The 50,196-nt window shown below is 68.5% G+C and carries 44 protein-coding genes and 1 pseudogene; 32 read left to right on the forward strand and 13 right to left on the reverse strand.

The features are described from left to right. Positions 1 to 238: 238 nt before the first annotated feature. From Tther_RS05095 to Tther_RS05135, 9 genes are all read left to right on the forward strand, one after another. Positions 239 to 2,617 carry a heavy metal translocating P-type ATPase gene (locus tag Tther_RS05095; RefSeq protein ID WP_143901562.1) on the forward strand — a complete coding sequence of 793 codons (2,379 nt, stop codon included), beginning with the start codon at positions 239 to 241 and terminating at the stop codon, positions 2,615 to 2,617. A gap of 11 nt (positions 2,618 to 2,628) precedes the next feature. Continuing rightward, positions 2,629 to 2,766: a cbb3-type cytochrome oxidase assembly protein CcoS gene (ccoS, locus tag Tther_RS05100; RefSeq protein ID WP_143901637.1), complete on the forward strand. Its 138-nt coding sequence runs from the start codon at positions 2,629 to 2,631 to the stop codon at positions 2,764 to 2,766. A 74-nt stretch (positions 2,767 to 2,840) separates the two neighbouring features. Beyond that, positions 2,841 to 4,280 carry a cytochrome-c oxidase, cbb3-type subunit I gene (ccoN, locus tag Tther_RS05105; RefSeq protein WP_143901564.1) on the forward strand — a complete coding sequence of 480 codons (1,440 nt, stop codon included), beginning with the start codon at positions 2,841 to 2,843 and terminating at the stop codon, positions 4,278 to 4,280. A gap of 10 nt (positions 4,281 to 4,290) precedes the next feature. Beyond that, complete coding sequence (gene ccoO, locus Tther_RS05110) at positions 4,291 to 4,992, forward strand: cytochrome-c oxidase, cbb3-type subunit II (protein ID WP_143901566.1); 702 nt, start codon at positions 4,291 to 4,293, stop codon at positions 4,990 to 4,992. A gap of 17 nt (positions 4,993 to 5,009) precedes the next feature. Beyond that, positions 5,010 to 5,147, forward strand: a complete 138-nt coding sequence (locus Tther_RS05115; protein WP_143901568.1) for a cbb3-type cytochrome oxidase subunit 3 — start codon at positions 5,010 to 5,012, stop codon at positions 5,145 to 5,147. Positions 5,148 to 5,169: 22 nt separating this feature from the next. Further along, entirely contained in the window at positions 5,170 to 6,075 is a 906-nt protein-coding gene (gene ccoP / locus Tther_RS05120) for a cytochrome-c oxidase, cbb3-type subunit III (protein WP_143901570.1), read from the forward strand. Positions 6,076 to 6,142: 67 nt separating this feature from the next. Next, entirely contained in the window at positions 6,143 to 7,567 is a 1,425-nt protein-coding gene (gene ccoG / locus Tther_RS05125) for a cytochrome c oxidase accessory protein CcoG (protein ID WP_143901572.1), read from the forward strand. Positions 7,568 to 7,642: 75 nt separating this feature from the next. Further along, positions 7,643 to 7,939 carry a hypothetical protein gene (locus tag Tther_RS05130; protein ID WP_143901574.1) on the forward strand — a complete coding sequence of 99 codons (297 nt, stop codon included), beginning with the start codon at positions 7,643 to 7,645 and terminating at the stop codon, positions 7,937 to 7,939. A gap of 31 nt (positions 7,940 to 7,970) precedes the next feature. After that, entirely contained in the window at positions 7,971 to 8,312 is a 342-nt protein-coding gene (locus Tther_RS05135; protein WP_143901576.1) for a hypothetical protein, read from the forward strand. Positions 8,313 to 8,384: 72 nt separating this feature from the next. Here the strand turns inward: Tther_RS05135 and fnr are convergent, their stop codons facing one another. Further along, entirely contained in the window at positions 8,385 to 9,110 is a 726-nt protein-coding gene (gene fnr / locus Tther_RS05140) for a fumarate/nitrate reduction transcriptional regulator Fnr (protein WP_143901578.1), read from the reverse strand. A gap of 176 nt (positions 9,111 to 9,286) precedes the next feature. On the opposite strand from fnr, the gene hemN reads away from it, so the two are divergent. Both hemN and Tther_RS05150 read left to right on the forward strand, forming a co-directional pair. Next, complete coding sequence (hemN, locus tag Tther_RS05145; protein WP_143901580.1) at positions 9,287 to 10,681, forward strand: oxygen-independent coproporphyrinogen III oxidase; 1,395 nt, start codon at positions 9,287 to 9,289, stop codon at positions 10,679 to 10,681. A gap of 43 nt (positions 10,682 to 10,724) precedes the next feature. Then, positions 10,725 to 11,396 (forward strand): sulfite exporter TauE/SafE family protein, encoded by a 672-nt coding sequence (locus Tther_RS05150; RefSeq protein ID WP_143901582.1) that lies wholly within the window; start codon positions 10,725 to 10,727, stop codon positions 11,394 to 11,396. On the opposite strand, the gene Tther_RS05155 is transcribed toward Tther_RS05150, so the two are convergent. The 6 genes from Tther_RS05155 to metG all read right to left on the reverse strand — a co-directional run bounded on the left by Tther_RS05155 (position 11,365) and on the right by metG (position 19,016). Further along, positions 11,365 to 12,321, reverse strand: a complete 957-nt coding sequence (locus Tther_RS05155) for a DMT family transporter (protein WP_143901584.1) — start codon at positions 12,319 to 12,321, stop codon at positions 11,365 to 11,367. The genes Tther_RS05150 and Tther_RS05155 overlap by 32 nt on opposite strands. Continuing rightward, the gene (gene nadB / locus Tther_RS05160; protein WP_143901586.1) at positions 12,318 to 13,940 is read right to left on the reverse strand and encodes an L-aspartate oxidase; all 1,623 of its coding nucleotides are present in this window, start codon (positions 13,938 to 13,940) and stop codon (positions 12,318 to 12,320) included. Before nadB ends, Tther_RS05155 begins: the two co-directional genes overlap by 4 nt. Before the next feature lie 29 nt (positions 13,941 to 13,969). Continuing rightward, a complete protein-coding gene (locus Tther_RS05165; protein WP_143901588.1) occupies positions 13,970 to 14,815 on the reverse strand; it encodes a segregation and condensation protein A in 846 nt (281 codons plus the stop codon). Next, the gene (locus Tther_RS05170) at positions 14,812 to 15,024 is read right to left on the reverse strand and encodes a DUF3460 family protein (protein WP_143901590.1); all 213 of its coding nucleotides are present in this window, start codon (positions 15,022 to 15,024) and stop codon (positions 14,812 to 14,814) included. The genes Tther_RS05165 and Tther_RS05170 overlap by 4 nt, the downstream gene beginning before the upstream one ends. A 51-nt stretch (positions 15,025 to 15,075) precedes the next feature. Then, entirely contained in the window at positions 15,076 to 16,737 is a 1,662-nt protein-coding gene (locus Tther_RS05175) for a SulP family inorganic anion transporter (protein ID WP_143901592.1), read from the reverse strand. A gap of 176 nt (positions 16,738 to 16,913) precedes the next feature. After that, a complete protein-coding gene (gene metG / locus Tther_RS05180) occupies positions 16,914 to 19,016 on the reverse strand; it encodes a methionine--tRNA ligase (protein WP_143901594.1) in 2,103 nt (700 codons plus the stop codon). A gap of 176 nt (positions 19,017 to 19,192) precedes the next feature. Here metG and apbC point away from each other — a divergent pair, with 176 nt between their 5' ends. Then, the gene (apbC, locus tag Tther_RS05185) at positions 19,193 to 20,284 is read left to right on the forward strand and encodes an iron-sulfur cluster carrier protein ApbC (RefSeq protein WP_143901596.1); all 1,092 of its coding nucleotides are present in this window, start codon (positions 19,193 to 19,195) and stop codon (positions 20,282 to 20,284) included. Positions 20,285 to 20,313: 29 nt separating this feature from the next. On the opposite strand, the gene Tther_RS05190 is transcribed toward apbC, so the two are convergent. Beyond that, the gene (locus Tther_RS05190) at positions 20,314 to 21,939 is read right to left on the reverse strand and encodes a benzoate-CoA ligase family protein (protein ID WP_143901598.1); all 1,626 of its coding nucleotides are present in this window, start codon (positions 21,937 to 21,939) and stop codon (positions 20,314 to 20,316) included. Positions 21,940 to 22,208: 269 nt separating this feature from the next. On the opposite strand from Tther_RS05190, the gene Tther_RS05195 reads away from it, so the two are divergent. From Tther_RS05195 to Tther_RS05230, 8 genes are all read left to right on the forward strand, one after another. Continuing rightward, positions 22,209 to 23,156 carry a helix-turn-helix transcriptional regulator gene (locus tag Tther_RS05195; protein ID WP_425472802.1) on the forward strand — a complete coding sequence of 316 codons (948 nt, stop codon included), beginning with the start codon at positions 22,209 to 22,211 and terminating at the stop codon, positions 23,154 to 23,156. Positions 23,157 to 23,322: 166 nt separating this feature from the next. Next, the gene (boxC, locus tag Tther_RS05200; RefSeq protein WP_143901600.1) at positions 23,323 to 24,993 is read left to right on the forward strand and encodes a 2,3-epoxybenzoyl-CoA dihydrolase; all 1,671 of its coding nucleotides are present in this window, start codon (positions 23,323 to 23,325) and stop codon (positions 24,991 to 24,993) included. 90 nt (positions 24,994 to 25,083) lie between these two features. Then, on the forward strand, positions 25,084 to 26,511 hold the full coding sequence (boxB, locus tag Tther_RS05205) for a benzoyl-CoA 2,3-epoxidase subunit BoxB (RefSeq protein WP_143901602.1): 1,428 nt from the start codon (positions 25,084 to 25,086) through the stop codon (positions 26,509 to 26,511). A 1-nt stretch (position 26,512) separates the two neighbouring features. Next, positions 26,513 to 27,799, forward strand: a complete 1,287-nt coding sequence (gene boxA, locus Tther_RS05210; protein WP_143901604.1) for a benzoyl-CoA 2,3-epoxidase subunit BoxA — start codon at positions 26,513 to 26,515, stop codon at positions 27,797 to 27,799. A gap of 181 nt (positions 27,800 to 27,980) precedes the next feature. Beyond that, positions 27,981 to 28,532, forward strand: a complete 552-nt coding sequence (locus tag Tther_RS05215; RefSeq protein ID WP_143901641.1) for a DUF3305 domain-containing protein — start codon at positions 27,981 to 27,983, stop codon at positions 28,530 to 28,532. A 5-nt stretch (positions 28,533 to 28,537) separates the two neighbouring features. Then, positions 28,538 to 29,263, forward strand: coding sequence for a DUF3306 domain-containing protein (locus tag Tther_RS05220; protein ID WP_143901606.1), 726 nt, complete (start codon positions 28,538 to 28,540; stop codon positions 29,261 to 29,263). 29 nt (positions 29,264 to 29,292) lie between these two features. Then, entirely contained in the window at positions 29,293 to 31,362 is a 2,070-nt protein-coding gene (locus tag Tther_RS05225; protein ID WP_143901643.1) for a 4Fe-4S dicluster domain-containing protein, read from the forward strand. A 13-nt stretch (positions 31,363 to 31,375) separates the two neighbouring features. After that, positions 31,376 to 32,008, forward strand: a complete 633-nt coding sequence (locus Tther_RS05230) for a TorD/DmsD family molecular chaperone (protein WP_143901607.1) — start codon at positions 31,376 to 31,378, stop codon at positions 32,006 to 32,008. Between the two features lie 7 nt (positions 32,009 to 32,015). Here the strand turns inward: Tther_RS05230 and Tther_RS05235 are convergent, their stop codons facing one another. Both Tther_RS05235 and Tther_RS05240 read right to left on the reverse strand, forming a co-directional pair. Further along, on the reverse strand, positions 32,016 to 34,025 hold the full coding sequence (locus tag Tther_RS05235) for a sensor histidine kinase (protein WP_246098924.1): 2,010 nt from the start codon (positions 34,023 to 34,025) through the stop codon (positions 32,016 to 32,018). Between the two features lie 38 nt (positions 34,026 to 34,063). Further along, complete coding sequence (locus tag Tther_RS05240) at positions 34,064 to 35,449, reverse strand: sigma-54-dependent transcriptional regulator (RefSeq protein ID WP_143901611.1); 1,386 nt, start codon at positions 35,447 to 35,449, stop codon at positions 34,064 to 34,066. Positions 35,450 to 35,850: 401 nt separating this feature from the next. On the opposite strand from Tther_RS05240, the gene Tther_RS05245 reads away from it, so the two are divergent. The 10 genes from Tther_RS05245 to Tther_RS05290 are packed head-to-tail and all read left to right on the forward strand — an operon-like array spanning position 35,851 to position 46,047. Further along, the gene (locus Tther_RS05245; RefSeq protein WP_246098925.1) at positions 35,851 to 36,078 is read left to right on the forward strand and encodes a formate dehydrogenase; all 228 of its coding nucleotides are present in this window, start codon (positions 35,851 to 35,853) and stop codon (positions 36,076 to 36,078) included. A gap of 11 nt (positions 36,079 to 36,089) precedes the next feature. Next, complete coding sequence (locus tag Tther_RS05250; RefSeq protein ID WP_143901613.1) at positions 36,090 to 39,065, forward strand: molybdopterin-dependent oxidoreductase; 2,976 nt, start codon at positions 36,090 to 36,092, stop codon at positions 39,063 to 39,065. A 10-nt stretch (positions 39,066 to 39,075) separates the two neighbouring features. Beyond that, positions 39,076 to 39,678 carry a formate dehydrogenase FDH3 subunit beta gene (gene fdh3B, locus Tther_RS05255; RefSeq protein ID WP_143901615.1) on the forward strand — a complete coding sequence of 201 codons (603 nt, stop codon included), beginning with the start codon at positions 39,076 to 39,078 and terminating at the stop codon, positions 39,676 to 39,678. 2 nt (positions 39,679 to 39,680) lie between these two features. Continuing rightward, the gene (locus Tther_RS05260) at positions 39,681 to 39,932 is read left to right on the forward strand and encodes a hypothetical protein (RefSeq protein ID WP_143901617.1); all 252 of its coding nucleotides are present in this window, start codon (positions 39,681 to 39,683) and stop codon (positions 39,930 to 39,932) included. A gap of 13 nt (positions 39,933 to 39,945) precedes the next feature. Beyond that, positions 39,946 to 41,106 (forward strand): formate dehydrogenase subunit gamma, encoded by a 1,161-nt coding sequence (locus Tther_RS05265; protein ID WP_143901619.1) that lies wholly within the window; start codon positions 39,946 to 39,948, stop codon positions 41,104 to 41,106. A gap of 19 nt (positions 41,107 to 41,125) precedes the next feature. After that, positions 41,126 to 41,470, forward strand: a complete 345-nt coding sequence (locus tag Tther_RS05270; protein WP_246098926.1) for a hypothetical protein — start codon at positions 41,126 to 41,128, stop codon at positions 41,468 to 41,470. A gap of 25 nt (positions 41,471 to 41,495) precedes the next feature. Beyond that, entirely contained in the window at positions 41,496 to 42,377 is an 882-nt protein-coding gene (gene fdhD / locus Tther_RS05275) for a formate dehydrogenase accessory sulfurtransferase FdhD (protein ID WP_143901621.1), read from the forward strand. Next, positions 42,374 to 43,021: a uracil phosphoribosyltransferase gene (upp, locus tag Tther_RS05280; RefSeq protein WP_143901623.1), complete on the forward strand. Its 648-nt coding sequence runs from the start codon at positions 42,374 to 42,376 to the stop codon at positions 43,019 to 43,021. The genes fdhD and upp overlap by 4 nt, the downstream gene beginning before the upstream one ends. Beyond that, positions 42,990 to 45,599: an ABC transporter permease gene (locus tag Tther_RS05285; RefSeq protein ID WP_143901625.1), complete on the forward strand. Its 2,610-nt coding sequence runs from the start codon at positions 42,990 to 42,992 to the stop codon at positions 45,597 to 45,599. Before upp ends, Tther_RS05285 begins: the two co-directional genes overlap by 32 nt. Before the next feature lie 25 nt (positions 45,600 to 45,624). Beyond that, positions 45,625 to 46,047, forward strand: a complete 423-nt coding sequence (locus tag Tther_RS05290; RefSeq protein ID WP_143901627.1) for a group II truncated hemoglobin — start codon at positions 45,625 to 45,627, stop codon at positions 46,045 to 46,047. 17 nt (positions 46,048 to 46,064) lie between these two features. Here the strand turns inward: Tther_RS05290 and Tther_RS05295 are convergent, their stop codons facing one another. Further along, positions 46,065 to 46,727 (reverse strand): Smr/MutS family protein, encoded by a 663-nt coding sequence (locus Tther_RS05295; protein WP_143901629.1) that lies wholly within the window; start codon positions 46,725 to 46,727, stop codon positions 46,065 to 46,067. 51 nt (positions 46,728 to 46,778) lie between these two features. After that, positions 46,779 to 47,450 (reverse strand): RadC family protein, encoded by a 672-nt coding sequence (radC, locus tag Tther_RS05300; protein WP_143901631.1) that lies wholly within the window; start codon positions 47,448 to 47,450, stop codon positions 46,779 to 46,781. Between the two features lie 53 nt (positions 47,451 to 47,503). On the opposite strand from radC, the gene Tther_RS05305 reads away from it, so the two are divergent. Next, positions 47,504 to 47,950: an FKBP-type peptidyl-prolyl cis-trans isomerase gene (locus Tther_RS05305; protein WP_143901633.1), complete on the forward strand. Its 447-nt coding sequence runs from the start codon at positions 47,504 to 47,506 to the stop codon at positions 47,948 to 47,950. Beyond that, positions 47,950 to 48,891 carry a 4-hydroxy-3-methylbut-2-enyl diphosphate reductase gene (gene ispH / locus Tther_RS05310; protein WP_143901635.1) on the forward strand — a complete coding sequence of 314 codons (942 nt, stop codon included), beginning with the start codon at positions 47,950 to 47,952 and terminating at the stop codon, positions 48,889 to 48,891. Before Tther_RS05305 ends, ispH begins: the two co-directional genes overlap by 1 nt. 49 nt (positions 48,892 to 48,940) lie before the next feature. Here ispH and Tther_RS05315 read toward each other — a convergent pair. Continuing rightward, positions 48,941 to 50,002 (reverse strand): annotated as a pseudogene (locus Tther_RS05315) (DUF3387 domain-containing protein); the annotation flags it as partial. Positions 50,003 to 50,196: the final 194 nt, after the last annotated feature.

Consider the following 50,196-nt stretch of genomic DNA (forward strand, 5'->3'; position numbering starts at 1 on the left):
TTTCCGCAATGCTCGCCGAACTCGACGACGAGTGGCTGACCGGCAAGGTCTATCTCAACTTCAACCTGTAACCCGGTTGTCATGACCACCCAACCGGAAATTTACAGAAAAGAGGTTGCACAATCCGGCGACCGCCGCCGACGGTCAGACCACGTCATTGTTCAGACTAACACCCGGCCGGGGTAGGGGTTTGACCTAGGTCAAGCGTTGCAGGGTTGGGATCGGCTAACGTCGCCCAATGACCGAAACGGCTACGCCCGCGCCTGCGCCGTCCGCGGCAGCTGCTGCCGATTCCCCGTGGAGTGGACACCGCGGTCCGCTGACCGTGGATGACGACTTTCGCGTGCTCGACGACCCACTGGAACAGCGCGACTTCACCCAGGTCTGCGCGCAGGGGGATCGGCCGGTGCACGAGTCGATCCTGATGGTGCAGGGCATGTACTGCGCCGCTTGCGCGGACACGGTCGAGGCGGCCCTGGCCGGGCGCCCCGGCGTGGTCGAGGCCCAGGTCCACGCCGCCACACGCCGCCTCATCCTGCGCTGGGACCCGGCGCGTACCCGCTTGTCGGAGTTGGCACAAGCGGTGGGTCGCACCGGCTACCGCCTGCTGCCCATGCAGCAGGCGCTTGGCGTCGGCGAGCGCGTGCGCGAGACGCGCCAAGCCTTGTGGCGCTTGTTCGTCGCCGGTTTTTGCATGATGCAGGTGATGATGTACACGTGGCCCGAGTACGTCACCGAACCGGGTCAGATCCCGCCTGACATCGTGCAGCTGCTGCGCTGGGCGTCGTGGGTGCTCAGCCTGCCCGTGATGTTGTTTGCCAGCGGCCCGTTTTTTGCCAGCGCTTGGCGCGATCTGAAGCGTGGACGCATTGGCATGGACACCCCGGTGGCCGTGGGGATCAGCGTGACCTTCGTGGCCAGCAGCCTGGCCACCTTCGACCCCAGTGGGCCGTGGGGGGCGGACATTTGGTTCGACTCGCTGACGATGTTCGTCTTTTTCCTGCTCGGCGGGCGCTACCTGGAGTTCAAGCTGCGCGACCGCACGGCCGGCGCGCTCGACGCCTTGATGAACCGGCTGCCCGAGCAGTGCGAGCGCGAGCGCGCCGATGGCAGCTGGGAGCGCGTCTCGCTCAAACGCCTGCAGGTGGGCGATGTGGTGCGTGTCGAGGCCGGGCAGGCCTTCCCCGGGGATGGGGTGGTGCTCAGCGATGCGGCAACGGTGGACGAGGCGTTGCTGACCGGTGAGTCGCACCCGATCACGCGCCGACAGGGCGAGTCGGTGGTGGCCGGGAGCTACAACCTGGCCGGTACGGTGCGGGTGCGGCTTGAGCGCCTGGGCCGCGACACGCGCTTTGCGCAGATCGTGTCGCTGATGGAGCAGGCCAGCACCGACCGGCCGCGGCTGGCGCGCCTGGCCGACCGCATCGCGGCGCCGTTTTTGCTGCTGGTGCTGCTGGCGGCGGGGCTGGCGGCGGCGTTTTGGTGGACGGTGGATCCGCACCGGGCGCTGGCAACGGCCGTGGCGGTCCTGATCGTGACCTGCCCGTGTGCGTTGTCGCTGGCCACCCCCGCGGCCATGCTGGCCGCCGCAGGCGCGTTGGCGCAGCGCGGCATCCTGACGCGGCGGCTGCAGGCGTTCGAGGCGCTGGCCGCGGTCGATACCGTCGTGTTCGACAAAACCGGGACCCTGACGCAGGACCGCGTCGTGGTGCGCGAGGTGCAGGTGCGCGCTGGCTGGGACGCCGAGCGGGCGCTGCAGGCGGCGGCGGCGCTGGCGCGCGCGTCGCTGCATCCGGTCTCGCGCGCGATCGTCGCGCGGGTTGGGGACGCGGCGCTGCCTACGCTCGAGGTGACCGAAGTCCCCGGCCGCGGCTTGGTGGCCCGCGATGCCCACGGCCGCCAGTGGCGGCTGGGGTCGGCGGCGCATGCCGGGCTGGACGAGGCCGAACTCGTGCGCACCGGGCGCAGCGTCCCGGACGTGCCGTGCGCGTACCTCAGCGACGACGATGGCTGGGTGGCGACGTTCGTGCTCGACGAGGGGGTGCGGCCCGAGGCGCACGATGCCGTGGCCCGTTTGCGCGCGCTCGGCATCGAGGTGCGGCTGCTCTCGGGTGACCGGCTGGGTGCGGCGCAGCGCGTCGCGCGTCCGCTGGGGATCGACGCCGTGGTGGCGCACGCCAGCCCGGAGCGCAAACTCGCCGAGGTCGCGCGCTGGCAAGCGCAGGGGCGGCGCGTGGCCATGGTGGGCGATGGGCTCAACGACGGCCCGGTGCTCGCCCGCGCCGACGTGTCGTTCGCGCTCGGGCATGGTGCGCCGCTGACCCAGACCCGGGCCGACTTCGTGGTGCAAAGCGGCCGACTGACCGACGTGGTGTTCGTGATCGAGCGCGCGCGCGCGACCATGCGCGTCGTGCGCCAAAATCTGGCGTGGGCGGCGGGCTACAACGCGGTGGCGGTGCCGCTGGCGTTGCTGGGCTGGATGCCGCCGTGGGCGGCGGGCCTGGGCATGGCGGCCAGCTCGCTGCTGGTCATCGGCAATGCGATGCGCCTGTCGCGCGCCACGCGCGAAGCCGCGCCGCCGGCGCCCGCGCTGGCATCCGCCCCTTCCCCCGTTTGACGGAGTTCGCTGTGGAAATCCTCTATCTCTTGATTCCGCTGTCGGTGGTGCTCGTGCTGCTCATCATCGCGCTGTTTTGGTGGGCGCTGCAGTCGGGCCAGTTCGACAACATCGAGCGCGAGGGCGAGCGCATCCTGCGCCACGATTGATGTATGTCAAGGGCGCTGCAGGGAGGCTCCCGGATACTGCGCGTGGGTGAATTTCACGAAACAGGAGTGTTCCTATGTCTGCAACCACGGCGGCCCCAGCGACAGGGGTCTACAACGACAAGGTCGTGAGGCAGTTCGCCATCATGACCGTGGTATGGGGCATCGTCGGCTTTTTGGTCGGCGTCATCATCGCAGCCCAGCTCACGTGGCCGGAGTTGAACTTCGGCATCGAGTACCTGACCTACAGCCGCCTGCGGCCGCTGCACACCAGTGCGGTGATCTTCGCGTTTGGCGGTTCGGGCCTGTTTGCCACCGCCTACTACGTGGTGCAGCGCACCTGTCAGACGCCGTTGTTTGCGCCGGCCTTGGCCTCGTTCACGTTCTGGGGCTGGCAGGCGGTCATCGTGCTGGCGGCCATCACCTACCCGCTGGGCTACACCCAGGGCCGTGAATACGCCGAGCTGATTTGGCCGATCGACATCCTCGTGGCCGTGGTGTGGGTCGCTTTTGCCATCGTGTTCTTTGGCACGGTGGGCACGCGCAAGGTCAAGCACATCTACGTGGCCAACTGGTTCTACGGCGCGTTCATCATCGCCGTGGCGATGCTGCACATCGTCAACAACATCCAGATTCCGACCAGCCTGACGCACTCGTACTCGGTGTACGCGGGCGTGCAGGACGCCATGGTGCAATGGTGGTACGGCCACAACGCGGTGGGCTTTTTCCTGACCGCGGGCTTTCTGGGCATGATGTATTACTTCATCCCCAAGCAGGCCGAGCGCCCGGTGTATTCGTACCGGCTGTCGATCGTGCACTTCTGGGCGCTGATCTTCACCTACATGTGGGCGGGTCCGCACCACCTGCACTACACCGCTCTGCCCGACTGGGCGCAGTCGCTGGGCATGGTGTTCTCGCTCATCCTGCTCGCGCCGTCGTGGGGTGGCATGATCAACGGCATCATGACGCTGTCGGGCGCCTGGCACAAGCTGCGTGACGACCCGATCCTGCGCTTCCTGATCGTGTCGCTGTCGTTCTACGGCATGTCCACGTTCGAAGGGCCGATGATGTCGATCAAGACCGTCAACGCCCTGTCGCACTACACCGACTGGACCATTGGCCACGTGCACTCCGGCGCGCTGGGCTGGGTGGGCCTGGTCACCATGGGCTCGCTGTACTACCTGATTCCGCGCCTGTTTGGGCAGACCAAGATGTACAGCGTCAAGGCCATCGAGCTGCACTTCTGGATTTCCACCATCGGCATCGTGCTCTACATCGCCGCCATGTGGATCGCCGGCGTGATGCAGGGCCTGATGTGGCGCGCGGTCAACCCCGATGGGTCGCTGACCTACACCTTCGTCGAGTCCGTCAAGGCCACCTTCCCGTTCTATGTGATCCGTCTGCTCGGCGGCCTGCTGTATCTGGGCGGCATGCTCGTCATGGCCTGGAACGTCTGGAAGACCGCCCAGCAGGGCAAGGCCACGCCGGTGGCCATCCCCGCCCCCGCGCACGCGTAAGGAGCACACCATGGCACAACACAACCACGCGCCCAGCGGACACGAGCGCATCGAGACCAACAACTTCCTGATGATCGTCCTGATCACCCTGGTGGTGGCCGTGGGCGGTCTGGTGGAAATCGTGCCGCTGTTCTTCCAGCACTCGACCACCAAGCCCATCGAGGGTGTCAAACCGTACCCGGCGCTGCAACTGGCCGGGCGCGACATCTACATCCGCGAAGGCTGCTACGTCTGCCACTCGCAGATGGTGCGCCCCTTCCATGCCGAGACGCTGCGCTACGGTCCGTATTCGGTGGCAGGGGAGTTTGTGTACGACCACCCGTTCCAGTGGGGTTCCAAGCGCACCGGGCCCGACCTGGCGCGCGTGGGCGGTCGCTACTCCGATGAATGGCACCGCGTGCACCTGAACAACCCACGCGATCTGGTGCCCGAGTCCAACATGCCCGCCTACCCCTGGCTGGAGCGCCGCACCGTGGATGCGGACGCGCTGCCGGGCAAGATGCGCGCGCTGCGCACGCTGGGCGTGCCCTACACCGATGAGGAAATCGCCAAAGCCGCCGAAGAGGTCAAGGGCAAGACCGAGCTGGAAGCGCTGATTGCCTACCTGCAGGGCTTGGGCACCGCGCGCTCGTGGGACAAGCTGGCCGCTCAGCAATCGGCCCAGGCGCCGGCGGCGCCGTCGGCGGATGCCGCGCCCACCGCGGCGCAGTGAAACAGGGAGGCGTCACCATGGACATCAACGATTTGCGCGCCATCGTCACGGTGCTGAGTTTCGTGTCCTTCGTGGGCATCTGGGTGTGGGCGTGGTCCCGCAAAAACCGCGAGCGCTTCGAAGAAGCGGCCCAGCTGCCGTTCCGCAGCGAATGAGGTCTGTCCGGAGAGAACCATCATGAGCGATTTCACCAGCAACTTCTGGCACCTCTACATCGCGGGCATCACGCTGATCAGTATCCTGGCCTGCGCCTTCTTCCTGTGGGCCAGTGCCAAGACGCGGGTCATGCCCGCGGCCGACAACACCACCGGGCATGTGTGGGACGGCGACCTGCGCGAGATGAACAACCCGCTGCCGCGGTGGTGGGTCTATTTGTTCATCATCACGGTGATCTTTGCGTTGGCGTACGGGCTGCTCTATCCGATGTTTGGCAAGTCGCAGGGCCAGCTGGGCTGGACCTCGCACGGCCAGTGGGAGACCGAGCGTGCCAAGGCCCTGGCGGCCGTGGAACCCCTGTACGCCAAGTTCAAGGGCATGGACCCCAAAGAGCTGGCGAAAGACCAGCAGGCCATGGCGGTGGGTGAGCGGCTGTACATGAACTACTGTGCCCAGTGCCACGGTTCGGATGCGCGCGGCAGCAAGGGCTTTCCGAACCTGACCGATGCCGACTGGCTCGGCGGTGACGGCCAGCCCGACTACATCCACAAGACCATTGCCGAGGGCCGCCAAGGCATCATGCCCCCGATGGCGGCGGCCGTTGGCAGCGCCGAGGATGTGCGCAACCTGGCCCACTATGTGTTGAGCCTGTCCGGCAGCCCGCATGACAGCGTGCGTGCCTCGCAGGGGGCAGCCAAGTGGGGCGCTTGCGCCGCGTGCCACGGCGCCGACGGCAAGGGGATGCACGCCACCGGGGCCCCCAACCTGACCGACCAGATCTGGCTGCACGGCTGGGGTGAGGAGACCATCGTGAAATTGATCAACGAGGGCAAGACCAACGTGATGCCGGCGCAAAAGGCGCTGCTGACCGACGCCCAGATTCACGTGTTGTCCGCCTACGTCTGGAAGCTGTCCAACACCAACTGACGGTACGCACCGGGAAGGGGTTGCCTGAACCCCTTCCCGGTTTTTTCTCGTTTTTTTGGATACTGCCATGAGTACCCGTGCTGCCCCCACTGGAGTCGCTGGCGCGCCGACGGATGAAGAGATCGAGGTTTCGTTGTACGCGGCGCGCAAGAAGATCTACCCGCGTGCGGTCACGGGCCTGTTTGCCAAATGGCGCTGGGCCCTGGTGTGGTTGACGCAACTGGTCTTCTACGGCCTGCCGTGGCTGGTGTGGAACGGGCGGCAGGCGGTTTTGTTCGACCTGGAGGCGCGGCGCTTTTACATCTTCGGGCTGGTGCTCTACCCACAGGATTTCATTTACCTCACCGGCTTGCTGGTGGTGTCGGCGCTGTCGCTGTTCCTGTTCACGGCGATCGCGGGCCGCCTGTGGTGCGGCTACGCCTGCCCGCAGACGGTCTACACCGAAATCTACCTGTGGATGGAAAAGCTCTTCGAGGGCGATCGCTCGGCGCGCATGCGGCTGGACCAGGAGCCGTGGAGCCTGCGCAAATTCGCCCGCAAAGCCGGCAAGCAGGTGGCGTGGATCCTGTTTGGTTTGTGGACGGGCTTTACCTTTGCCGGCTACTTCACCCCCATTCGTGAGCTCGGCGCCGCCGTGCTGGCGTGGAACCTGGGGCCGTGGCAGACGTTTTGGATTTTCTTCTACGGCTTTGCCACCTACGGCAACGCCGGCTACATGCGCGAGCAGGTCTGCAAGTACATGTGTCCGTACGCGCGCTTCCAAAGCGCGATGTTCGACAAGGACACCATGATCGTGACCTACGACAGCGCGCGTGGTGAGCCGCGCGGTGCCCGCAAGCGCTCGGCTGACCCCAAAGCGCTGGGTCTGGGCCATTGCATCGACTGCACCTTGTGTGTGCAGGTGTGCCCCACCGGCATCGACATCCGCAACGGCTTGCAGTACGAGTGCATCGGCTGCGGTGCCTGTGCCGATGTGTGCGACGAGGTGATGGAGAAGATGGGCTATCCCAAGGGCCTGGTCAAGTACTCCACGCAAAACGGCATGGCCAACGGCTGGACGCGCGCGCAGATGATTCGGCGCGCGTTCCGCCCGCGGGTGCTCGTGTACTCGGCGATTTTGCTGACGATCGTGGCCGCGCTGGGCGTGAGCCTGTGGCTGCGCGTGCCGCTCAAGGTCGATGTGATCCGCGACCGTGGCGCGCTGGCGCGCATGGTCGAGATGGGGCGCATCGAAAACGTCTACCGGGTGCAGTTCATGAACGCGTCCGAAAGCGAGCGCGTGCTCGAGGTCTCGGTCGAGGGCGTACCCGGCATCGCGCTGGCGTCGGAGCCGACGGTGGACCTGCGGCCCACCGAAGTGCGTTCGGTGCCGGTGCGGGTGCAGGTGCCACCGGGCCTCGAGCCGGGTTCGCACCCGATCGTGATGCGCTTCCGAACCCCGGACGGTGCGATCGATGTGCGGGAGAAAACCACGTTCGTCGTGCCCCGCTGATCGAGCCGGCGTGCGGCGGCCTCCGGGTTCTCCCGAAGCCGCACGCCCCCATGCTTTGCCTACACTATGCCATCCATGACCGCTGTACCCCCCCCTCCATCCACCAACGTTCGTCCGTGGTACCGGGAGCCATTCGTGTGGATGGTGATCGGGGGACCGTTGGTGGTGGTCATCGCGTCCATCGTGACGGTGACGATCGCCGTGCGCAATGCCGATACCGTGTTGCCGCGCGAGGCGGCGCCGGCGCGGCCCGCGGTGGCTGACCCCGATCGCTTGACGCCGCAGGAGCGCTTGCAGGCGGAAAAAGCGGTCTTGCCGGCTGGACAGGCGCGCAACCACGTCGTCTCGCCGACGTTGCCCAAACAGGACTGAGCCCCCACCGGGGCCATACGAGGAGACTGACATGCTGGCCCAACGTGTGATGTGGATCGCCTGGCCCGCCTTTTTGATGGCGGCGGTGATCGAAATGGTGGTCTTTGCCTTCGTCGATCCCAACGAGCTGCATTGGGCCGGTGAGTCGTTGGGCTGGCCCCGGCAGGCGATTTACACGTTGGCCTTCTTCGTATTCTGGGCGTTGACGGCCGCGTCGGGTGCGCTGACCACCCTGTTGTCGATGTCGCCGTGGGAGGTCAACCGTTGCCCGGTGCCGCCCGATCAGCGCCCGGCCGATTGCGTGCGCAACGCGCCGGGCGCGACCGCGGCGTCGGTGAACGGCGACGGCAACCGCTGCAGTGGCTGCGCGTAAGGTCGCGGCCCAAGCACGTCGTCAACAACGCCCTCCGGGTGCGCCGACGAACGGCGCCGTGCGTGTGGCGCGTCAGTCGTCGTGCGCCGGGTTGTGGTTGACGATGGCCTCCAGCGCCGCGGGGTCGAGGATGCGCACATAGCGCTGTTTGACCTCGATGATGCCCTCGTCCTGAAAGCGCGAGAAGGTGCGGCTGACGGTCTCGAGCTTCATGCCGAGGTAGCTGCCAATCTCCTCGCGCGTCATGCGCAGCACCATTTCGGACTTGGAAAAGCCGCGCGCGTGCAGGCGTTGCACCAGGTTGAGCAAAAACGCGGCCAAACGCTCCTCGGCGCGCATGCTGCCCAGCAGCAACATGACACCCTGGTCGCGCACGATTTCCCGGCTCATGATGCGGTGCACGTGGTGCTGCAGCGTGCTGAACGCGCGCGAGAGCTGCTCGAGCTTGTCGAAGGGCAACACGCACACCTCGGCGTCTTCCAGTGCGATGGCCGAGCACGCGTGCTTGTCCTGTACGATGCCATCGAGCCCGAGGATTTCGCCCGCCATCTGAAAGCCCGTGACCTGGTCGCGTCCATCCGCGGTGGTGACGCTGGTTTTGAAAAACCCCGAGCGCACGGCGTAGAGCGCGGTAAAGGGATCACCCGCCGAAAACAGCGTGCCGCCGCGGCGCACGCGGCGCCGCGTGGCGATGAGGTTGTCCAGCTGCTCCAACTCCTCGGGCGCGAGACCCATGGGGATGCAGAGCTCGCGCAGGTTGCAACTCGAGCAGGCGACTTTGATGCGGTGCAAATCCATAGGACGTCTGGCCGGGGCGGGTGTCGGCAGGGCGTGGCCCCTGAAGCGACCGATCATAACAACCGATTGCCGCGCGTGCGCCGGCATAACCCCGATGGGCGTTGGAGGGCTGGCGCGCAGGTCGTTTGACTCACGTCAAGAGGGGGGGCGCCGCCTTGGGGCAAAGTTGGGCACCCATGGAGGCTTGGCCTGTGAAGCACGTGATCGATGAAGCCCTGCTGCGCCGGTTCGACATCCCCGGACCGCGCTACACGTCCTATCCGACGGCGGACCGCTTCGTCGAAGCGTTTACCGAGCGCGACTACATCCAGGCGCTGCAGCAGCGCCGCGCCGGTTCGTTGGCGTTGCCGCTGTCGGTGTATGTGCACGTCCCGTTTTGCGAGTCGCTGTGCTACTACTGCGCCTGCAACAAGGTGATCACCAAGCACCACAGCAAGGCCGCGGAGTATTTGCGCTACCTCTCGCGCGAGCTCGAATTGCAGACCGAGCATTGCGGGCGCGGACACCGCGTCAGCCAACTGCATTTGGGGGGTGGCACGCCCACGTTTTTGCGCGATGACGAGCTGGCCGACCTGATGGCGATGATCCGGCGCCATTTTGAGCTGGTGCCGGGCGGCGAGTACTCGATCGAAGTCGATCCGCGCACGGTGACGGCCGAGCGCTTGGCGCATTTGCACCGGCTGGGCTTCAACCGCCTGAGTTTTGGGGTGCAGGATTTCGACCCCACGGTGCAAAAAGCCGTGCACCGCATCCAGCCGGCCGAGCAGGTGTTTGCGCTCGTGGCCGAGGCGCGGGCGCTGGGGTTCGAGTCCATCAACGTCGATCTGATTTACGGCCTGCCACAGCAGACGCCGGAGTCCTTTCAGCACACGCTCGAGCAGGTGCAACGGCTGCGACCCGACCGCATCGCGCTCTACGCCTACGCACACCTGCCGGCGCGTTTCAAGCCGCAGCGGCGCATCGTCGTGGCCGAACTGCCGAGCCCAGCCGACAAACTGGCCATGCTGTCGCTGTCGCTGGACCACCTGAGTGCCGCGGGCTACGTGTACGTGGGCATGGACCATTTTGCGCTGCCCAACGACGCGCTGGCGGTGGCCAAGCGGCAGGGGCGGTTGCACCGCAACTTCCAGGGCTACAGCACCCAGCCGGATTGCGATTTGATCGCGCTGGGCGTGTCGGCCATCGGCCGCATTGGCGCCACCTACAGCCAAAACGCCAAGACGCTGGAAGAGTACTACGACGCCCTTGACCAGGGGCGGTTGCCCATCGTGCGTGGGTTGGCCTTGACGCGCGACGATGTGCTGCGGCGCAGCGTGATCATGGCCATCATGTGCCAGGGGCTGGTGGACTTCGAATCCATCAACCTGGCGCATTTGGTGGACTTCCGCAGCTACTTTGCGCGCGAGCTGGAGCAGCTGCGCGCGCTCGAGGCCGACGGGCTGGTGCGGGTGGACGACAGCCACATCGAGGTGACACCGACCGGGTGGTACCTGGTGCGCGCGATCGCCATGGTCTTCGATCGCTACCTGCAGGTCGATCAGGACCGGGCGCGCTTTTCCAAGATCATTTGACCCCGGTCCGGCGTGCCGTGCGCGCGGCTGGTATCATGGCGCCATGCTTGCTTCGATGACGCTGTCGGCCCTGGTGATGGGGCTGGTCGGTGGCCCGCACTGCGTGGCCATGTGCGGGGCGGCCTGCGCGGGCATTGCGCGGGCCGCCGCGCCGCACACGCGGCGGGCGCTGTGGACGTGGCAGCTCAGCCGTCTGGTGGGGTATGCCGTGCTGGGCGCCCTGGCGGGGGGGACGGTGCAGGGCATGGGGTGGCTCGGCCAGCAGACGGCCGTGTTGCGCCCGGTGTGGACCATGATGCACGTGGCGGCGTTGCTGCTGGGGCTGGTGCTGCTGTGGCAGGCGCGTCAGCCGGCGTTTTTGGACGGCTGGGCGCAGGCCGTGTGGCGGCGCGCGCGTCCGGTGATGGGGCGGCTGGGGGTGCGCGCGCCCGTGGTGCTGGGCCTGGGCTGGGCCTTGATGCCGTGTGGCTTGCTGTACTCGGCCCTGCTGGTGGCGTCGCTGTCGGCGTCGGCGCTGGACGGCGCCGTGATCATGGCCGCTTTTGCGCTGGGCACGATGGTGGCACTGGCGGCGGGGCCGTGGTTGTTGCTGCGCTTGGGGGAATGGCGCTCGGGCGGCTGGGGCATCCGCCTGGCCGGCTTGGCGCTGGCCGCGACGTCGGGCTGGGCGCTCTGGATGGGGATCACCCAGCCGACGGGTCTGTGGTGCGCGTGACCGAGCGCACGGGCATCGTGGCCACCACCAGGCCGAGCAGGGCCAGCGCAAAGGCGAGCCATTGCGGGCCGCTCAGGCGCTCGCCCATGACCAGCACGCCGATGGCGGTGGCGCTGACCGGCAGCATCACCGTAAACACGCCGGCGCGTGCGGCCGACACGTGCCGCAGGCCCGTCATCCACAGCCACACGGTCCACACGCTGGCCGCCAAGCCGTAGAACACCAACAGCGCCCACAGCGGCGCGGTCATGGCGCCCCAGTCGTACCGCCACGCGGCCCAGACACCCAGTGGGGTCATGAGTGCCAAGCCCCACAGGTTGATGAGCGCGGCGATGCGCTTGGGGCCCACGTCGCCGGTGAGCCGTTTGCCGATGACGACATAGGCCGCTTCGCAGCCGACGGCGGCCAGCACCAGGGCGTTGCCCCACAGGGACAGCGGCAGGCCGAGCCAGGTGCCCGCGGCGGCGGTGGGCATGCTGCCGGCGGGATCCTTGCCCAGCGAAAACAGCCCAATGCCCGTAGCGGCCAGTGCGATGGCGGCGAGCGAACGCCCATCGAGCCGCTCGCGCAAAAAAAGGGCGGACTGCAGCGCCACCACGGCCGGGATCGCGGCCATGATGACCCCGGCGGCGCTGGCCGTGGTGAGGCTGACGCCGTAGAGCATGCAAATGGAAAACAGGAAATTGCCCAGCAGCCCCTGCAGGAACAGCAGCGCGTGCGTGCGGCGCGACAGCGGCACGGCCTGCGGCGGGCGGCGCACCCAGTGCGCCATGGCCGCAGCGCCGATCAGGTAGCGCAGCCAGGCCAGCAGAAAGACCGGCATGGCCGCTACCAGCGGCTTGGACAGCGCCACGTAGCTGCCCACCAGCGCCATGCTCGCGGCCAGGGCGCCGTAGGCACGCCAAGGGGGTCTGGGCGCGGTCATCGAGGGTCGGGCGTCAAAATGGTGGGCCGTGCCTCGGGCAAGGTGTAGGGGTAGTCGCGGCTGTAGTGCAGGCCGCGGCTTTCCTTGCGCGACTGTGCCGAGCGCACGATCAAATCCGCCACCTGCACCAGGTTGCGCAGCTCCAGCAGATCGCGGCTGACATGAAAGCGGGCGTAGAACTCCTGGATTTCGCCTTTGAGCAAGGCGATGCGGTGCGCTGCGCGTTCCAGCCGCTTGTCGGTGCGCACGATGCCGACATAGTCCCACATGAAGCGGCGCAGCTCATCCCAATTGTGGGAGATGACGACCTGTTCGTCCGCGTCGATCACGCGGCTGTCGTCCCACGGGCGGATGGCCGCCGGCGCCGGTGCCGCCTGGCCCACCATGTCGCGCACCGCGGCGCGGGCAAACACCATGCACTCCAGCAACGAGTTGCTGGCCAGCCGGTTGGCGCCGTGCAGGCCGGTGTAGCTGGCTTCGCCCACGCAGTACAAGCCGGGCAGGTCGGTGCGGGCGCGCAAATCGGTCACCACGCCGCCGCAGGTGTAGTGTGCCGCGGGCACGACCGGGATGGGCTCGCGCGTGATGTCGATGCCCAGCTCCGCGCAGCGCTTGAGGATGTTGGGAAAGTGCTCGTGCAGGAAGGCTGGGGGCTGGTGCGAAATGTCCAGGTACACGCACGGGATGCCGTGCTTTTTCATTTCGAAGTCGATCGCACGCGCCACGATGTCGCGTGGGGCCAGCTCCGCACGTGGGTCGTGGTCCGGCATGAAGCGGTGGCTGCCCAGGTGCGGCGGCAGCTTGAGGATGCCGCCTTCACCGCGCACGGCCTCGCTGATGAGAAAACTCTTGGCCTTGGGGTGGTACAGGCAGGTGGGGTGGAACTGGATGAACTCCATGTTGGCCACCCGGCAGCCCGCGCGCCAGGCCGCGGCGATGCCGTCGCCGGTGGCGGTGTCGGGGTTGGAGGTGTAGAGGTACACCTTGCCCGCACCGCCGGTGCACAGCACGGTGTGCGCGGCGGCAAACACCTCGACTTGGTCGCTGGCTTCATCGAGCACGTACGCCCCCAGCACACGGCGCGGCAGCGCGCGCTGCACCGCGTGGCGGTCGCTCAGCACCAGGTCCACCAGCGCGTGGGTTTCGAAGACGTCGATGTTGGGTGCCGCGCGCACGCGCGCGATCAGGGTCTGCTGCACGGCGGCGCCGGTGGCGTCGGCGGCGTGCACGATGCGGCGGTGGCTGTGCCCGCCTTCGCGCGTGAGGTGCAGGCCGTCGCCCTCGACGGTGAAGGGGGTGCCCAGTTCGCGCAACCAGGCAATCGCTTCCGGGGCGTGCTCGACGGTGAAGCGCGTTGCCTCGGGGTCGCACAGGCCGGCGCCGGCGACCATGGTGTCGTCGATGTGCTGCTCGAAGCTGTCGTCGTCGGCCAGCACCGCCGCGATGCCCCCCTGCGCCCAGCCGCTGGAGCCATCGGTGATCGAGCGTTTGGTGACGATGGCCACCCGCCAGTGCGTGGGCAACAACAGCGCCGTGCTCAGACCAGCGAGGCCACTGCCGATGATGAGGGCGTCGTAGACGCGGGGGGCGGGAGCGCTGGGGGAAGGGGTTGCAGTCATGGCAAGGTTGGGGTCGCGGTGCGGGCCTGTCAGGATGGCGTGTACGCAAGGCGCACGTAAATCGGGGCGTAGGCCTCGGCTTGGGTGAGCTCGATCAAGTGTTCCTTGGCCAATTCGAGCACGGCAATGAAGGTCACGACGGCCACGGCCACACCGCGCGCCGGGTCGAACAGCTCCCCAAACTCGACGAAGCGCCGCCCCTGCAGGGCGCGCAGCACCCCGCTCATGGACTCGCGCACCGACAGCGCTTCGCGCGTGATGGTGTGCCGCTGCACCAGGCGGGCACGACGCAGGATGTCGTGCCAGGCGGCGCGCAGGTCGTCCACGCACACATCAGGCCAGCGCGGGCTGAGCGACTGCTCGATGTGCACCTGCGCACGCCAGAAGTCGCGCCCCTGCTGCGGCAGCGCGTCGAGCTGCTGGGCGGCGAGCTTGATGCGCTCGTATTCGAGCAGCCGGCGCACCAGCTCGGCGCGCGGGTCCGGCGCCTCACCGCCGTCGGGCGCTGGCTTGGGCGGCAGCAGCATGCGCGATTTGATCTCGATGAGCATGGCCGCCATCAGCAGGTACTCGGCGGCGAGCTCCAGGTTGCGCGCGCGCACCTGCTCCACGTAGCCCAGGTACTGCCGGGTAACCTCGGCCATGGGGATGTCGAGGATGTTGAAGTTTTGCCGCCGGATCAGGTAGAGCAGCAGGTCCAGCGGTCCCTCGAACGCCTCCAGAAAGACCTCGAGGGCGTCGGGCGGGATGTAGAGGTCCTGCGGCAGCGCAAACAGCGGCTCGCCGTACAGGCGTGCAATGGCGACCTGATCGACGACCTCAGGTGTGGCAGGCGTCGCCGGGGCTGGGGGCAGCTCGGCCGCGGGGCCGCTCACTTCAGCGACGGCTCGGTCTGGTAGACGTAGGGCTTTTGCGGCACACGCGCGCGCTGCGCCTGCTGCCAGAACTCGCGGTCGAGCGGCCGGTCCCACAGCAGGGCGCGGCCGGCGCGCTGTTGGGCCTCCAGCTCGGGCTTGCTGCGTTTGAGCGACTCGATGAACTGGGTGGCGTCGGAGACGTAATCGGGCAGGCCAAGCGGGTTCATGGAGGTGGACTCTGGCTGGGAAAAGCCCCCATTTTAGGCGTCCTCGGGCAGTTAGGCGTCCTCGGGCAGCGCCGACCAGGCGTGCACGCGCGCCAGGAAGCCGCTGCGCCGCATCAGCGACAACGGCTGCTCGTGCAGGTGGTCGATCACCAGCCGTCCGCCGCGCCGCTCGAGGGTGTCGAGCAAGCCGGACAGCGCATCCAGCCCCGTCGTGTCGAGCAGCAGCAGGTGGCGCGCGTCCAGGCGCAGGGTGACCCCCTGCGGGGCGGCCTCGACCGCCTCCAGCAGCGGGTCGAGCTTGGTGACCGCGCCAAAAAACAGCGAACCGTACAGCCGCGCCTGCCGTTCACCGTCGCGGGTGGGGGGCAGGAGTTCGGCGCGAAACAGGCTGCTTTGCCGGCGCACGAACAACACCACCGCCAGCACCAGCCCCAGCTCCACCGCCACGGTGAGGTCGAAGATCACCGTCACGGCAAAGGTGCTCAGCAGCATGAGCCGGTAGTGCATGCTGAACTGGCGCAGGCGCGCAAACTCGCGCCACTCGCCCATGTTCCAGGCCACGAACAGCAGGATGCCGGCCAGCACCGCCAGCGGCACGTGGCGCGCCAGCGGGGCGGCCAACAACACGATGGCGGCCAGCGTGAGGGCGTGCACCATGCCCGCCACGCCGCTGGTGGCGCCACTGCGGATGTTGGTGACCGTGCGCGCGATGGTGCCGGTGGCGGGCATGCCACCGATGAAGGGCACGAGGGCGTTGGCGATGCCTTGCGCCATCAGCTCCTGGTTGGGGTCGTGTTTGCGCCCGTCGTGCAGCTGGTCGGCCACGCGTGCGCACAACAGCGACTCGATGGCGCCCAGCAGCGCGATGGTGAGCGTGGGCATGACCAGCTGGCGCACGGTTTGCCAGCTCACTTCGGGCCATGCCAGCGGGGGTAGGCTTGGTGGGATTTCGCCAAAGCGGCTGCCGATGGTTTCCACCGGCCAATCGAGCGCCCAGGCCAGCCACGACAGCGTGATCAGCGCGACCACCGGGGCTGGCAGACGCGAGGTGGCGCGCAGCGCGCTGGCCCCCTCCAGGGCGGCCAGTCGGCGCCGGAAGGCCGAGTCAACCGCCCACAGCCGGGGCCAGATGAACAGCCCCAGCACGCACAGGCCGGCCAGCGCCACCGCGTACGGGTTGACGCTGGACAGCGCGCCGGCCACGGTGTGAACGATGCCGACAAAGTCGGCCGGCATGCGCTGCACCTGCAGCCCCAGGGCGTCGCGCAACTGGGACAAGGCGATCAGCACCGCGATGCCGTTGGTAAAGCCGATGACGATGCTGACCGGCACGTAGCGCACCAGCACGCCCAGCCGCAACAAGCCCATCACAAACAAGAGGACCCCCGCGCACAGGGTGGACACCAACAGGCCACCGACACCGTGACGCTCGGCGATCCCGTAGACGATGACGATGAAGGCGCCGGCGGGCCCGCCGATCTGCACCGAGGTGCCGCCCAGCGCGGCGATGATGAAGCCGGCGACGATCGCGGTCCACAGACCAGCCTGCGGGGGCAGGCCGCTGGCGATGGCAAACGCCATGGCCAACGGCAGCGCCACGACGCCGACGGTGATGCCGGCGCCGATGTCCTTGAGCAACCGCTCAAGCGGGTAGTGACGAAGATCGTCCAGCAAACGCGGACGAAACCGGTGCAACGAAACGGGCAATGCCATGAAAACCTCCGGAACCGTGATGGGCGACACAGCGGGGCAGGGCAGCCCGCTTCGGAGGTCCGCAGTGGTGGCGCCGCATCATGAAGCGGCGCCGGGGGGTGAGGGTGTGCACGCGGATCATGGCCAAAGGCGCGAACAAGCGCCAAATCATACGCCCCCGCGCACGCAGCGCGCGATCAGCGTATGCGCATGCCCGGCTGCGCGCCCGCATCGGGGGCGAGCACGAACAGGCCCGGGTGCGCCTGGTCATCGGCGTGGCTTGCGGCCAGCACCATGCCCTCGCTGACGCCGAACTTCATCTTGCGCGGGGCCAAATTCGCCACCAGCACCGTGAGCTTGCCCACCAGATCCTCGGGCCGGTAGGCCGCGGCAATGCCCGAAAACACCGTGCGCGGCCGCCCCTCGCCGACGTCCAGCGTCAGGCGCAGCAGCTTGGTCGAGCCCTCGACGCGCTGGCAGTCCACGATGCGCGCCACCCGCAGATCGACCCTGGCAAAGTCGTCGATGGTGATGGTCGGGGCGATCGCTTCCCCGCCCGGCAGCGCGGTGGTGGCGGCGGCCGGGGCGGGCGCGGCGGCCGGCGGTTCGAACAGTGCCTCGAGCCGCTTGGGGTCCACGCGCTGCATCAGGTGCTCGTAGGGTGCGATGGCGTGGCCTTCGCCCAGTGGCTGGGCGGCATTGACGAAGTCCAGCGGCGCGCAGCGCAAAAAGGCTTCGACCCGCTCGGCGGTCGCCGGCAGCACCGGCTTGAGCATGGCGGTCAGCACCCGAAACGCTTCGATGCAGGTGGTGCAGACGTCGTGCAGGCGGCCGGCCAGCGCCGGGTCTTTGGCCAGCTCCCACGGTTTGTTCTGGTCCACGTAGGCGTTGACGCGGTCGGCCAGGGCCATGATCTCGCGCACCGCCTTGCCGTACTCGCGTTCGGCCCACAGCTCGGCCACCGCCGGCAGCGCCATCTGCAGGCCATCCAGCAGCGCCTCGCCGTCGGGCGAGATGGCGCCCAGCCGCCCCTCGAAGCGCTTGGTGATGAAGCCGGCCGCGCGCGAGGCGATGTTGACGTATTTGCCGATCAGGTCGCTGTTGACGCGGGCGACGAAGTCCTCGGGGTTGAAGTCCACGTCTTCCACGCGCGGGTTGAGCTTGGCCGCCAAGTAGTAGCGCAGCCACTCCGGGTTGAGGCCCAGCTCGAGAAAGCGCAACGGATCGATGCCGGTGCCGCGGCTTTTGCTCATCTTTTCGCCGCTGACCGTGATGAAGCCGTGCACGAACACGTGGGTGGGCGTTTTGCGGCCGGAAAAGTGCAGCATTGCCGGCCAGAACAGGGTGTGGAAATAGGTGATGTCCTTGCCGATGAAGTGGATTTGCTCCACCGCCGGGTCGGCGATGAATTCGGCGTAGCTTTGCGCCGTGCGCGACGGCGCGTGCCAGTGGTTGGCGGCCTGGCCTTTGTCGAAGTGGTTTTTGAGGCTGGCCAGGTAACCAATGGGCGCGTCCAGCCATACGTAGAAGTACTTGCCGGGGGCGTCCGGGATTTCGATGCCGAAGTAGGGGGCGTCGCGGCTGATGTCCCAGTCGCCAAGACCGACACGGCCGTTGTCGTCCTGCGTGAACCATTCGCGGATTTTGTTGACCACCTCGGGCTGCAGCCGCCCGGGGGTGCTGGTCCACTCCTGCAGGAACTGCACGCAGCGCGGGTGGGAGAGTTTGAAGAAGTAATGCTCGGACTGCCGCAGCTCGGGGGTGGCACCGGACAGCGCCGAGTAGGGCTGGCGCAGCTCGGTGGGGGTGTAGACCGCACCGCAGGCCTCGCACGCGTCGCCGTACTGATCCGGCGCCCCGCAGCGCGGGCATTGGCCCTTGATGTAGCGGTCGGGCAGGAACATGCCCTTGACCGGGTCGTAAAACTGCTCGATGGTGCGCGTCTCGATCAGGCCGGCGGCTTTGAGCGCGCGGTAGATCTCCTGCGCGAGCTGGTGGTTCTCCGGCGCGTCGGTGCTGTGCCAGTTGTCAAAGCGGATGTGAAACCCGTCGAGGTAGGCCTGGCGTCCGGCGGCGATGTCGGCGACGAACTGTTGCGGCGTCTTGCCGGCCTTTTCGGCGGCGATCATGATCGGTGCGCCATGGGCGTCATCGGCGCCGACGAAGTGCACCTCGTGCCCGAGCAGCCGCTGCGTGCGCACCCACACATCGGCCTGGATGTACTCCATGATGTGGCCGATGTGAAACTGGCCGTTGGCGTAGGGCAGGGCGGTGGTGACGAAGAGGCGGCGCTGGGGCATGGGAGCAATCCTGTGTCGGCCGCTGCCGCGGCCGCGCGGGGCCGCGCAAAGCGGCGGGCAAGCCCGGGATTTTAATGAGGGCACTGCGTCGGCGCAGCGCCGCCGGTGTCCGGCAAGCGGCTAGACTTGCGCTCCAGCGTGCATCACCCGACAAAACACCACCCGGAGACCCGTTCATGAGCGTTGACTCACAAGCGCTGCTGCAGGCGCTACAAACCGTCGTCGATCCCAACACCGGCAAAGACTTCGTCTCCACCAAGGCGCTGAAAAATCTGCAGATTTCGGGCGGTGACGTGTCGTTCGACGTCGAGCTGGGCTACCCGGCGCGCAGCCAGCATGCCGAGTTGCGCCGCGCCCTCATGGCCGCGGCCAAGGCGGTGCCCGGCGTGGCCAACGTGTCGGTGCAGATCGGCACGCGCATCCTGGCGCACGCGGTGCAGCGCGGCGTGCAACTGCTGCCGCAGGTCAAGAACATCATCGCCGTTGCTTCGGGCAAAGGCGGGGTGGGCAAAAGCACGACCACGGTCAACCTGGCGCTGGCGCTGGCGGCCGAGGGCGCGCGCGTCGGCATCCTGGACGCCGACATCTACGGCCCCAGCCAGCCGATGATGATGGGCATCGAGGGTCGGCCGGAAAGCCTGGACGGCAAGACCATGGAGCCGCTGGAAAACTACGGCCTGCAGGTCATGTCCATCGGCTTTTTGGTGGACAAGGACGAGGCCATGATCTGGCGCGGACCCATGGCCACGCAGGCGCTGGAGCAGCTGTTGCGCCAGACCAACTGGCGCGAGCTCGACTACCTGCTGGTGGACATGCCGCCGGGCACCGGGGACATTCAGCTCACGCTGTCGCAGCGCGTGCCGCTGACCGGCGCCGTCATCGTGACCACGCCACAGGACATTGCGCTGCTGGACGCGCGCAAGGGCATCACGATGTTCCAGAAAGTGGGCGTGCCGATTCTGGGCATCGTGGAGAACATGGCGGTGCACGTGTGCCCGCAGTGCGGTCATGTCGAGCACATCTTTGGCGCCGACGGGGGCAAACACATGGCGGCCGAGCTGGGCGTGGCCTACCTGGGTGCGTTGCCGCTCAACCGCCAGATCCGCGAGCAGGCCGATGCCGGCCGCCCCACCGTGGTGGCCGACCCCGAGGGGGAGGTGGCGGGGCTGTACAAGGCGGTGGCGCGCCAGGTCGCGGTGACCGTGGCGGCCAAGGCCAAGGATTACTCCAGCAAGTTCCCGACCATCAAGATCAGCAAGGACACCTGAGTCGGTGTCCGCGCGCCTGGCGCAGGCCTTCAGGCGGCTTGGGCTTGAGCCGCCTCGCGCTCCCGCAGCCGAAAGCGCTGGATCTTGCCGGTGGCCGTCTTGGGCAGCTCGTCCACGAACTCGATCGCGCGCGGGTATTTGTAGGGAGCCAGGTGCTGCTTGCAGTGGGCCTGGATCTCTTCCGCGCTGGCGTGTGCGCCGGGCCGCAGGACGATGAAAGCCTTGGTTTTGGTCAGGCCGTCGGCGTCGGTGATGCCGATGACGGCGGCTTCGACCACCGCGGGGTGCCGCACCAGGGTGGCCTCGACCTCGAACGGCGAGACGTAGATGCCGCTGACCTTGAGCATGTCGTCGTTGCGGCCGGCGTACACGTAGCGTCCGTCGGCGGTGCGGGTGTATTTGTCGCCGGTGCGTGTCCAGGTGCCCTGGAAGGTTTGCTGCGAGCGTTCGCGGTCGTTCCAGTACAGCAGGGCCGCGCTGGGGCCGCGCACGTACAGGTCGCCGATGTCGATCGAACCGTCGGGGTTGGCTGGCAGCGGCTGGCCGTCGTCGCCGCGGATGTGCAGCTCGTAGCCGGGCACCGGCGTGCCGCTGGTGCCATAGACCACGTCACCGGGCCGGTTGGAGCAGTAGATGTGCAGCATTTCGGTGGAGCCGATGCCGTCGATGATCTCGACCCCGAAGTGCGCGCTCCAGCGCTCGCCAATGTCGCGCGGCAGCGCTTCACCGGCCGAGGAGCACAGGCGCAGCGCCACCTCGGTACGCGCCGGCAGCGCGGGGTGCGCGAGCATGCCCGCGTAGCCCGTGGGGGCGCCGTAGAACACGGTGGGGCGGCGCCCGGCCAGCGTCAGCGTTGTGCCGGTCAGGCGCGCAAACACCGCCGGCGGGGTGGGGCGCTCGGCCATCAGCACCACGGTCGCGCCCACGCTGAGCGGAAAGCTCAGCGCGTTGCCCAGCCCGTAGGCAAAAAACAGCTTGGCGGCTGAAAACACCGTGTCCTGCGGCGTGAGGCCCAGCACGCCACGGCCGTAGAGCTCGGCCGTCCAATACGGGTTGGCGTGGGTGTGCACGGTCCCTTTGGGCCGGCCGGTGGAGCCGGACGAATACAGCCAAAACGCGGGTTCATCGGCGTGCGTGTCGGCCGCCTGCGCCGCCGGCGGGTGCGCGCCGATCCACGCCTCGAAGGTGTGGCACGCCACGCCCGCGGGCAGCGCGGCCGTGGCTTCGCCGTGCGCCACCACCACGGCGCGCACCTCGTGCGACTCGCCCTGCAGCGCGGCGGCCAGCGTGGGCGCCAGCGCGGCCGAGACCAGCGCCGCCTGGGCGCGCGCGTGCCGCAACTGGTAGCCGTAGTCGTCGGCGGTCAGCAGGGTGTTGACCGCCACCGGGACGACGCCGGCGTAGAGGCAGCCCAAAAACGCCACCACCCACTCGCGGCTGTCGTGCATCAACAGCAGCACGCGCTCCTCGCGCCGCAGATCCAGGGCGCGCAGCGCGGTGGCGCACCGGCGCACCTGGTCGTCGAGCGCGCCATAGGTCAGGGTGCCGTTGTCGTCGATGAGCGCCAGCTGCTGCGCATGGGCGGCGTTGCGGTTGAGCAGGTGGGCGGCGAAATTGAAGCGTTGCGGCGGGGCGCTCGGCAGGACGGCGGTCATGGACGGGTGTCTCCTCATCGGTTCCACGGGGATGCACCGGGCTGCTGTTCAGCGCCGGCGGATGCGGGTATAAATGCAGCATCGTGCGCATGGTCAAACATGCACGATACTGCATGTAAACGCCGGTGATGCGTATTCGGGTTTTCCCTTGGTGTGCCCGTGTGCGTGATCCCGTCTGCATTGGAGCGATCTTGAAAGCCTCTTCCACGGAAGAACCGTTGCGGCGCGATGGGGGTGCGCCGCCCGCCGATGTGCGTCCCGACCCCGTGCTGCAGCTGACGCTGCCCGTGCGCACCGAGCCCGAGCCCGACCCCGCGGGCGGCGAGCCGCGCGTGCCTTTTTTGGTCGCCCTGGGGGAGCGGGTGCGCCTGTTGCGCTCGCGCCGCGGTATGACGCGCAAGGCCGTCGCCCTGGCGGCCGACGTGTCCGAGCGGCACCTGGCCAACCTGGAGTACGGCGCGGGCAATGCCTCCATCCTGGTGCTGGTGCAGGTGGCGCGCGCCTTGCAGTGCCCGCTGGCCGAGCTGTTGGGGGATGTGAGCACGTCGTCGCCCGAATGGCTGTTGATACGCGAGCTGCTGCAGGGGCGCGACGAAGCGGAGCTGCGGCGTGCGCGGCTCAAGCTCGGCGAGTTGTTTGGCGCCGGCGGCGGGGTGGACCGCGTGGGCCGGCAGGGGCGCATCGCCCTCATCGGGCTGCGCGGCGCGGGCAAATCCACGTTGGGGCGGCGCCTGGCGGATGCGCTGGGCTACCCGTTCGTGGAGCTCAGCCGCGAAATCGAGCAGTTCGCCGGCTGCAGCATCAGCGAGATCCACGCGCTCTACGGCGCGGTGGCGTATCGCCGTTACGAGCGTCGCGCGCTCGAGGAGGCGATCCAGATCTACCCCGAGGTGGTCATTGCCACGCCGGGTGGCTTGGTGTCGGACCCCACCAACTTCAACCTGCTGTTGCAGCACTGCACGACGGTGTGGCTCAAGGCCGATCCCGCGGACCACATGCGGCGCGTGGCGGCGCAGGGGGATTTGCGGCCCATGGCGGCCAGCGCCGAGGCGATGGAGGACCTCAAGCGCATTCTGGCGGGGCGCTCGGCCTTTTACGCCAAGGCGGATTTGACGATCGACACCAGCGCCCAGCCGCTGGAGGAGACCTTTGAGCGGCTGCGGCGCGAGGTTCTGAACTGGCTGCACGGCCAGGCCGACAGGGTGCCGGCGAACTAAGGGTTTTCACGGGGTTGCGTGCGGGCTGGCAGGGCTTGCTGCGTCCGCAAAAGTGCACTATGATGCACATCAAGGATGAACGATAGTTCATTGCAGGCGCCGATGACCTGCCCAACTGCCCGTGCATCCGAGCGCCCCACCCGTTGATTGCCCACCCGAGTCCGCCATGACGCTCAATCCGAACACCGATCCGGTCGTCGATTACCAGACCGACCCCAGCCACTACCGCCACGTGCGGTTGCAGGTGGATGGCCCCATCGCCACCCTTGCGCTCGACATCGACGAGGACGGCGGGTTGCGGCCAGGCTACAAGCTCAAGCTCAACAGTTACGACCTGGGTGTCGACATCGAGCTGCACGATGCGCTCAACCGCATCCGCTTCGAGCATCCGCAGGTGCGCACCGTCGTGGTCACCAGCCTGAAGGACCGGGTGTTTTGCTCCGGCGCCAACATCTTCATGCTGGGGCTGTCCAGCCACGCGTGGAAGGTGAACTTTTGCAAATTCACCAACGAAACGCGCAACGGCATGGAAGACTCCAGCCGCCACGAGGGGCTGAAGTTTTTGGCCGCGCTCAACGGCGCGTGCGCTGGCGGCGGCTACGAGCTGGCCCTGGCCTGCGACGACATCGTGCTGGTGGACGACCGTTCCAGCGCGGTGAGCCTGCCCGAAGTGCCGCTGCTGGGCGTGCTGCCCGGCACCGGCGGCCTGACGCGCGTGACCGACAAGCGCAAGGTGCGGCACGACCTGGCCGACATGTTTTGCACCAGCGTCGAGGGTGTGCGCGGCCAGCGCGCGCTCGACTGGCGGCTGGTGGACGCGCTGGCCAAGCCGGCGCAGTTTGCGCAGGTGGTGCGCGAGCGTGCCGAGCGCCTGGCGGCCAGCAGCGACCGCCCGGCGCAGGCGCGTGGCGTGCCCCTGCCGCCGCTGCAGCGCACCTTCTCGGACGACGGCGTGACGTACCGCCATGTGCAGGTGTCCCTGGACCGCGCGCGCCGCATCGCCACGCTGACGGTGCGCGCCCCGTCCGAGCCGCAGCCCACCGATCTTGCCGGCATCGAGGCCGCGGGGGCCGCGTGGTGGCCGCTTGAAATGGGGCGCGAGCTGGACGACGCCATCTTGCACCTGCGCACCAACGAGCCGGCCCTGGGCACCTGGGTGCTGCGCACCGAGGGCGACGCCGCCGCGGTGCTGGTCTGCGACGAAGCGCTGCAGGCCCACGCGCAGCATTGGTTCGTGCGCGCCACCACGGGTCTGTTGCGGCGCACACTGGCACGGCTGGATGTGTCCTCGCGCAGCCTGATCGCGCTCATCGAGCCGGGGTCGTGCTTTGCCGGCACCTTGGCGGAGCTGGCGCTGGCGGCCGATCGCAGCTACATGCTCGTGCTGCCCGATGAGCCGCAGCGCGCGCCGCGGTTGACGCTGCACGCGGCCAATTTTGGCCGCTACCCCATGGTCAGCGACCAAAGCCGCTTGCAGCGGCGCTTCTACGACGAGGCCGAGCCCCTGGCGGCCGCGCAGGCTGCGATCGGTCGTGCGCTCGACGGCGATGAGGCTGCGGCCCTGGGCCTGATCACGGCGGCGCTGGATGACATCGACTGGGGCGACGAGATTCGCCTGGTGCTGGAGGAACGCGCCGCGATGTCGCCCGATGCGCTCACCGGCCTGGAGGCCAACCTGCGCTTTGGCGGGCGCGAAACCATGGTCACGCGCATCTTTGGTCGCCTGTCGGCGTGGCAGAACTGGATCTTCCAGCGCCCCAACGCCGTGGGTGAGCACGGCGCGCTCAAGGTCTATGGCAAGGGGGACAAGGCGCAGTTCGATTGGCGCCGCGTCTGACCTGGCCACGTGCGTTGTGCGGTGGGTTTCCCGGTGGAGCCCGCCGCAACCGAATGATCGTCCACCGCATCTGTCCCGCAGGAGCCCACCATGTCCGCGATCAACTACAGCGAAAAAATCCCCAACAACGTCAACCTCGACGAAGACCGCACGCTGCGCCGCGCGCTCGAGCACTGGCAGCCCAACTACCTGCAGTGGTGGCAGGATATGGGCCCGGAAGGGTCGCACGACTACGAGGTCTATCTGCGCACGGCGGTCAGCGTCGATCCGCAGGGCTGGGCGCAGTTTGGCTACGTGCGCATGCCCGACTACCGTTGGGGCATCTTTCTCAACCCGCCGGAGCCGGGGCGCAAAATCCATTTCGGCGACCACCTGGGCGAAGACGCGTGGCAAGAGGTGCCCGGCGAGCACCGCGCCAACCTGCGCCGCATCATCGTCACGCAGGGTGACACCGAGCCGGCGTCGGTGGAGCAGCAGCGCCACCTGGGGCTGACCTGCCCCAGCCAGTACGACCTGCGCAACCTGTTCCAGGTCAACGTGGAAGAAGGCCGCCACCTGTGGGCGATGGTGTACCTGCTGCACAAATACTTCGGCCGCGACGGCCGTGAGGAAGCCGAGGCGCTGCTGGAGCGCCGCTCGGGCGACCAGGACAACCCGCGCATCCTGGGCGCCTTCAACGAGAAGACGCCCGACTGGTTGAGCTTTTACATGTTCACTTACTTCACCGACCGCGACGGCAAGTTCCAGCTGTGCGCACTGGCGGAAAGCGGCTTCGACCCGCTGGCGCGCACCACCAAGTTCATGCTCACCGAGGAAGCGCACCACATGTTCGTCGGCGAGTCGGGCGTGGGCCGCGTCATCCAGCGCACCTGCGAGGTGATGAACCAGCTCAAGACCGACGATCCCGACAAGGTGCGCGCCGCCGGCGTGATCGACCTGCCCACGATCCAGCGCTACCTCAACTTCCACTTCAGTGTCACGATCGACCTCTTTGGCGCCGATCAGTCGAGCAACGCCGCCACCTTCTACAGCTCGGGCCTCAAGGGCCGCTTCGAGGAAGGCAAGCGCACCGACGACCACCGGCTCAAAAACGACACCTACCGCGTGCTCGACGTGGTCGATGGCCGCCTGGTGGAAAAAGACGTGCCGATGCTCAACGCGCTCAACGAGGTGCTGCGCGACGACTACATCCGCGACTCGGTGGGCGGTGTCGAGCGCTGGAACCGCATCATCGAAAAGGCGGGTATCCCCTTCCGTCTGACGGTACCGCACAAGGCCTTCCACCGCCGCATCGGCACGCTCGCTGGCATCAAGGTCAGCCCCGACGGGCGCGTGGTCAGCGAGGCCGAGTGGAACGAGCGCGTGCGCGAGTGGCTGCCGACCGACGAAGACCGCGCCTTTGTCGCCAGCCTCATGGGTCGCGTCGTCGAGCCGGGCAAGTTCGCCAACTGGATCGCGCCGCCGGTCATGGGCATCAACCGCCAGCCGGTCAACTTCGAGTACGTGCGCTTCAACTGACATGGACGCGCCCGCCACCGTCGTGCAGCAGCACCTGATCGACCCCGAGATCTGCATCCGCTGCAACACCTGCGAAGCCACCTGCCCCATCGGCGCGATCACGCACGACAGCCGCAACTACGTGGTCGATGCCGACAAATGCAACGCCTGCATGGCGTGCGTGCCGCCGTGCCCGACCGGGGCCATCGACAACTGGCGCGTCGTGCCGCGCGCGCGGGTCTACACGCTGGATGAGCAGTTCGGCTGGGACGAGCTGCCACCGCCGCTGAGCGACGAGGCCCTGTCCGCGCTGGGCGCGGACGCGGGTGTGACCGCACCGGCGGCGACCACTGCGCAGGCATCGGTTGCCTCCACGGCGGTCGAGCCCGAACCGGCGGTGCTGACCGCGGCGACGGTGGGGGCCACGGTGCCGCCCTGGTCGGCGGCCCACCCGTACCTCAACCTGTACGGGCCGCGCGCGCCGCGCAAGTCAGTGCGCGCCACCTGCGTGGGTAACCTGCGCGTGACCGAGGTCGGTTCGGACTACGACACCCACCACATCGTGCTGGATTTTGGCGACATACCCTTTCCGGTGCTGGAAGGCCAGTCGATCGGCATCATCCCGCCGGGCACCGATGCGCAGGGTCGCCCGCACCACCCGCGCCAGTACTCGGTGGCCAGCCCCCGCAACGGCGAGCGGCCGGGCCACAACAACCTGTCGCTGACGGTCAAGCGGGTGCTCGCGGACCACCAGGGCCGACCGGTGCGGGGGGTAGCCTCCAATTACCTGTGCGACCTTCAGGTGGGCGATACGGTGGAGGTGATCGGGCCGTTTGGCAGCAGCTTTTTGATGCCCAACCACCCGCGCAGCCACATCGTCATGATCTGCACCGGCACCGGCAGCGCGCCGATGCGCGCCATGACCGAGTGGCGCCGCCGACTGCGCGCCAGTGGCAAGTTCGAAAGCGGCAAGCTGCTGTTGTTCTTTGGCGCGCGCACGCCGCAGGAGCTGCCGTATTTCGGCCCCTTGCAAAAGCTGCCGCGCGATTTCATCGACATCCACTTCGCGTTCAGCCGGGTGCCCGGGCAGCCCAAGCGCTACGTGCAGGACGCGCTGCGCGACGCGGCCGCCGCACTCGTGCCGTTGCTGCAAGACCCCAACGCCTACTTTTACGTCTGCGGTCTGCGTGCCATGGAGGAGGGCGTGCTGCTGGCGCTGCGCGACATCGCCACCGGCGCCGGGCTGGATTGGCAGGCGCTGGTCGAGGACTGGCGCACCCACGGCCGGCTGCATCTGGAAACCTATTGACCTCGGCGGGTGCGGCGTACGCATCGCAAACCCCGCCCCCGGGTTGCGGTCATGGTCTGCGCCACCGCTTTGGTCGCCTGGGTTTTGCCGTACAGTAGGCGGCGTGCAAAACGTCGAACCCACGCCCCACGCACCGAGTGCGTTCAACGGTTCCCGGCCGAGCCTGGTGGCCGGGGTGGTCATGCGGCGCGAGCCGGTGGACGGGCCCATGGCGCGCTGGCAGCCGTGGCGCTGGGTGCTGGCCGACGTCGAGGTCTTGCGCGCGCCCGATGGCACGCAGCGCGCCGACTGGCCGGCGGAGCCGGGGGCGGCGCTGCCGCTGGAAGCCGCTGGGGCAAGCGTCGACCCGCGCGCGCGCCACTGGGGGTTTGGGGGCTTTGTCGTGACCCTGCATCCGGAGGACGCCGAAGGGCTCTACCTCAACATCACGTCACCACAGCCCTGCTTTTGGGTGATGTGGCGCGAGGCCGAAGACGGTGACGCCCTGCCGGCGCCGCAGATCGTGACCCTGAGCTACCACGACGCCGGGCGTTGGTTGGACGTGCAGGAGCGGGTGGACCAAGTGCCGGCGCCGGCCGACGTGGTGCAGTGGGTGGCGGACTTCGTGGCACAACACTACCGGCCGCAACCCAAGCGCCGGGCGCGGCCGGCGAGTTTTCAGCCCCTGACCGACCGCTTTGGCAACCCGGTGCGCATCAGCACCGGTGAGGCGCGCCGGCCACGGGAGGGATGAGCGCCATGGCGGACGACGGGTTTCTGAGCCGCTGGTCGCGGCGCAAAGCCCTGGCACGCAGCGGCGCTGCGCTGCCGCCCGAACCCCCGCTGCCCAGCGCCCACGATCGGCAGCCGTTGGCGCCGTCCGCGGCGGCGGAGCCTGCGGACGCGCCGCCATCGGACGGTCGCCCGGCAGCGGTGCGCACCGCGGCAGACAGCGCCGCAGCAGGGGGCGGCAACGGCGCGCCTGGCGCGACACCGCCGCCACCGCCCGCCGAACCGGTGCCACCGCCCGCGCCGACGCTCGAGGACGTGCAGCGGCTCACGCCGGAGGCGGACTTTCGCCCCTTCGTGCGGCCCGAGGTGGCGCCCGAGGTGCGCAATGCGGCGCTGCGCAAGCTGTTCGCCGACCCGCACTTCAACCAGATGGACGGGCTGGACGTCTACATCGACGACTACAGCCGTCCCGATCCCCTGCCGCTGACCATGGCGCGCCAGATGGTGGCGGCGCAGTTCGTCCGTTTGTTCGACACCCCGGATGGCGCCACCGCCCCGGCGCCTGCTGAGCACGTCCCCCCTGCGACAGAGGCCGGGGCCGCGCCAGCAGTGCCAGCGGCCGCCGAGGGGGCCGACGCTGCAGCCACCCCGGCGGCAAGCGCCGCAGGAGGGCGCGATCCATCCGCCGCACCCCCCGTCGAAGACGCACCCGCCAGCGTCGGCCCGACCGTACCCCCGCAGCCCACGACATGACGACCCTGATTTGCAACTGCAACCGCACCATGCCCCTGGATGGGGTGGCACTCGGCCGCGTGCTGGGAGAAACGCTGGCCGTGCACACCACGCTGTGCCGGCGCGAGGCCGCCGCCTTCCAGCGCGCGGCGCGCGACGCGGGCGATCTGGTGGTCGCCTGCACGCAGGAGCAGCGCTTGTTTACCGAGCTGGCCGAGGCCACCGAGGGCGTGCCCCCGTTGGCCGAGCGGCCGATACGCTTTGTCAACATCCGCGAAACCGGCGGCTGGTCGCGTGAGGCGGCGCATGCCACGCCCAAGATGGCCGCGCTGCTGGCCGCCGCGCGGTTGCCCGACCCGGATCCGGTGCCCAGCGTGCGCTACGACAGTGCCGGCCGCTTGCTCATCATCGGTCCGCTGGACCAGGCCGAAGCGCTGGCCGACCGTCTGGCGGACGTCTGGGCGGTGTCCATCCTGGCCACGGGCGGGGCGGGTCGACAGGCGCGTCGCTACCCGGTGTTGGCGGGCCGCATCGTCGGGCTGACGGGGTGGCTGGGGGCGTTTGCGCTGCGCTGGCGCGACGACAACCCGATCGCGCTCGACCTGTGCACCCGCTGCAACGCGTGTGTGGCGGCGTGTCCGGAGGGGGCCATCGGCCTGGACTACCAGGTCAACCTGGGTGCCTGCCGCGGCCACCGCGACTGCGTGCGCGTGTGCGAGGCGCCCGGCGCCATCGATTTTGCGCGCAGCGCCGAGGAGCAGCAGGCCACCTTTGACGCCGTGCTCGACCTGCGACCCGCCCCGGCCTTTACCCAACATGCGCTGCCACAGGGTTATGTCCACCTGCCACCGACACTGGAGGCCGAGCAGCGCCTGGCGCGCCTGTGGCCGCTGCGCGATCTGGTGGGCACCTTCGAGAAGCCCAAGTTTTTCCAATACCAACAGCGCCTGTGCGCCCATGGCCGCAACGAACAGGTCGGTTGCCAAGCCTGCATCGAGGTGTGCTCGGCCAGCGCGGTGCGCAGTGACATCGAGCGCAACCGCATCGTCGTCGAGCCGCACCTGTGCGTGGGCTGCGGCGCCTGCACCACGGTCTGTCCCACGGGCGCGCTCACCTATGCCTACCCCACCGCGGCGCACCAGGGGCGCGCGATCAAGACGCTGCTGTCCACCTACCGCGCCGCCGGTGGCCGCGACGCGGTGTGGTTGCTGCACAGCCAGGGCGCCGGTCAGCGCGTCATCGAGGATTGGGGGCGTGCAGCGCGCCTGGATGCGGACATCCAAGGCGTGCCGGCGCGCGTCATCCCCTGGCCGCTGTGGCACACCGCCAGCACCGGCCTGGAGCTGTGGCTGTCGGCCATCGCCTACGGCGCCAGCCAGGTGTGGGTGTTGATGACCGATGAGGAGGCCCCGGCCTACCGCGACGCGCTGCAGCAGCAAATGGCGGTGGCCGAGGCCATCCTGCAAGGGCTGGGCTACCGCGGTGAGCACTTCCGGCTGTTGCCGCTGCGCGATGCGCGCGACCTGGCCGCGTTGGACGCAGCCGCGCGTGGCGCACCGGCCCAGGGTGTGGCCACGCCCGCCACCTTTGGCGTGCAGGCCGACAAGCGCGCGACGCTGGAGTTGGCGCTGGAGCACCTGATGGCCCATGCCCCTGCCCCACAAGGCGCGGAGATTGCGCTGCCGGCGGTCGGATCGCCGCTGGGCACCGTGCGGCTGGACACCGAGGCCTGCACGCTGTGCATGAGCTGCGTCGGCGCCTGCCCGGCCGGGGCGCTGCAGGACAACCCGCAGGCGCCGCAGCTGCGCTTCATCGAGAAGAACTGCGTGCAGTGCGGCTTGTGCGTCAAAACCTGCCCGGAAGATGCTTTGCAGTTGCAGCCGCGCCTGTGGCTCGAGCCGCAGCGCCGCCAGCCGCGCGTGCTGCACGAGCAACCGCCGTTCCAGTGCATCCGCTGCGGCAAGCCGTTTGGCACGCTCAAGGGCGTGGAAACGATGCTGGCGCGGCTCAGCGGTCACCCGATGTTTCAGGGCGCGGCCGCCGAGCGCCTGAAGATGTGCGGCGACTGCCGCGTCATCGACATCCACACCAGCCGCGAAGTCAAGATCACCGACCTCTGATCCGACCACCGCCATGACCGAAACCCCGATTGCCGGCGCCTCCATTCCGGTGCGCCAGCCGCTCGACGAAGAAACCGCGCGTGCCGAGATCTATGGCGTGCTGGCCACGCTGTGGTACGCCCCACCCGATGCCGAGTGGTTGGCGCGCTTGCGCGCCGCGGTGACCGAGGCGCCCGCGGCCGGCGCTTTCCTGGAGGAGCCCTGGCGCGGCGTCGTGGCGGCCGCACGTGCGCTGTCGGCGGCACAGATCCGCGACGAGTACGAACAGCTTTTCATCGGCGTCGGGCGCCCCGAAGTGCACCTGTACGGCTCGCACTACCTCAGCGGCTTTCTGAACGACAAGCCGCTGGCGGCCCTGCGCAGCGATTTGGCCGCCCTGGGCTTGGCGCGCCGCGAGGACATGGCCGAGACCGAAGACCACATCGCCTATCTGTGCGAGGTGATGCGCTACCTGATTGCCGGCGACGACGTGGCGGTGTGCAACCTGACGCGCCAGCAGGCGTTTTTTGCTGCGCACCTGCAGCCCTGGGTGGGTGCCCTGTGCGACGCGATCGAGGCGCATCCGGCCGCGCGGTTTTACGCCGCGCTGGCGGGGTTTGCGCGTGCCTTTTTCCAGGTCGAGGCGCAGGCCTTCGACATGCTGTGAAGGCGCCTTAGCCCCCCGCCGTTGGCGCCGGTGGGGGTGGGGCCACCGATGGGGCGGGGGCAGCGGCGGGCTCCCGCGGCTCGGTGTAGAGCCGCACGCGAAACACCGCCCCCGCTCCGTCGGCGCGGTTGCCGGCCTCCAGCCGGCCGCCGTAGCGCTCCACCAGGCCCTGGCTGATCCACAGCCCCAGGCCGGTGCCGTCGGTCTTGGTGGTGAAAAAGGGCGTGAACAGCCGTTCCAGGACGGGCGCGGGCAAGCCCGGCCCTTCGTCGCGCACCTCCAGCCACGCACCCACCACGGCGCCGTCCTCCTCCCAGTCGCCCGTGGCCAGGGTTAGCGTGCCGCCGTCGGGCGAGGCCTGGATGCCGTTGACCAGCAGGTTGATGATCACCTGCTGCAGCTCCTGCCGGTTGCACGCCACCAGGGTGTGCGCCTGGTCGTCGCGCTGCACGCTCAGCCGGCGCTGCTGCAGCAGGTGCGCCACCAGCACCAGGCAGTCTTGCACCGCTTGGCCCAAGGACAGCGGCTCCACATAGCCGGCAAATTCCGTCGGGCGCGCATGCTGCAACAGCTGGGTCACGATCAGGCGCATGCGCTCGATCTGCGCGTCGATGAGCTGCAGCTCCGCCTGCACGGGCGCCGCGGCCGGGCCCAGGGCGTCGCGGATCAGGTCCAAATTGCCCTGGATGACCGCGATCGGGTTGTTGATTTCGTGCGCGACGCTGGCCGTGAGCTGGCCGATGGCAGCGAGCTTTTCGGACTTGATGAGCTGTTGCTGCGCCAGCCGCAGCGAGGCGTGGCTTTCCTCGAGCTCGCGCGTGCGCTCGGCGACGCGCCGATCCAGCGTCTCGCCCCAGGCGCGCAGTCGCGCGGTGTTGTCGGCGATCACGTCCAGCAAACGGTCCAGGTGCTGCGCGAGCGCGCCCAGTTCGTCGTGCGTGGCCACGGGCCCCACACGTGCGCTGGCGTCACCATCCTCGACGCGCTGCATGGTGGCGTTCATGCGCTCCACGGGCTGGATCAGGCTGCGCGCCCAGCGCAGGGACAACGCGGTCGTGACCGCCATCACCACGGCAAACAGCAGCGCCGTGCCCGCCAGCACGGCCTGCCGCACCCAGCGAAAGGGCGACTCCAGGAAACCCACGTACAGCATGCCGATGCGCCGGCCCTGGCTGTCGGTGAGCGGCTCGTAGGCGCTGACGTACCAGTCGTTGACGACGAAGGCCCGATCCAGCCAGGTGCGGCCCTCCTCCAGCACCGCGTCGCGCACCGCTTGTGACACGCGCGTGCCGATGGCGCGCTGCTCGCCAAACAGCCGCACGTTGGTGCTCACCCGCACGTCGTCGAGAAACACCGTCGTCGTGCCCTGGCTGCCAAAGGGCAGCGAGCCCTCCGGGTAGACGATGCGGTTGATCGCGTCGATCAAATCCAGGTTGTGGTTGAGCAACAGGCCCCCGTGCAGCACCAGGCCCGGTACCGGCGCATCGGCCGACAGGGCCACGCTGGCCACCATCATCAACGCGTCGTCGAGCCGCGCGCGCGTGGTGGGCGCGGCATTGCGCGTGGGCACGAGCGGAATGCCGGTGCGCTCCAGCAGGTGCGGCGCGTACTGGGCCAGGCGCTCGCGATCCCAGCGCTCCAGCCGCGCGCCGCTGTCAACGCTTTGGGGTACGCCCGCCTGCGGATCGTCGGCGCGGCGCAACACCAAAAAGTCCAGTCCCAGGCGCTGGCGCTCCGCCTCCAGCCAGCCCTGCAGCACCGCATCGTCGGCGCTGCCCGCGCCGCGCGTGTGCAACACACGGTACAGCGCGTGCGAGGCGGCGACGGCGCGCGTGCCGCCGCCCACTTCCTGCAGCACGCGCTCGAAGTAGCCGTGGGCCACGGCCAAGTCGGCGCGCACCTTGGTTTGCAGCAGGCGGTCGTAGGCAAAATCGGTCCACAGCGACAACGCCGCCAGCAGCAGTGGCAGGGCCAACAGGAGTGGCGCCAGCGCGATGGCGAGCAACTTGAACCGCACGGAGCGGTCCAGCCAGCGTCGCCACGGTAGGCCCCAAGTCATCGCCGTGTGTGGTCTTCGGCGGCCCATTCGGCCACACGGCGCTCCAGCGTGCGGCGCGACACGCCCAACAGCTGGGCGGCGCGCCCCTTGTCACCGCCCACCGACTCCAGCACGGCTTGGATGTGGCGCCGCTGCAGCGTCTCGAGGTCGAGCGGTGTGTCGGCCCCGGCGGCCCCCACCGTCGCGCCCATGGAGGGATACAACGCCGACACATTGACCTCGCCCAGGATCAGCGAGCGCTCGACCCAGTTGCGCAGCTCGCGCACGTTGCCGGGCCAGCGGTAGCGCTGCAGCAGTGCCATGGCCTCAGGCGCCACCTCGATCGGCGGCACGCCCAGCGCTGGGGCCAGGGTGTGGATGAAATGGTCCACCAGCGCCGGAATGTCTTCCGGACGCTCGCGCAGCGGGGGCAGCACCAGATCCACCACCCGCAGGCGAAAATACAGATCCTCGCGAAAGCGCCCGGCCGCGACTTCGTCGGCGAGCTGGCGGTGCGTCGCCGCCACGATGCGTACGTCCACCGGCACCGACTGTTGGCTGTCCACCGGGCGGATTTGCAGCTCCTCGATCACGCGCAGCAAGCTGGCCTGCACCGGTGGCGGCAAGTCGGCAACCTCGTCCAAAAACAGCGTGCCGCCCTGCGCGTACACGAACAGGCCGTCGCGCGCGCTGCCGTTGCCGCGTGCATGGCCAAAAAGCTCGTGCGCGATCGCCTCGGGCGAGAGCGCGCCGCAGTGCACCGCCACGAACGGGCCGTCCGCGCGTGGACTGCGTGCGTGCAACGCGCGCGCCACCAGCTCCTTGCCGGTGCCCGATTCGCCCTGCAACAGCACGGTGCTGGGCATGAGCGCGATGCGCTCGATGGCCGCGCGCACGCGCTGCGTCGCCACCGACGTGCCAATCAGCGGCGTGCCCAGCGAGCGCGAGGGCATGGCCCCGCGGCGCAGCACGAAGTTTTCGCGCCGCAGGCGGGCGCGCTCGTGGCACTGGCGGATCGCGTTGAGGATCTGCGGCACGCGAAACGGCTTGAGGATGAAGTCCGACGCCCCGGCGCGCAGGGCATCGATCGCCGTGTCCAGGGTGGCAAAGCCCGTGATGAGGATCACCTCGCCCGAAAAGCCCTGGCTGCGCAGCGTCTGCAGCCACTGCACCCCGCTTTGGCCGGGCAGGGCGATGTCCAGGATCACGAGGTCGAAGCGCTGGGTGCGCACCCACTCGGCGCCTTCTTCTGCGCTGGCGGCGGCGGCCACGAAGCGGCAACGCGGGGCCAGCACCTTGATCAGGAAGTTGCGCATGCCCGGCTCGTCGTCGACGACCAGGATGGCCCCGTGGGGCCAAGCGTCGGCATCGGCGCCAGCGCGCGCGGTGGTGGGGGCGTTCATAGACCTGTGATTGTATAAATCCGACCAAAATGGTTGGGTAATGTCGCCCATGCGACATACGTGTCGGCGTGCCGATCCTCTCCCATCGTGCGACAACTTGTCGCACCGGTGGTCAAGCTGGCGCAGCCCGTCGCCCTCGTGGCCGTCGTGTGGTACCACCGCCGGTGGCAGGCCATGGGCCACCTTACCTGTGTTGCGATGCAGCATATATCCATGCATCAGTGACGGGCGATGGAACAGGGTTTGCTTGCATCGTTTTCCTTGCAACCCGGGATCGCGGGCGCTGCGGTGCGCTCGGGCCGTGGCGCGTCGCGGTTGGGGGCCAACGCGCTGGCGGTGTGTGGCGATTCGCGCTAGTCTGTTCGCACGCGTGTGTTGTGCAGCCCTGTCAGGAGACAACCGTGGAGCCGAATTCGAAGCCGAACACAACCCTTGCATCGACAGCTCGCCGCCGTTGGTTTGGCGCGGTGGGGGCCGTGGGTGCGGCCGCTGCCGTGGCCAGTGTGGTGCCCGTGGCGCAACCGGGGCCGGTGGCGCAGGCGCAGCCGCAGCGTCCCAAGCCGCAGCGCGGCGGCGGCTACCACGCCTCGGCGCATGTCGAGCACTACTACCGCACCGCCCGCGTCTGAGGAGCCGCGCCATGTTGCTGACCAAGAAGTCGTCTCATACGTCGTCCCCCGCGCAAGGCGAACGCGCCGAGGGCGGGATGGTCCATCGGCTGCGCCACGGACTGGCGCGGGCGCTGCCCACCGTGGACCGGCGGGCGTTTTTGCGCCGCTCCGGCCTTGGTCTGGGTGTCGGGCTGGCCGCCACCCAGTTGACGCTGGTGCAGCGGGCTCAAGCGGCCGACAAGGGCGCTGCCGGCGCCGGCACCGGCAAGGTGGAAGTCAAGCGCACCGTGTGCACCCACTGCTCGGTCGGCTGCGCCATCGACGCCGTGGTCGAAAACGGCGTCTGGGTGCGGCAGGAGCCGGTGTTCGACTCGCCGATCAACCTCGGCGCGCACTGCGCCAAGGGCGCCTCGATCCGCGAGCACGGCCACGGCGAGTACCGCCTGCGCTACCCGATGAAGCTGGTCAACGGCAAGTACCAGCGCATCAGCTGGGACCAGGCGCTCGACGAGATCGCCGCGCGCATGAAGCAGCTGCGCGAGGAAAGCGGCCCGGACGCGGTGTACTTCGTGGGCTCTTCCAAGCACAGCAACGAGCAGGCCTACCTGCTGCGCAAGTTCGTCAGCTTCTGGGGCACCAACAACTGCGACCACCAGGCGCGCATTTGCCACTCGACCACCGTGGCCGGGGTGGCCAACACCTGGGGCTACGGCGCCATGACCAACTCGTACAACGACATGCAAAACAGCAAAGTGGCGTTGTACATCGGCTCCAACGCGGCCGAGGCGCACCCGGTGTCCATGCTGCACATGCTCCATGCCAAGGAGCTGGGCTGCAAGATGATCGTGGTCGATCCGCGCTTTACCCGCACGGCGGCCAAGGCCGACGAGTACGTGCGCATCCGCTCCGGCAGCGACATTCCGTTCCTGTTCGGGGTGCTCTACCACATCTTCAAGAACGGCTGGGAGGACAAGGCCTACATCCAGGCGCGCGTCTATGGCATGGACAAGGTGCGCGAGGAGGTGCTGTCCAAGTGGACGCCCGACAAGGTCGAGCAAGCCTGCGGTGTCAAGGAGGAGCAGGTCTTCAAAGTCGCCAAGATGATGCACGAGAACCGGCCCGGCACCATCGTGTGGTGCATGGGGCAGACGCAGCACACCATCGGCAATGCGATGGTGCGCGCCTCCTGCATCCTGCAGCTGGCGCTGGGCAATATCGGCGTCAGCGGCGGTGGCGCCAACATCTTCCGCGGCCACGACAACGTGCAAGGCGCCACCGACGTCGGTCCCAACCCCGACTCGCTGCCCGGCTATTACGGGCTGGCGGCCGGCTCGTGGAAGCACTTTGCCGCCGTCTGGGGTGTGGACTACGACTGGATCAAGTCGCGCTATGCCGAGGGCATGATGGAAAAGCCCGGCATCACGGTGTCGCGCTGGATCGACGGCGTGCTGGAGAAAAACGAGCTGATCGACCAGGGGCCCAACATCCGCGCCATGTTCTTCTGGGGCCATGCGCCCAACTCCCAGACCCGTGGCCTGGAGATGAAAAAGGCCATGGACAAACTGGACCTGCTGGTGGTCATCGACCCCTATCCGTCGGCCACGGCGGCGATGGCGGCCATGCCCGGCGATCCGGCCGACCTCAACCCCAACCGCGCGGTCTACCTGCTGCCCGCGGCCACGCAGTTCGAGACCAGCGGCTCGTGCACCGCGTCCAACCGCTCCATCCAGTGGCGCGAGAAGGTGATCGAGCCGCTGTGGGAAAGCCGCAGCGACCACATGATCATGTACCAGCTGGCGCAGCGGCTCGGCTTCGACAAGGAGCTGTGCAAGAACTACACGATGCAAAAGGTCAAGGGCATGGATGAACCGGTGCCCGAAGACATCCTGCGCGAGATCAACCGTGGCGTGTGGACCATCGGTTACACCGGCCAGAGCCCGGAGCGGCTGAAGGCCCACATGCGCCACATGCACGCCTTCGATGTCAAGACGCTCAAATGCAAGGGCAAGGTGGTCGACAAGGAAACCGGCTACGACCTCACCGGTGACTATTTCGGCCTGCCCTGGCCGTGCTACGGTACGCCCGAGCTCAAGCACCCCGGCTCCCCCAACCTGTACGACACCTCCCAACACGTCATGGAGGGCGGTGGCAACTTCCGCGCCAACTTTGGCGTCGAGCGCGATGGGGTCAGCCTGCTGGCCGAAGACGGCTCGCACTCCAAAGGCGCGGAAATCACCACCGGCTACCCGGAGTTCGACCACATCCTGCTCAAAAAACTGGGCTGGTGGGACGACCTGACCGAGGAAGAGAAAAAGCTGGCCGAGGGCAAGAACTGGAAGACCGACCTCTCCGGTGGCATCCAGCGCGTGGCCATGAAGCACGGCTGCCACCCGTTTGGCAACGCCAAGGCGCGCGCGGTGGTGTGGAACTTCCCGGACCCGATTCCCCAGCACCGTGAGCCGATCTATGGCAACCGGCCCGACCTCATCGCCCAATACCCCTCGCACGACGACCAGAAGACCCGCTGGCGGCTGCCCATTCTGTACAAGACGTTGCAGCAAAAGAACGTCGAGGACAAGCTGCACGAGAAATTCCCGCTGGTCATGACCTCTGGGCGGCTGGTGGAGTACGAAGGCGGTGGCGAGGAAACGCGCTCCAACCCCTGGCTGGCCGAGCTGCAGCAGGAGATGTTCGTGGAAATCCACCCGGCGGCCGCCGCGCAGCGGGGCATCCGCAACGGCGACCGCGTCTGGGTGACCACCCCGACCGGGGCGCGCATCAACGTGCAAGCGCTGGTGACGCCGCGCGTGGCCGAGGACCACGTGTTTTTGCCGTTCCACTTCTCGGGGCGCTGGCAGGGCAAGGACATGCAGGCCTACTACCCGGACGGCGCCCACCCGGTGGTGCGCGGCGAGGCCGTCAACACCGCCACCACCTACGGTTACGACATCGTGACCATGATGCAGGAAACCAAGACCACGATCTGCAACGTGGAACGCGCCTGAGGAGCAGACCATGGCCCGCATGAAATTCATCTGTGACGCCGAGCGCTGCATCGAGTGCAACGGCTGCGTGACCGCGTGCAAGAACGAACACGAGGTGCCCTGGGGCGTCAACCGGCGCCGTGTGGTCACCATCAACGACGGCGTGCCGGGCGAGAAATCCATTTCGGTGGCCTGCATGCACTGCTCGGACGCGCCGTGCATGGCGGTGTGCCCGGTGCAGTGTTTCTACCGCACCGAAGAGGGCGTGGTGTTGCACGACAAGGATGTGTGCATTGGCTGTGGCTACTGCAGCTACGCGTGCCCCTTTGGCGCGCCGCAGTTTCCGGGGCAGGGCACCTTTGGTGTGCGCGGCAAGATGGACAAGTGCACGTTCTGCGCCGGCGGACCGGAGGCCAACGGCAGCCAGGCCGAGTTCGAAAAATACGGCCGCAACCGCCTGGCCGAAGGCAAGCTGCCGGCCTGTGCCGAAATGTGCTCGACCAAGGCGCTGCTCGCCGGCGACGGCGACGTCGTGGCCGACATCTTCCGCACCCGGGTGTTGCAGCGTGGCAAAGGGGCCGAGGTCTGGGGCTGGGGCACGGCCTACGGGACGCAGGCCCAAGCAGGAGCGTGACCATGAAAACCCGATCGAGCATCGCCCTGGTGGCGGCCCTGGCGGCCACCGTGCTGCTGGCCGGCTGCGGCGAACGGCCCCAGACCGCCACCGGCATCCAATCGGACCAGCCGCCCTACACCGGTTCGGTCGGCTCGGCCTTCCGCGATGCGGGCTGGTCCGGCGGCGACAAAACGGCGTGGGCCCAGCACCTGCGCGCCCGCGCCCAGTACGGCCAGAACGAGTACAGCCGTCCCGTCAGCACGACGCAGTAACCGGGGGTACGCCATGAACGCTTTGCATCGCACTAGCGCGTCGAGCGGCCTGCGGGCGCTGCTGTTTGGCGCTGCGCTGATGGCGTCGGCGGCCCTGGCGCAGACGGCGCCGGCCACGCCGAGCGCACCCGCCAGCGCGCCCGAGGCGCGCACCCTGGTCGACGCCGCCAACCTGCCCGGCTATGCGCAGCAGACCAATGCCGAGCGCGCCCAGGTCCAGCCCGGCAACAATGCCCCCATGTGGCGCCAGGTGGGGCAGGGCGTGGAAGGGACGGTCAACTTCCCCTACCGGGAGTATGGGGTGCTGATCCAGCCCACGGTGCAATACCCCGGATCGGCGCTCACCAATGCGGGTGAGGCGTGGCGCCAGGTGCGCAACCGCTGGATCCTGCCCTACGGCGGCGCGTTGCTGGTGATCGTCGTGCTGGCCGTCGCCATCTTCTACTTCACCAACGGGCCGCTGACGTTGCACGGGGCGGAAACCGGGCGCAAGATCGAGCGCTTCACCGCCTTCGAGCGTGCGGCGCACTGGGCCAACGCGGCGGCGTTCGTGCTGCTGGCAATCTCGGGCATCGTGATGGCGTTTGGCCAGTTTTTTCTGCGCCCCATCATCGGCAACACGCTGTTTGGCTGGTTGGCGTATGGGCTCAAAAACGTGCACAACTTCGTCGGCCCGCTGTTTGCCGTGTCGTTGGTGATCGTCATCGTCACGTTCCTCAAGGACAACCTGCCGCGCAAAGAGGATTGGGTCTGGCTGCGCCGTTTTGGCGGCCTGCTCAGCGGGCACGAGGTGCCCTCGCACCGCTTCAACGCGGGGGAGAAGGTGGTCTTCTGGGGCGGCGTGTTTCTCCTGGGCCTCATCGTCGTCGGCTCGGGCCTGGTGCTCGACAAGGTGCTCCCCAACGTGGACTATGTGCGCGCCAACATGCAAATCGCGCACATGATCCACGCCACCGCCGCCATGTTCATGATGGCGATGTTCATCGGCCACATTTATATGGGTACCCTTGGCACCCAGGGGGCGTACGCTGCGATGAAGACCGGCTACGTGGACGAAACCTGGGCGCGCGAGCACCACGAGCTTTGGTACAACGACATCCAAGCCGGCAAGATCCCCGCCCAACGCAGCCAACCCGCTGCCGCGGCGCAGCCCACGGCGCGCGCGGGTGTCTGACCCCATAGGAGCTCCCACCATGCATCTGCCCCGTTGTCTGCTGATCCCGCTGGCCCTGGCCGCCACCGGTTGGGTGGGGCTGGCCCAGGCCAAGCTGCCCGCGCCGCCACTGAGCGACGAGCAAAAAGCGGCCGCCGAAGTCGCCAAGGCCAAGGCCGCGCACCAGGCCAAAGTCGATGCCTATTTGACCTGCAAGGCGGCCGAGCGCGCGGCGGCCAACTACTTCCGCAACCACCCGCAGGCCACCAAGCCCACCGATGCGCCGGCGTGCAACGACCCCGGACCGTTCGTGCCGCCCGCGGCTGGCGGCGCGCCGGCCAGCACGCCCGCGGCCACGGCACCGGCGCCGGCCAAGAAGTCGTGACCGCGCCGCGGCACGGGTGTCCACCATGTGGCTCAACGAACCCCTGGCGTTTGGCACAGCCGTCGGCGAAGCCGTGGCGCCACCAGGCGTGCGGCTTAGCGCGGCGGCGGCGCCGCTGACGCGTGCCGTGGGTGTGATCGATGAATTCGGGCAGCGGCGCACCATCCACATCCCAGCCGAGCGCGACCTGACGATTTACGTCGATCGGCGCGAGCTCGTGACCTTGATGACGCTGGGTGCGCAGCCCGAGTGGCTGGTGTTGGGGTATTTGCGCAACCAGCGGCTCGTGCAGTCGCCGGATCAAATCGAATCGATCACCGTCGATTGGGAGGTGGGCGCTGCCGCTGTGCGCACCCGCACGGGCCTGGCCGACCTCGAAGCGCGCACCGCGCAGCGCGTGGTCACCACCGGCTGTGGCCAGGGCAGCGTCTTTGGCAGCCTGATGGATGACGTGGAGCGTATTCGGCTCTCACCCACGGCGCAGTTGCGCCAGTCGCAGCTCTACGCCATCTTGCGCACCGTGCGCGAGCAAGACTCGGTCTACAAGCAGGCTGGCTCGGTGCATGGCTGCGCGCTGTTCCAGGGCGGGGAGCTGCTGCTGTTCGTCGAGGATGTGGGCCGCCACAACGCGGTTGACGCGATTGCGGGCTGGATGTGGCTGCAAACGCCCGCCATCCAGCGCGGCGACGACAAGGTGTTCTACACCACGGGGCGTCTGACCAGCGAGATGATCATCAAGGCGGCGCAGATGGGCGTGCCGATCGTCGTGTCGCGCAGCGGCATCACCCAGATGGGGCTGGAGGTGGCCGAGCGGCTGGGCCTGTGCGCCATTGGGCGCGCCACGCACACGCGTTTTCTGTGCTACACGCATCCGCAGCGGCTGGTGTGGGATACTTCGCTGCCATGAGCGAAGCCCCCAACCTGCGCCGAGTCCATCGGATCGACCATCCGCTGGTGCAGCACAAGCTGACCCTGATGCGCCGCAAGGACACCAGCACCAAGACGTTCCGTCAGCTCATCAAAGAACTCAGCGCCTTATTGGCCTACGAGGTCACGCGCGACATCCCGACCCAGGAGGTCGAGGTCGAAACCCCGCTGGAGACCACCACGGGCCGCATGATCGACGGCAAAAAGACGGTGCTGGCCTCCATTCTGCGGGCCGGCAATGGCTTTTTGGACGGGATGCTGGAGGTGCTGCCCAGCGCGCGCGTCGGCCACATCGGCCTGTACCGCGACCCGGCCACGCTGAAACCCGTCGAGTACTACTTCAAAATGCCCTCCGGCATGGAGGAGCGCGACGTGATCGTGCTCGACCCCATGCTGGCCACGGGCAATTCGGCCGTGGCGGCGGTGGACCTGCTCAAGCGGCTGCAGCCGCGCTCGATCCGCTTCGTCTGTCTGGTGGCGTGTCCGGAGGGCATCGCCAACCTGCACGCGCACCACCCGGACGTGCCCATCTACACCCCGGCCATCGACCGCGGCCTCAACGACCACGGCTACATCGTGCCGGGCTTGGGCGATGCGGGCGATCGCATCTTCGGAACCAAGTGAGGCGTCGCCCGGTCGTACCGGCGTGACGATCCCGACTCCTCCCGCCGTCGATCCCCCGTCTGCCTGGGCGCTGGGCTGGCGCGCCCTGTGGCGCGACTGGCGTGCCGGTGAGTTGACCGTGCTCGTCGCCGCCATCGCCCTGGCGGTGGCGGCGCTGACGGCGGTGGGCTTTTTTGCCGACCGGCTGCAGGCGGGTTTGCAGCGCGATGCGCGCCAACTCCTGGGCGGCGATGTGGTGTTGCGCAGCGACCACCCCCTGCCGCCGGAGTACGAACGGCAGGCGCGGGCGCTGGGCCTGGCGGTGACGCGGCACCTGACTTTCCCGACCATGGCCCGCGCCGATGACGCCGACGGTGGCGAGTCGCGGCTGGTGTCGCTCAAGGCGGTGGCCGACGGTTACCCGCTGCGTGGCGAATTGCGCACCAGTGCCGACCCCGACGACCGTATCGGGCAGCCCGGCCCGGGCGTGCCTGCGCCCGCCGAGGCGTGGGTGGACGCTGCGTTGCTCGAAGCCCTGGGGTTGCGTCTGGGCCAGCCGCTGTGGTTGGGCGAGCGGGTGTTTCGCCTCACGCGCGTCGTGACCTTGGAGCCCGACCGCGGCGCGGGCTTTTTGTCGTTTGCGCCGCGCGTGCTGATAGCCGAGTCGGACTTGGCCGCCACCGGGCTGGTGCAGCCGGCCAGCCGTATCCAGTACCGGCTGGTGGTGGCCGGCGACGACGCTGCGGCGGTGCGCCAGTTCGACACCTGGGCCAAGGCCCGCCTGGACGCCACGGGCGAGCGTGGCGCCCAAATCGAGAGCTTCGAGTCCGGGCGGCCGGAGCTGCAGCAAACGCTGCAACGCGCCGAGCAGTTTTTGAGCCTGGTGGCGCTGCTGGCGGCGCTGCTGGCGGCGGTGGCCGTCGCCGTGGCGGCGCGCCAGTATGCGCTGCGTCACCTGGACGACTGCGCCCTGCTGCGGGTGCTGGGCCTGGCGCAAGGCACGATGGCGCGCGCCTACACCGTGGCCTTTGGGCTGGCCGGCCTGGCGGCGGCGGGCCTGGGTGTGGCCATCGGTTTTGGCGTGCATTTCGCGTTTGTCTGGTGGCTCTCCGGTTTGTTGCAGTCCAGCCTGCCGGCGCCGGGCTGGGCGCCGGTCGGTTTGGGCCTGGGCGTGGGCGTGGCACTCATGGCCACGTTTGGGCTGCCGCCGGTGTTGCAGCTGGCGCGCGTGCCGCCGCTGCGCGTCATCCGGCGCGATGTGGGCGGCCTGCAGCCGGCCACCCTGGCGGTGTTGGGCGGCGGGGCGCTGGGCTTTGCCTTGCTGCTGCTGGCCGCCAGCCGCGACCTGACGCTGGGGGCCATCGCGGTGGGCGGGTTTGCGCTGGCCGTGGGGGTGTTTGCGGCCGTCGCCTGGGGGGCGCTGTGGGTCTTGCGCGCCCTGGTGCGCGAAACCCATGCCCCGCGCTGGCTCGTGCTGGCCACGCGCCAGCTCACCGCGCGCCCCGCGTACGCGGTGGTGCAAGTCGCCAGCTTGGCCGTGGGGCTGCTGGCGCTGGTGCTGTTGGTGCTGCTGCGCACCGACCTCATCGACAGCTGGCGCCGCGCCACGCCGCCGGACGCCCCCAACCGTTTCGTCATCAACATCCAGCCCGATCAGGCGGATCCCTTCCGCGCCCATCTGCAGACGCATGGGGTGGCGCGCTACGACTGGTACCCGATGGTGCGCGGGCGCCTGGTCGCCATCAACGGCCAGGCCGTGCGGCCGGAGCAGTTCCGCGGCGAGCGCGCGCAGCGGCTCGTGGAGCGCGAGTTCAACCTCTCCTACAGCCGGGCACAGCCGGCGCACAACCCGTTGGTGGGTGGCCGCTGGCAGCCCGATGAAGCCGGGGCCATCAGCATCGAGAGCGGCTTGGCCGACACGCTGGGTCTGCGCTTGGGCGACCGGCTGACGTTCGACATCGCCGGTGTGCCGCACGAGGTGCGCATCACCAGCCTGCGCAAAGTGGACTGGGCGTCGATGCACGTCAACTTTTTTGCCCTGTTCCCGGTGCAGAGCATGCCTCCGGAGGTACCCTACACCTACATCGCCGCCTTTCGCGCGCCGCAGCAGCCGGGCTTCGACCGGGCGCTGCTGCAGCGCTTTCCCAACGTGACCAACGTGGACACCGGCGCTGCGGTGGCGCAGGTGCAGCGCGTGCTGGATCAGGTGAGTCGGGCGGTGGAGTTTCTGTTTGGCTTTAGCCTGGCGGCCGGGGTGGTGGTCTTGCTGGCCACGGTCGGCGCCACCCGTGCCGAGCGCGAGCGCGACTACGCGGTGCTGCGCGCCTTGGGGGCGCAGTCCGGGCTGCTGCGGCGGGTGCAGCGCGCCGAGCTGCTGGGGGTGGGGGCGCTGGCGGGCGCGCTGGCCTCGGCGGTGGCGGTGGTGGTCGGGTGGGCGCTGGCGCGCTGGGTGTTCGATTTCGACTGGCGCGTCTCGGCTTGGGTGCCGCTGGCGGGTACGCTGGCCGGCGCTGCGCTGGCGCTGCTGGCGGGGTGGTGGACCTTGCGCAGCGTGCTGCGCACCCCGGTGGTGCAGACGCTGCGTCGCGCGGCGCAGTGAGGGTGGCCGGCGCTACCATCGCAGCATGCAGATTCACGAACCCACCCCGCAACGCGCGGATGGCCAGCCCCTGACCCCCTTCGAATGGTTGGGCGGCGAGCCGGCGGTGCAGCGGCTGGTCGATCGGTTTTACGACCTGATGGACCTGGAGCCGGCATACCGCGAGCTGCGCGCCGTCCACGGCGCCACGTTGGACGAGGCTCGGCGTAAGCTGTTTTGGTTTTTGTGCGGTTGGCTTGGCGGCCCACCGCACTATGAGCAGCGCTTTGGCCACCCGCGCCTGCGCATGCGCCATCTGCCGTTTCGCATCGGCATTCGCGAGCGCGACCAGTGGCTGGCCTGCATGGACCAGGCCATGGGTGAGGTGGGCGTGCCCGAGGCGTTGCGGCAGCGGTTGCGCGAGAGCTTTTTTCGCACCGCCGACTGGATGCGCAACACGCCGGGCTGAGCCCCGGGCGCGCGGGGTTATGCGCGGCCGTGGCTGGCCGTGCGCAGCAGCACCACCAGTGCGCCGGCCCCGCCATCGGCTGGACGCGCCTGTACGAACGCCAGCACCTCGCTCTTTTGCACCAGCCAGCTGTGCACGCGCCCCTTGAGCACCGGTGTCTTGCCCGGCGAACCCAGCCCCTTGCCATGCACCACGCGCACGCAGCGCAGTCCCTGGCGGTGCGCATCGCGGAGGAAAGCGGCCAAGTGCTCGCGTGCCGCGTCGGTGCGCAGACCGTGCAAATCGATTTCGGCCTGGATGCTCCAATCACCACGGCGCAGGCGGCGCACCACGTCCGGGCCGATTCCCGCGCGCCGAAAGCTCAGATGCTCGTCGGTGTGCAGCAGCGTTTCGACGTCGAACTCGTCGCTGAGTGCCGCGCGCATCACGGCGCGCTCATCGGCTTGCCGCTGCTGCGGCACAGGGCGCGGGCGAGGGCGCTGCAACTCGGCGCGGCCGTGCGGCGCCAGGCGCTGCACCGGCCCTACGGCACGCTCGAACAGCCGCCGCTCGCGCTCGGCGCGTTCTTCGGCCTCGCGCCGTGCGGCCTCGGCCGCGGCGCGTGCCGCAGCGGCCTGTGCGGCGCGCTCGGCCATGGCCTGTTGGATGGGCCGCAGATCGGCCAGGGATCGCACTTTCATCGCGGGACGCATTGTCTCGCAAGCCTGCCCCGGGTGCGGCCATGGCGCGTGTCACACCAGCCCGCGCTCGGCCATCGACGTGCAGCCCGCGCGCGTGACGACAAAGTGATCCAGCACCCGGATGTCCAGCAGCGCCAATGCGGCCTTGAGGGTGCGCGTCAGCGCCTCGTCGGCACGCGACGGCTCGGCCGCGCCGCTGGGATGGTTGTGGGCCAGGATCACCGCCGCTGCGCCGTGGTGCAAGGCGCGCAGCGCCACCTCGCGCGGGTACACGCTGGTTTGGTCCAGCGTGCCGCGAAACAGCTCCTCCAGCGCGATGAGGCGGTGCTGGTTGTCCAAAAACAGCACGGCAAACACCTCGTGCCCGTGGTGCGCGAGCTGCAGGCGCAGCACGTCGGCCACCGCTGCCGGTGAATCCAGCACGGGCCGCTCGCGCAGCCGCTGCGCGAGCGCGCGGCGCACCATCTCGGTGACGGCCAGCAATTCTGCCCGCTTGGCCGGCCCCAGCCCTTTGACGGCAGCCAACTGCTCGGGCGTGGCCTGCAGCAGGCCGGCCAGGCCGCCAAAACGCGCCAGCAGCGCCTGCGCAAACTGCAGCACCGGCTGACCGGACAGGCCCGTGCGCAGCAGCAGGGCCAGCAACTCCGCATCCGCCAGTGCCTGCGGCCCGCGTGCCAACAGCTTCTCGCGTGGCCGGGCCGGTGGCGGCAGTTCACGCACCATGGTCATCCCCCTGTTGCCTACAATGCGCATTTTCGCGCAACGCCCTGCCTGCCATGCCTGTCGTCGAACCCGGCTCCTTTTTGACCCTGCACTACCGCCTGTGCGGACCGGATGGCACAGCGTTCATCGACACCTTTGGCGCCCAGCCGGCGACGCTGTCGCTGGGCGCGGGCGAGCTGTCGCCGGCGCTGGAGCAGCGCCTGCTGGGCCTGGCCGAGGGCACCCACACCGTGATCGACCTGCCCGCTGGCGAGGCGTTTGGTGCGCACCGGCCGGAGATGCTGCAGTGGGTGGCGCGCAAGCTGCTCGACGAGCTGGGGGATCCGCACGAGCGCTACGCCGTGGGCGACGTGGTGCAGTTTCCCACCCCCGATGGGCAGGGCCACTACGCCGGCGTGGTGCGCGAGGTGCGTGACGACGGGGCCGTGCTGTTCGACTTCAACCACCCGTTGGCGGGCCAACCGGTGCGCTTTGAGGTCCACATCATCGGGGTGCTGTGATGGGGGCGATGGTTCAGGAGGTGGTGCTGGCCGAGCCGCGCGGTTTTTGCGCGGGGGTGGACCGGGCCATCGAGATCGTCGAGCGGGCGCTGGCCAAATTCGGCGCGCCCATTTACGTGCGTCACGAGATCGTGCACAACCGGCACGTGGTCGACGACTTGCGCCGGCGTGGGGCGGTGTTCATCGAAGATTTGGCCGAAGTGCCACCGGGCGCGGTGTTGGTCTTTAGCGCCCACGGTGTCAGCCGTGCCGTGCAGGAGGAGGCTCAACGGCGTGGCTTTCGCGTCTTCGACGCCACCTGCCCGCTGGTGACCAAGGTCCACGTGGAGGTGGCCAAGCTGCGCCGCGAGGGCTACGAATTCATCCTCATCGGCCACGCGGGTCACCCGGAAGTGGAGGGCACCATGGGGCAGCTCGACGGTGGCATCCACCTGGTCGAAACGGTGGCCGACGTGGCGCGTGTGCAGCCGGCGCAGACCGAGCGCATTGCCGTCGTCACCCAGACCACGCTGAGTGTGGACGATACGGCCGACATCCTCGCGGCCATTCGCGCGCGCTTTCCGGCCCTGCGGGAGCCCAAGCAGCAAGACATCTGCTACGCCACGCAAAACCGCCAGGATGCCGTCAAGCAACTGGCGCAGCAGGTGGACGTGGTCATCGTCGTGGGCAGCCCCACCAGCTCCAACACCAACCGCCTGCGCGAGCTGGCGCAACGCTTAGGCGTGCCCACCTACATGGTGGACGATGCGTCGGAGCTGCGCGACGAGTGGTTTGCCGGTGCGCCGCGCGTGGGCGTGACGGCTGGCGCCTCCGCCCCGGAAGCGCTGGTGCAAGGGGTGGTGCAACGCCTCAAATCGCTTGGCGCCACCGCCGTGCGCCGCCTGGACGGCCCCGTCGAGGCGATGCGCTTTCCCCTGCCCAAGGGCTTGAAGGGCGTTTGAGGCGCGGGCGCGTGCGCGGACGTTGCCGGCTGGGCGCGGCGTGTGTGGGTCAAGCAGCGGACCATGCGGCCGACCAAGCCTCGGCTTGTGCGAGCACCGTCCGCACCGCGGCGTCCTGCAGGTCGGGCGGATAGCCGTATTTGCGTAGGATGCGCTTGACCAGCACCCGGAGCCGCGCGCGGGCCGATTCGCGGTGCGCCCAGTCGACAGTGATGTTCTCCTTCAGGCTCATGAGAAGTTCGTGGGCGATCACGCGCAGCTTTGCGTCGCCCATCACCTGCACCGCGGACTCGTTTTCGGCGAGCGCGTCGTAGAAGGCGATTTCCTCGTCGGACAATCCAGATGCTTCGCCCCGGCTTCGGGCCGCGCGGATGTCTTTGGCCAGCTGGATCAGCGCCTGCAACACCTCGGCGGTGGTGATGGCGTTGGCGTGGTAGCGCGCCACGGCATCTTGCAGCCGCTCTGAAAACGCCCGCGTCTCGACGATATTGGCCTTGCTGCGCGAGCGAATGCCGTCGTTGAGGAGCTTCTTCAAGGCCTCCAGTGCCAGGTTCTTCTTCTCCATCTGCTCAACTTCGGCGAGGAACTCGTCCGAGAGGATGGAAATGTCCGGGCTCTTGATGCCTGCGGCCTGAAGGATGTCCACGATCTCGGTGGAGACCACCGCACGGCTGACGATCTGCTGAATGGCCAGCTCGCGCTCCTGCAAAGTCTTGCCTGAACCGGTCGCGCTCTTGACCAGCGCGGCGCGGATGGCCTGAAAGAAGCCCACCTCCTCGCGCACCGCCCGGGCCTCATCGCTAGCCGCCGCCAGCGCGTAGGCCTTGGTAAGCGCGAGCACCGCGTCCGCAAAGCGCCGGTGCGCCGCCTTCTTGCCTTCCGGCGTCGTCTCTTGCGCCGCCCACTGTTGTTGCTGATCCAGAATCCACTCGATGGCACCGGCCATCATCGCCAGCCGCGTCTGCGGCGAACCATCGAGCCCGGCGCGGTAATCGAAGCCATGGAACATGTCGCGCACGATTTCGAGCTTCTCTTGCAGCACGGCCACCGCCTCGGCCTCGTCGATGCCGGTCTGCTCACGGTCACGCGGCGAATATTGAGCGAGAGTTGTGTATCGTTCTTTCTGTAAATTCCATTTTGCCGGTTGTCTGCTGGGCGGGGATCTCCGGCGCTACGCGCCTACGCTCCCCGCCCAGCAGACAGCGCGAGGGTGGGTCTGACGCCATGACTTCGAGAAAGGAGTGTAACCCTCATGGCAATACGAGTCGAAACCAACCCCTTGGAAGCCGCTTATGCGATCTTGCT

The sequence above is a fragment of the Tepidimonas thermarum genome (assembly GCF_007556705.1).
In the GTDB taxonomy this organism is placed as follows: Bacteria; Pseudomonadota; Gammaproteobacteria; order Burkholderiales; family Burkholderiaceae_C; genus Tepidimonas; species Tepidimonas thermarum.

Excerpts from the sequence above, each read along its gene's own strand:
- Tther_RS05240 (WP_143901611.1), bottom strand. The coding sequence starts at position 35,449 with ATGAACGCCCCCACCACCGCGCGCGCTGGCGCCGATGCCGACGCTTGG.
- Tther_RS05130 (WP_143901574.1), top strand. The coding sequence starts at position 7,643 with ATGACCGCTGTACCCCCCCCTCCATCCACCAACGTTCGTCCGTGGTAC.
- ccoO (WP_143901566.1), top strand. The coding sequence starts at position 4,291 with ATGGCACAACACAACCACGCGCCCAGCGGACACGAGCGCATCGAGACC.
- Tther_RS05215 (WP_143901641.1), top strand. The coding sequence starts at position 27,981 with ATGCGGCGCGAGCCGGTGGACGGGCCCATGGCGCGCTGGCAGCCGTGG.
- radC (WP_143901631.1), bottom strand. The coding sequence starts at position 47,450 with ATGGTGCGTGAACTGCCGCCACCGGCCCGGCCACGCGAGAAGCTGTTG.
- Tther_RS05175 (WP_143901592.1), bottom strand. The coding sequence starts at position 16,737 with ATGGCATTGCCCGTTTCGTTGCACCGGTTTCGTCCGCGTTTGCTGGAC.
- Tther_RS05190 (WP_143901598.1), bottom strand. The coding sequence starts at position 21,939 with ATGACCGCCGTCCTGCCGAGCGCCCCGCCGCAACGCTTCAATTTCGCC.
- fdhD (WP_143901621.1), top strand. The coding sequence starts at position 41,496 with ATGTGGCTCAACGAACCCCTGGCGTTTGGCACAGCCGTCGGCGAAGCC.
- boxC (WP_143901600.1), top strand. The coding sequence starts at position 23,323 with ATGACGCTCAATCCGAACACCGATCCGGTCGTCGATTACCAGACCGAC.
- nadB (WP_143901586.1), bottom strand. The coding sequence starts at position 13,940 with ATGACTGCAACCCCTTCCCCCAGCGCTCCCGCCCCCCGCGTCTACGAC.
- ccoG (WP_143901572.1), top strand. The coding sequence starts at position 6,143 with ATGAGTACCCGTGCTGCCCCCACTGGAGTCGCTGGCGCGCCGACGGAT.
- ccoP (WP_143901570.1), top strand. The coding sequence starts at position 5,170 with ATGAGCGATTTCACCAGCAACTTCTGGCACCTCTACATCGCGGGCATC.
- Tther_RS05170 (WP_143901590.1), bottom strand. The coding sequence starts at position 15,024 with ATGAACCCGCTTGGCCTGCCCGATTACGTCTCCGACGCCACCCAGTTC.
- Tther_RS05285 (WP_143901625.1), top strand. The coding sequence starts at position 42,990 with ATGCGGGCGATCGCATCTTCGGAACCAAGTGAGGCGTCGCCCGGTCGT.
- hemN (WP_143901580.1), top strand. The coding sequence starts at position 9,287 with ATGGAGGCTTGGCCTGTGAAGCACGTGATCGATGAAGCCCTGCTGCGC.
- metG (WP_143901594.1), bottom strand. The coding sequence starts at position 19,016 with ATGCCCCAGCGCCGCCTCTTCGTCACCACCGCCCTGCCCTACGCCAAC.
- fnr (WP_143901578.1), bottom strand. The coding sequence starts at position 9,110 with ATGGATTTGCACCGCATCAAAGTCGCCTGCTCGAGTTGCAACCTGCGC.
- upp (WP_143901623.1), top strand. The coding sequence starts at position 42,374 with ATGAGCGAAGCCCCCAACCTGCGCCGAGTCCATCGGATCGACCATCCG.
- ccoN (WP_143901564.1), top strand. The coding sequence starts at position 2,841 with ATGTCTGCAACCACGGCGGCCCCAGCGACAGGGGTCTACAACGACAAG.
- Tther_RS05230 (WP_143901607.1), top strand. The coding sequence starts at position 31,376 with ATGACCGAAACCCCGATTGCCGGCGCCTCCATTCCGGTGCGCCAGCCG.
- fdh3B (WP_143901615.1), top strand. The coding sequence starts at position 39,076 with ATGGCCCGCATGAAATTCATCTGTGACGCCGAGCGCTGCATCGAGTGC.
- boxB (WP_143901602.1), top strand. The coding sequence starts at position 25,084 with ATGTCCGCGATCAACTACAGCGAAAAAATCCCCAACAACGTCAACCTC.
- Tther_RS05135 (WP_143901576.1), top strand. The coding sequence starts at position 7,971 with ATGCTGGCCCAACGTGTGATGTGGATCGCCTGGCCCGCCTTTTTGATG.
- ispH (WP_143901635.1), top strand. The coding sequence starts at position 47,950 with ATGGGGGCGATGGTTCAGGAGGTGGTGCTGGCCGAGCCGCGCGGTTTT.
- Tther_RS05250 (WP_143901613.1), top strand. The coding sequence starts at position 36,090 with ATGTTGCTGACCAAGAAGTCGTCTCATACGTCGTCCCCCGCGCAAGGC.
- Tther_RS05155 (WP_143901584.1), bottom strand. The coding sequence starts at position 12,321 with ATGACCGCGCCCAGACCCCCTTGGCGTGCCTACGGCGCCCTGGCCGCG.
- Tther_RS05225 (WP_143901643.1), top strand. The coding sequence starts at position 29,293 with ATGCCCCTGGATGGGGTGGCACTCGGCCGCGTGCTGGGAGAAACGCTG.
- Tther_RS05150 (WP_143901582.1), top strand. The coding sequence starts at position 10,725 with ATGCTTGCTTCGATGACGCTGTCGGCCCTGGTGATGGGGCTGGTCGGT.
- Tther_RS05305 (WP_143901633.1), top strand. The coding sequence starts at position 47,504 with ATGCCTGTCGTCGAACCCGGCTCCTTTTTGACCCTGCACTACCGCCTG.
- boxA (WP_143901604.1), top strand. The coding sequence starts at position 26,513 with ATGGACGCGCCCGCCACCGTCGTGCAGCAGCACCTGATCGACCCCGAG.
- Tther_RS05115 (WP_143901568.1), top strand. The coding sequence starts at position 5,010 with ATGGACATCAACGATTTGCGCGCCATCGTCACGGTGCTGAGTTTCGTG.
- Tther_RS05290 (WP_143901627.1), top strand. The coding sequence starts at position 45,625 with ATGCAGATTCACGAACCCACCCCGCAACGCGCGGATGGCCAGCCCCTG.
- Tther_RS05295 (WP_143901629.1), bottom strand. The coding sequence starts at position 46,727 with ATGAAAGTGCGATCCCTGGCCGATCTGCGGCCCATCCAACAGGCCATG.
- Tther_RS05265 (WP_143901619.1), top strand. The coding sequence starts at position 39,946 with ATGAACGCTTTGCATCGCACTAGCGCGTCGAGCGGCCTGCGGGCGCTG.
- Tther_RS05220 (WP_143901606.1), top strand. The coding sequence starts at position 28,538 with ATGGCGGACGACGGGTTTCTGAGCCGCTGGTCGCGGCGCAAAGCCCTG.
- Tther_RS05260 (WP_143901617.1), top strand. The coding sequence starts at position 39,681 with ATGAAAACCCGATCGAGCATCGCCCTGGTGGCGGCCCTGGCGGCCACC.
- Tther_RS05095 (WP_143901562.1), top strand. The coding sequence starts at position 239 with ATGACCGAAACGGCTACGCCCGCGCCTGCGCCGTCCGCGGCAGCTGCT.
- apbC (WP_143901596.1), top strand. The coding sequence starts at position 19,193 with ATGAGCGTTGACTCACAAGCGCTGCTGCAGGCGCTACAAACCGTCGTC.
- Tther_RS05270 (WP_246098926.1), top strand. The coding sequence starts at position 41,126 with ATGCATCTGCCCCGTTGTCTGCTGATCCCGCTGGCCCTGGCCGCCACC.